The organism is Streptomyces sp. NPDC104106 (genome assembly GCF_055584345.1).
Window position 1 is genome coordinate 1 of the sequence record NZ_JBVJMF010000017.1, and the last position, 56,366, is coordinate 56,366.

Annotated in this window: 49 protein-coding genes, 3 tRNA genes, 2 pseudogenes and 1 riboswitch (1 of these 55 running past the window's edge); of the genes and pseudogenes, 21 read left to right on the forward strand and 33 right to left on the reverse strand. The window is 71.7% G+C overall.

Annotated elements, in window-relative coordinates; all coding sequences use genetic code 11:
* From ACZ60X_RS31975 to ACZ60X_RS31990, 4 genes are all read right to left on the reverse strand, one after another.
* Positions 1–402 (reverse strand): MaoC family dehydratase N-terminal domain-containing protein (locus tag ACZ60X_RS31975; protein WP_469605936.1); only part of this gene is annotated, 402 nt, incomplete at its 3' end.
* 170 nt (positions 403–572) lie between these two features.
* Complete coding sequence (gene rpmG / locus ACZ60X_RS31980) at positions 573–737, reverse strand: 50S ribosomal protein L33 (RefSeq protein ID WP_003948671.1); 165 nt, start codon at positions 735–737, stop codon at positions 573–575.
* A gap of 90 nt (positions 738–827) precedes the next feature.
* Positions 828–900 (reverse strand) — tRNA-Met (locus ACZ60X_RS31985).
* A gap of 46 nt (positions 901–946) precedes the next feature.
* Positions 947–1,019: transfer RNA gene (locus tag ACZ60X_RS31990), tRNA-Thr, on the reverse strand.
* Positions 1,020–1,515: 496 nt separating this feature from the next.
* Between ACZ60X_RS31990 and ACZ60X_RS31995 the strand changes: the two genes are divergently transcribed.
* Positions 1,516–2,781 (forward strand): amidohydrolase family protein, encoded by a 1,266-nt coding sequence (locus tag ACZ60X_RS31995; protein WP_469605938.1) that lies wholly within the window; start codon positions 1,516–1,518, stop codon positions 2,779–2,781.
* Between the two features lie 152 nt (positions 2,782–2,933).
* Complete coding sequence (locus tag ACZ60X_RS32000; protein ID WP_469605941.1) at positions 2,934–3,590, forward strand: NAD(P)H-binding protein; 657 nt, start codon at positions 2,934–2,936, stop codon at positions 3,588–3,590.
* An 84-nt stretch (positions 3,591–3,674) separates the two neighbouring features.
* Here the strand turns inward: ACZ60X_RS32000 and ACZ60X_RS32005 are convergent, their stop codons facing one another.
* The 3 genes from ACZ60X_RS32005 to ACZ60X_RS32015 all read right to left on the reverse strand — a co-directional run bounded on the left by ACZ60X_RS32005 (position 3,675) and on the right by ACZ60X_RS32015 (position 4,423).
* The gene (locus tag ACZ60X_RS32005) at positions 3,675–3,887 is read right to left on the reverse strand and encodes a hypothetical protein (protein ID WP_469605944.1); all 213 of its coding nucleotides are present in this window, start codon (positions 3,885–3,887) and stop codon (positions 3,675–3,677) included.
* Between the two features lie 55 nt (positions 3,888–3,942).
* The gene (locus ACZ60X_RS32010; RefSeq protein ID WP_469605946.1) at positions 3,943–4,167 is read right to left on the reverse strand and encodes a hypothetical protein; all 225 of its coding nucleotides are present in this window, start codon (positions 4,165–4,167) and stop codon (positions 3,943–3,945) included.
* Positions 4,168–4,341: 174 nt separating this feature from the next.
* Positions 4,342–4,423 (reverse strand) — tRNA-Tyr (locus ACZ60X_RS32015).
* A 227-nt stretch (positions 4,424–4,650) separates the two neighbouring features.
* Between ACZ60X_RS32015 and ACZ60X_RS32020 the strand changes: the two genes are divergently transcribed.
* Positions 4,651–5,139, forward strand: a complete 489-nt coding sequence (locus ACZ60X_RS32020) for a YajQ family cyclic di-GMP-binding protein (protein ID WP_030345349.1) — start codon at positions 4,651–4,653, stop codon at positions 5,137–5,139.
* 111 nt (positions 5,140–5,250) lie between these two features.
* Here ACZ60X_RS32020 and ACZ60X_RS32025 read toward each other — a convergent pair whose 3' ends face one another.
* The 13 genes from ACZ60X_RS32025 to ACZ60X_RS32085 all read right to left on the reverse strand — a co-directional run bounded on the left by ACZ60X_RS32025 (position 5,251) and on the right by ACZ60X_RS32085 (position 17,350).
* Positions 5,251–5,517 carry a GlsB/YeaQ/YmgE family stress response membrane protein gene (locus ACZ60X_RS32025; RefSeq protein WP_469605949.1) on the reverse strand — a complete coding sequence of 89 codons (267 nt, stop codon included), beginning with the start codon at positions 5,515–5,517 and terminating at the stop codon, positions 5,251–5,253.
* 248 nt (positions 5,518–5,765) lie between these two features.
* Positions 5,766–6,158 carry a YccF domain-containing protein gene (locus ACZ60X_RS32030; protein WP_469605952.1) on the reverse strand — a complete coding sequence of 131 codons (393 nt, stop codon included), beginning with the start codon at positions 6,156–6,158 and terminating at the stop codon, positions 5,766–5,768.
* A complete protein-coding gene (gene htpX / locus ACZ60X_RS32035; RefSeq protein ID WP_469605954.1) occupies positions 6,155–7,018 on the reverse strand; it encodes a zinc metalloprotease HtpX in 864 nt (287 codons plus the stop codon). The genes ACZ60X_RS32030 and htpX overlap by 4 nt, the downstream gene beginning before the upstream one ends.
* A 188-nt stretch (positions 7,019–7,206) precedes the next feature.
* Positions 7,207–8,724 (reverse strand): NADH-quinone oxidoreductase subunit N, encoded by a 1,518-nt coding sequence (locus ACZ60X_RS32040; RefSeq protein WP_469605957.1) that lies wholly within the window; start codon positions 8,722–8,724, stop codon positions 7,207–7,209.
* Positions 8,721–10,295 carry an NADH-quinone oxidoreductase subunit M gene (locus tag ACZ60X_RS32045; RefSeq protein ID WP_469605959.1) on the reverse strand — a complete coding sequence of 525 codons (1,575 nt, stop codon included), beginning with the start codon at positions 10,293–10,295 and terminating at the stop codon, positions 8,721–8,723. Before ACZ60X_RS32045 ends, ACZ60X_RS32040 begins: the two co-directional genes overlap by 4 nt.
* Positions 10,296–10,301: 6 nt before the next feature.
* Complete coding sequence (locus ACZ60X_RS32050; protein ID WP_469605962.1) at positions 10,302–12,296, reverse strand: NADH-quinone oxidoreductase subunit 5 family protein; 1,995 nt, start codon at positions 12,294–12,296, stop codon at positions 10,302–10,304.
* Positions 12,293–12,682, reverse strand: a complete 390-nt coding sequence (nuoK, locus tag ACZ60X_RS32055; RefSeq protein ID WP_469605964.1) for an NADH-quinone oxidoreductase subunit NuoK — start codon at positions 12,680–12,682, stop codon at positions 12,293–12,295. Before nuoK ends, ACZ60X_RS32050 begins: the two co-directional genes overlap by 4 nt.
* Positions 12,682–13,335 carry an NADH-quinone oxidoreductase subunit J family protein gene (locus ACZ60X_RS32060; RefSeq protein WP_469606380.1) on the reverse strand — a complete coding sequence of 218 codons (654 nt, stop codon included), beginning with the start codon at positions 13,333–13,335 and terminating at the stop codon, positions 12,682–12,684. Before ACZ60X_RS32060 ends, nuoK begins: the two co-directional genes overlap by 1 nt.
* Before the next feature lie 17 nt (positions 13,336–13,352).
* The gene (locus ACZ60X_RS32065; protein ID WP_469605966.1) at positions 13,353–13,904 is read right to left on the reverse strand and encodes a NuoI/complex I 23 kDa subunit family protein; all 552 of its coding nucleotides are present in this window, start codon (positions 13,902–13,904) and stop codon (positions 13,353–13,355) included.
* On the reverse strand, positions 13,904–14,872 hold the full coding sequence (locus ACZ60X_RS32070; protein WP_469605969.1) for a complex I subunit 1/NuoH family protein: 969 nt from the start codon (positions 14,870–14,872) through the stop codon (positions 13,904–13,906). The genes ACZ60X_RS32065 and ACZ60X_RS32070 overlap by 1 nt, the downstream gene beginning before the upstream one ends.
* Complete coding sequence (locus tag ACZ60X_RS32075; RefSeq protein WP_469605973.1) at positions 14,869–16,323, reverse strand: NADH-quinone oxidoreductase subunit C; 1,455 nt, start codon at positions 16,321–16,323, stop codon at positions 14,869–14,871. Before ACZ60X_RS32075 ends, ACZ60X_RS32070 begins: the two co-directional genes overlap by 4 nt.
* On the reverse strand, positions 16,320–16,940 hold the full coding sequence (locus ACZ60X_RS32080; protein WP_469605975.1) for an NADH-quinone oxidoreductase subunit B: 621 nt from the start codon (positions 16,938–16,940) through the stop codon (positions 16,320–16,322). The genes ACZ60X_RS32075 and ACZ60X_RS32080 overlap by 4 nt, the downstream gene beginning before the upstream one ends.
* Positions 16,931–17,350, reverse strand: a complete 420-nt coding sequence (locus ACZ60X_RS32085; protein ID WP_469605978.1) for an NADH-quinone oxidoreductase subunit A — start codon at positions 17,348–17,350, stop codon at positions 16,931–16,933. The genes ACZ60X_RS32080 and ACZ60X_RS32085 overlap by 10 nt, the downstream gene beginning before the upstream one ends.
* Positions 17,351–17,591: 241 nt before the next feature.
* Between ACZ60X_RS32085 and ACZ60X_RS32090 the strand changes: the two genes are divergently transcribed.
* The 5 genes from ACZ60X_RS32090 to ACZ60X_RS32110 all read left to right on the forward strand — a co-directional run bounded on the left by ACZ60X_RS32090 (position 17,592) and on the right by ACZ60X_RS32110 (position 24,719).
* Positions 17,592–18,875 (forward strand): sensor histidine kinase, encoded by a 1,284-nt coding sequence (locus tag ACZ60X_RS32090; RefSeq protein WP_469605981.1) that lies wholly within the window; start codon positions 17,592–17,594, stop codon positions 18,873–18,875.
* Positions 18,876–19,194: 319 nt separating this feature from the next.
* On the forward strand, positions 19,195–20,532 hold the full coding sequence (locus ACZ60X_RS32095) for a sensor histidine kinase (RefSeq protein ID WP_469605983.1): 1,338 nt from the start codon (positions 19,195–19,197) through the stop codon (positions 20,530–20,532).
* Positions 20,533–20,802: 270 nt separating this feature from the next.
* Positions 20,803–21,492 carry a LuxR C-terminal-related transcriptional regulator gene (locus tag ACZ60X_RS32100; RefSeq protein WP_469605985.1) on the forward strand — a complete coding sequence of 230 codons (690 nt, stop codon included), beginning with the start codon at positions 20,803–20,805 and terminating at the stop codon, positions 21,490–21,492.
* Between the two features lie 247 nt (positions 21,493–21,739).
* Positions 21,740–23,665, forward strand: a complete 1,926-nt coding sequence (locus ACZ60X_RS32105; protein WP_469605989.1) for a 2-oxoacid:acceptor oxidoreductase subunit alpha — start codon at positions 21,740–21,742, stop codon at positions 23,663–23,665.
* A complete protein-coding gene (locus ACZ60X_RS32110; protein ID WP_469605991.1) occupies positions 23,658–24,719 on the forward strand; it encodes a 2-oxoacid:ferredoxin oxidoreductase subunit beta in 1,062 nt (353 codons plus the stop codon). The genes ACZ60X_RS32105 and ACZ60X_RS32110 overlap by 8 nt, the downstream gene beginning before the upstream one ends.
* A gap of 28 nt (positions 24,720–24,747) precedes the next feature.
* Here ACZ60X_RS32110 and ACZ60X_RS32115 read toward each other — a convergent pair.
* Positions 24,748–25,137, reverse strand: a pseudogene (locus ACZ60X_RS32115) (winged helix-turn-helix transcriptional regulator).
* 101 nt (positions 25,138–25,238) lie between these two features.
* Between ACZ60X_RS32115 and ACZ60X_RS32120 the strand changes: the two are divergent.
* The 3 genes from ACZ60X_RS32120 (at position 25,239) to ACZ60X_RS32130 (ending at position 27,803) form a co-directional block, all read left to right on the forward strand.
* Entirely contained in the window at positions 25,239–26,093 is an 855-nt protein-coding gene (locus ACZ60X_RS32120; protein WP_469605993.1) for an SDR family oxidoreductase, read from the forward strand.
* Between the two features lie 130 nt (positions 26,094–26,223).
* The gene (rarD, locus tag ACZ60X_RS32125; protein WP_469605996.1) at positions 26,224–27,183 is read left to right on the forward strand and encodes an EamA family transporter RarD; all 960 of its coding nucleotides are present in this window, start codon (positions 26,224–26,226) and stop codon (positions 27,181–27,183) included.
* 152 nt (positions 27,184–27,335) lie between these two features.
* Entirely contained in the window at positions 27,336–27,803 is a 468-nt protein-coding gene (locus ACZ60X_RS32130) for a VOC family protein (RefSeq protein WP_469605999.1), read from the forward strand.
* Between the two features lie 37 nt (positions 27,804–27,840).
* Here ACZ60X_RS32130 and ACZ60X_RS32135 read toward each other — a convergent pair whose 3' ends face one another.
* Positions 27,841–29,112, reverse strand: coding sequence for a tetratricopeptide repeat protein (locus tag ACZ60X_RS32135; protein WP_469606001.1), 1,272 nt, complete (start codon positions 29,110–29,112; stop codon positions 27,841–27,843).
* A gap of 208 nt (positions 29,113–29,320) precedes the next feature.
* Between ACZ60X_RS32135 and ACZ60X_RS32140 the strand changes: the two genes are divergently transcribed.
* Positions 29,321–29,950 (forward strand): flavodoxin family protein, encoded by a 630-nt coding sequence (locus ACZ60X_RS32140; RefSeq protein WP_469606004.1) that lies wholly within the window; start codon positions 29,321–29,323, stop codon positions 29,948–29,950.
* Positions 29,951–29,986: 36 nt separating this feature from the next.
* Here ACZ60X_RS32140 and ACZ60X_RS32145 read toward each other — a convergent pair whose 3' ends face one another.
* From ACZ60X_RS32145 to ACZ60X_RS32160, 4 genes are all read right to left on the reverse strand, one after another.
* The gene (locus tag ACZ60X_RS32145; RefSeq protein ID WP_469606007.1) at positions 29,987–30,913 is read right to left on the reverse strand and encodes an ABC transporter permease; all 927 of its coding nucleotides are present in this window, start codon (positions 30,911–30,913) and stop codon (positions 29,987–29,989) included.
* A complete protein-coding gene (locus ACZ60X_RS32150) occupies positions 30,900–31,922 on the reverse strand; it encodes an ABC transporter ATP-binding protein (RefSeq protein WP_469606011.1) in 1,023 nt (340 codons plus the stop codon). The genes ACZ60X_RS32145 and ACZ60X_RS32150 overlap by 14 nt, the downstream gene beginning before the upstream one ends.
* 70 nt (positions 31,923–31,992) lie before the next feature.
* Complete coding sequence (locus ACZ60X_RS32155) at positions 31,993–33,195, reverse strand: LolA family protein (protein ID WP_469606013.1); 1,203 nt, start codon at positions 33,193–33,195, stop codon at positions 31,993–31,995.
* 334 nt (positions 33,196–33,529) lie between these two features.
* Positions 33,530–34,540, reverse strand: coding sequence for a polyprenyl synthetase family protein (locus tag ACZ60X_RS32160; RefSeq protein WP_469606016.1), 1,011 nt, complete (start codon positions 34,538–34,540; stop codon positions 33,530–33,532).
* An 849-nt stretch (positions 34,541–35,389) separates the two neighbouring features.
* Positions 35,390–35,572: riboswitch (cyclic di-AMP (ydaO/yuaA leader) on the forward strand.
* A gap of 3 nt (positions 35,573–35,575) precedes the next feature.
* On the opposite strand from ACZ60X_RS32160, the gene ACZ60X_RS32165 reads away from it, so the two are divergent.
* Positions 35,576–36,079, forward strand: a complete 504-nt coding sequence (locus tag ACZ60X_RS32165; RefSeq protein ID WP_469606018.1) for a transglycosylase SLT domain-containing protein — start codon at positions 35,576–35,578, stop codon at positions 36,077–36,079.
* 147 nt (positions 36,080–36,226) lie between these two features.
* Here ACZ60X_RS32165 and ACZ60X_RS32170 read toward each other — a convergent pair whose 3' ends face one another.
* The 3 genes and pseudogenes from ACZ60X_RS32170 to ACZ60X_RS32180 form a co-directional block, all read right to left on the reverse strand.
* Positions 36,227–37,033, reverse strand: a complete 807-nt coding sequence (locus ACZ60X_RS32170) for an HAD family hydrolase (protein ID WP_469606020.1) — start codon at positions 37,031–37,033, stop codon at positions 36,227–36,229.
* A 102-nt stretch (positions 37,034–37,135) separates the two neighbouring features.
* Positions 37,136–38,336 (reverse strand): annotated as a pseudogene (locus tag ACZ60X_RS32175) (FAD-dependent oxidoreductase).
* A 110-nt stretch (positions 38,337–38,446) separates the two neighbouring features.
* Positions 38,447–39,691, reverse strand: coding sequence for a carboxylate--amine ligase (locus ACZ60X_RS32180; RefSeq protein ID WP_469606382.1), 1,245 nt, complete (start codon positions 39,689–39,691; stop codon positions 38,447–38,449).
* 315 nt (positions 39,692–40,006) lie between these two features.
* On the opposite strand from ACZ60X_RS32180, the gene fahA reads away from it, so the two are divergent.
* The 8 genes from fahA to ACZ60X_RS32220 all read left to right on the forward strand — a co-directional run bounded on the left by fahA (position 40,007) and on the right by ACZ60X_RS32220 (position 49,496).
* Entirely contained in the window at positions 40,007–41,224 is a 1,218-nt protein-coding gene (gene fahA, locus ACZ60X_RS32185; protein WP_469606022.1) for a fumarylacetoacetase, read from the forward strand.
* Between the two features lie 315 nt (positions 41,225–41,539).
* Entirely contained in the window at positions 41,540–42,478 is a 939-nt protein-coding gene (locus ACZ60X_RS32190; RefSeq protein WP_469606025.1) for a M56 family metallopeptidase, read from the forward strand.
* Between the two features lie 133 nt (positions 42,479–42,611).
* Complete coding sequence (locus tag ACZ60X_RS32195) at positions 42,612–43,400, forward strand: GntR family transcriptional regulator (RefSeq protein WP_469606028.1); 789 nt, start codon at positions 42,612–42,614, stop codon at positions 43,398–43,400.
* A 48-nt stretch (positions 43,401–43,448) separates the two neighbouring features.
* A complete protein-coding gene (locus tag ACZ60X_RS32200; protein WP_016437651.1) occupies positions 43,449–43,676 on the forward strand; it encodes a 4Fe-4S dicluster domain-containing protein in 228 nt (75 codons plus the stop codon).
* A gap of 13 nt (positions 43,677–43,689) precedes the next feature.
* Positions 43,690–45,033, forward strand: coding sequence for an ABC transporter substrate-binding protein (locus ACZ60X_RS32205; protein ID WP_469606030.1), 1,344 nt, complete (start codon positions 43,690–43,692; stop codon positions 45,031–45,033).
* On the forward strand, positions 45,030–45,944 hold the full coding sequence (locus ACZ60X_RS32210) for an ABC transporter permease (protein ID WP_469606033.1): 915 nt from the start codon (positions 45,030–45,032) through the stop codon (positions 45,942–45,944). Before ACZ60X_RS32205 ends, ACZ60X_RS32210 begins: the two co-directional genes overlap by 4 nt.
* Entirely contained in the window at positions 45,928–46,719 is a 792-nt protein-coding gene (locus tag ACZ60X_RS32215; RefSeq protein ID WP_469606035.1) for an ABC transporter ATP-binding protein, read from the forward strand. The genes ACZ60X_RS32210 and ACZ60X_RS32215 overlap by 17 nt, the downstream gene beginning before the upstream one ends.
* 11 nt (positions 46,720–46,730) lie before the next feature.
* Positions 46,731–49,496, forward strand: a complete 2,766-nt coding sequence (locus ACZ60X_RS32220) for a fumarate reductase/succinate dehydrogenase flavoprotein subunit (RefSeq protein ID WP_469606038.1) — start codon at positions 46,731–46,733, stop codon at positions 49,494–49,496.
* A gap of 39 nt (positions 49,497–49,535) precedes the next feature.
* Here the strand turns inward: ACZ60X_RS32220 and recQ are convergent, their stop codons facing one another.
* From recQ to nuoL, 4 genes are all read right to left on the reverse strand, one after another.
* The gene (gene recQ, locus ACZ60X_RS32225; RefSeq protein ID WP_469606040.1) at positions 49,536–51,560 is read right to left on the reverse strand and encodes a DNA helicase RecQ; all 2,025 of its coding nucleotides are present in this window, start codon (positions 51,558–51,560) and stop codon (positions 49,536–49,538) included.
* A gap of 211 nt (positions 51,561–51,771) precedes the next feature.
* Complete coding sequence (nuoN, locus tag ACZ60X_RS32230) at positions 51,772–53,421, reverse strand: NADH-quinone oxidoreductase subunit NuoN (protein ID WP_469606043.1); 1,650 nt, start codon at positions 53,419–53,421, stop codon at positions 51,772–51,774.
* On the reverse strand, positions 53,418–54,989 hold the full coding sequence (locus tag ACZ60X_RS32235; protein WP_469606046.1) for an NADH-quinone oxidoreductase subunit M: 1,572 nt from the start codon (positions 54,987–54,989) through the stop codon (positions 53,418–53,420). Before ACZ60X_RS32235 ends, nuoN begins: the two co-directional genes overlap by 4 nt.
* Positions 54,990–54,994: 5 nt before the next feature.
* On the reverse strand, positions 54,995–56,366 hold the 3' portion of the coding sequence (gene nuoL / locus ACZ60X_RS32240) for an NADH-quinone oxidoreductase subunit L (protein WP_469606048.1). 575 nt of this gene lie beyond the right edge of the window; the window shows 1,372 of its 1,947 coding nt (coding positions 576–1,947); the start codon falls outside the window, past its right edge; it ends in the stop codon at positions 54,995–54,997.

A 56,366-nucleotide genomic window follows, 5' to 3' on the forward strand; every position in this document is an offset into this window, starting at 1 on the left:
ATGCTCGCCCGCCTCGTCGCGCACCTCACCGCGGATGTCCAGGATGTCGTTGCCCGCGAGCGACTTGACCGCCTCGATGGTGGAGGTGACCGTCAGCCGGTCCCCGGCACACACGGGACGGCTGTAGGCGAACTTCTGGTCGCCGTGCACCACCCGGCTGTAGTCCAGGCCCAGCTGCGGGTCCTCGATCACCTGACCCGCGGCCCGGAAAGTGATGGAGAACACGAACGTCGGCGGGGCGATCACATCGGCATACCCGAACGCCTTGGCGGCCTCCGGGTGCGTGTACACCGGGTTGGCCTCTCCGACGGCCTCGGCGAACTCGCGGATCTTCTCCCGGCCCACCTCGTAGGGTGCAGTGGGCGGGTAGGTCCGTCCCACGAAGGACTGGTCGAGCGCCATGGCCCGGCACCTCCTGAAGTCTGCTGTGATGGCCCCAAATTAGCCGCAAACCGGCCAGGGAACGCGCGGGGGGATCAAGTGAGCGCCGCCGCCCACCCGGTGGGACGGTGGACCGTGAAACGCCGTGAGGCCGCCCCCTCGGAAGGGGACGGCCTCACGGACGAGCCTGATTATCGCGTTTCGCGGTGCGCGGTGTGCGCGTTGCAACGCGGGCAGTGCTTCTTCATCTCAAGACGATCCGGGTTGTTACGCCGGTTCTTCTTGGTGATGTAGTTCCGCTCCTTGCACTCCACGCAGGCCAGCGTGATCTTCGGGCGGACGTCGGTGGCAGCCACGTGAGTGCTCCTAAGACGAACGGATGGACTAATTCAACGCAAGAAAGAGTAGCCGATCGAAGGACCGACCCCGCAATCGGCTACTGTCAGTAGCGGTGACCGGACTTGAACCGGTGACACAGCGATTATGAGCCGCTTGCTCTACCGACTGAGCTACACCGCTGCGATGCGATCGGGCCCCGCCTTTCGACGGGAACCTCTCACACCAGAGCCCCAAAACGGAATCGAACCGTTGACCTTCTCCTTACCATGGAGACGCTCTGCCGACTGAGCTATTGGGGCGAGCGATGAAGACATTACACGGTCCGCCGCCGTTCACCCAAATCCGTATCCGGCGCCCCGTCCGACCCCCCGCCCCACCCCGCGCGGCCGCCTCCTGAGACCCGGCAGAAGCGTGGCCGCGAGCCGCCCGGGGACTGCCACGCGCGCGTGGCCGCGTCCCGCGCGTGTGACGGCGTGGTGGGCGACACCGGCGCGCTCGGGGACTCGGGCCTCGCGGGGGACCGGGGCAGCGCCGGCGGCGCCCTGGCCGGATTCGGCACCACGGCCTTCGCAACGCGGGTGATTCGGGCCCTGCGGCACTCGGGCGGTTGCACGCGGGTGGGCGACATGCGTTCGGCCATGGGCGGACGACACCGGTACGACTATTGCGCTCCTGCGCATCCCACAGGGCTCGCCACCCTAGGCTCGACTCGCTCTGCGTGATCTTGGGGGCCCGCGCCCCCGCCTCCCTCACGCGAGCCCTGCCCCGAGCCCCTCGGCCCCACCCTGGAGCGCGATGCCCGACAGCCAGCCGCAGCCCCATCCGCCGTCGAACACCCCGGGCTCCTCCGGGCCGTCCGATCCGGCCGCCCTGCTGCTGTGTGGAGCGCGGCTGACCGACGGCCGGACGGTGGACGTACGGCTGGGCCGCGGACGCATCGAGGCGGTGGGTACGACCGGAAGCCTCGCGCGCGGACCTGCCCGCACGGGTGCCACGCGCGTGGACCTCAGCGGGTATCTGCTCCTGCCCGCCCCGGCCGAGCCGCACGCCCACGGCGACACCGCGCTGTCCGCCCAGCACTCCGGCCCGGTCTCGTACGCGCCCGACGACGTCCAGCGCCGGGCGACGGAGGCGGCCCTGCTGCAGCTGGGGCACGGAGCGACGGCGGTACGCGCGCACGTGCGCGTGGGTGACGTCCAGGGGCTCGGCGCGCTGGGCGCCGTGCTCCGGGCGCGGCGCTCGCTGCGGGGGCTCACCGACCTGACGACGGTGGCCACACCCCGACTGCTGACCGGCGCGGCCGGGGCCGACGGGCTCGCGATGCTGCGGGACGCGGTGAAGATGGGCGCCTCCGTGGTGGGCGGCTGTCCCGACCTGGACCCGGATCCCGCCGGCTACGTCGAGACCGTGCTGGAGGTCGCCTCCGAGCACGGCTGCCCGGTGGACCTGCACACGGACGCCGCCGACCCGGCCCGGTTGTCCCGGCTCGCGGCCATGGCGGGGGGCCTGCGCCCCGGCGTGACGATCGGGCCGTGCGCCGGTCTTGCGCGCCTGTCCGCCGAAGCAGCCTCCCGCGCCGCCGACCAGCTCGCGGCGGCCGGCGTCGCGGTCGCGTGCCTGCCCCAGGGCGGCTGCTGCGCCGCCGACCGCCGGGGCATGCCTCCAGTACGGCTGCTGCGCTCCGCAGGAGTGCGGACGGCGGCCGGGAGCGGCGCCCTGCGCGACGTCGCCAACCCCGTCGGCCGCGGCGACCCGCTGGAGGCGGCCTATCTCCTCGCCTCGGTTCACGGCCTGCGCGCGGAGGACGCCTACGACGCCGTGAGCACCTCGGCGCGCGCGGTCCTCGGTCTGCCCGAGGTACGCGTGGAGGCGGGCTTCCCCGCCGATCTGCTGGCCGTACGCGGCGACCGTCTGCCCGGCGCGCTCTCCCTGGCCTACAGCCGGGTCGTGTTCCACCGGGGGCGCGTGGTGGCCCGCACGAGCGCGGTCCGCGAGTACTGCAACTCGGCGGCCGCGGCGGAGCTGGGGCTGCCCCGGCAGGGGCGCGGAGAACTGTCGTGAACGCCGGGCGCGGGACACCGGCAGAGCGCATGGCCTGGAAGGACATGCTCAGCGCCGCGTGCACGCCGGCTGTGCGCCGACGGCCGGAGCGCTCCGGACATGCCGGTTAACTCATGCGGCGGATGCGCCCCTTCGGGCGTACGGTCGGATTCATGCGCATTGTCATCGCTGGTGGTCATGGTCAGATCGCGCTGCGGCTGGAGCGCCTGCTCTCCGCGCGCGGGGACGAGGTCGCGGGCATCATCCGCAACCCGGAGCAGGGCGACGATCTACGGGCGGCCGGGGCCGAACCGGTCCTGCTCGACCTGGAGTCCGCCTCTCTGGAGGAGGTCGCGGCGCATCTCCAGGGTGCCGACGCGGCGGTCTTCGCGGCCGGCGCGGGCCCGGGCAGCGGAACGGCCCGCAAGGAGACGGTGGACAAGGCCGCGGCGGTGCTGTTCGCGGACGCTGCGGTCCGCGCGCGCGTACGGCGTTTCCTGGTCGTGTCCTCGATGGGCGCGGATCCGGCGCACCCGGGCGACGACGTCTTCGACGTGTACCTGCGCGCCAAGGGCGAGGCGGACGCGTACGTGACCCGCCAGGAGGCCCTGGACTGGACGATCCTGCGCCCCGGCTCACTGGTGAACGACGCCGGCACCGGTCTGGTCCGCCTGGAGGCGCACACCGGGCGCGGAACGATCCCGCGGGACGACGTGGCCGCCGTACTCGCCGAACTGGTGGACACCCCGGCGACGACCGGCCTGACGCTGGAGCTGATCAGCGGCTCGCAGCCGGTGTCGGTCGCGGTGAAGTCGGTGGCCGGGAACTGAGCCGGGTCACCGGCCGTTGAACGGTCGGAGTCACCACCCGCCCCCGCTCCACCGCGCACTGTCACACCGTCAGGACTCCCCAGCTCAGAACAGGGGCAGCTGCCCCGGAAACTCCGGTACGGCGTACCCGTCCAACGCCGGCTGGACCGCCCCGAGTTGCGCCTGCTGCCGCGACCCGGCGCAGGAGACGAGTTCGCCACTCTCCCTCGCCCCGGGCGGATCGTGCCGCGCGAAGCGGCCCGCGACGACAGCGATGTCACGGCGGCAGACGGGACAGGTTCTGCGTCGGGAGGACATGCCGTCAGTTTGCCCGTACGCGCGCGCGTACGACAGCGCCGCCGGCCGTCGGCCGTCAGGTGCGGGTCTCGGCCTCCCAGCGGTCGGGCCCCACCCCGCGCCAGTCGATCAGGGGCGACTCGGCCACCTGCTCCGGCTCGATCTCCAGCCCCGCGCGGCGCAGGAACTCCACCAGGTCCCGGACGCTGTGTGCCAGGCCGAGGATCTCGCCGTCCACGCGGACACGCCGTCCGCCGGTCGGTGACGGCAGGTGCACGATGATGGGACGCTTCCCGGCCATGGCTCCAGCATCGTCCGCCCCGCCCGACCCCGCACCCGGACCGGCCATGTCTGATCCCCTCCCTCCGTCCCGTCGCTCACGCGTTCGATTATAGGGAACGGCCCGAGGATGCCCGGAGAAACGACGAGAGCCCCGTGACCTGCTCTCGCAGATCACGGGGCTCTCGCTCCCGTGTGGCGGCGCCAGGATTCGAACCTGGGAAGGCTGAGCCGGCAGATTTACAGTCTGCTCCCTTTGGCCGCTCGGGCACACCGCCGGGTTTGGCTGCCAACCGAGCCCCGCTTTCGGCGGTGCTCCCTGGCAACGACGTAAACAATACCCGATGCACGGGGGTGCTTCGCCACCCGGTTGATCTCCACCCGTCGGCTCGCGGGGTGGCTAGGCTGGTGCGGATGCGGCCCGGTGTCTTGCCGGGCCCGACGGCCGCCGCCGCGCACGCCGGCACGCACCCGATACGCACCCCGATACAAGGAGCCACAGGACATGGCCGACTCCAGTTTCGACATCGTCTCGAAGGTCGAGCGGCAGGAGGTCGACAACGCCCTCAACCAGGCCGCCAAGGAGATCTCGCAGCGCTACGACTTCAAGGGCGTGGGTGCCTCGATCTCCTGGTCCGGCGAGAAGATCCTCATGGAGGCCAACTCCGAGGACCGGGTGAACGCCATCCTCGACGTCTTCCAGTCCAAGCTGATCAAGCGGGGCATCTCGCTGAAGGCGCTGGAAGCAGGCGAGCCTCAGCTGTCCGGCAAGGAGTACAAGATCTTCGCGTCGATCCAGGAGGGCATCTCCCAGGAGAACGCGAAGAAGGTGGCGAAGATCATCCGCGACGAGGGCCCGAAGGGCGTCAAGGCCCAGGTCCAGGGCGACGAACTGCGCGTCAGCTCCAAGAGCCGCGACGACCTCCAGACCGTGATCGCGCTGCTGAAGGGCAAGGACTTCGACTTCGCGCTGCAGTTCGTGAACTACCGGTAGGACACCGGCGGGAGTGACAGCGAGGTGGGCCGCCCGGTGCCGGGCGGCCCACCCTTTCCGCGCTCACGCACCGCTTTCCGTGCTTGCGCACCGCGCGGCGGGACGGCGGGCTCAGTCGCGTGAGTTGCCGAACAGGATGCGGTAGACGATCAGCAGCACCAGGGAGCCGCCGATGGCCGCGGCCCATGTGGCGCCGTCGTAGAAGTTCTTGGTGATCGGGTGGTCCAGCCAACGCGCCGAGATCCAGCCGCCGATGAACGCCCCCGCGATGCCGATGAGGGTCGTACCGATGAAGCCGCCGGGGTCGCGACCCGGCAGCAGGACCTTGGCGATGACTCCGGCCACCAGGCCCAGGATGATCCAACCGATGATGCTCATGCCGTGAACCTGCCCTTCCCAGCTGTCCTCGCACTGTCCGGCCGCTGAGAATCCGGTGAGGACCCGCTGTCGGCACGCGTGTGTTCGTGCCTCGTCGATGGAGAGGACGTCACAGATCCCCCACCTGGTTGCGACGGGTCATGACCGCACGCGGTCGCCGTACATGCGGTCGCACGCGGCGGCGCGCCCTCCAGCGGGCTCCTGCGGCCCCACCCGCGCGCGTGCGGCGCTCGTGGCAGTCGGCACGCTCAGCGGCTCGCGAACGGCTGGTCCGTGGGGACGATCTCGCGGCCCAGCGGCAGCAGGGAGACCGGGATCAGCTTGAAGTTGGCGATGCCCAACGGGATGCCGATGATCGTCACGCACAGGGCGATGCCCGTGACGACGTGCGCGATCGCCAGCCACCAGCCGGCCAGGATCAGCCACAGGACGTTGCCGATGCAGGAGGGTGCGCCCGCGTCGCGCCGCTCGACCGTGGTGTACCCGAAGGGCCACAGGGCGTAGAGGCCGATACGGAAGGCCGCGATGCCGAACGGGATGCCGATGACGGTGATGCAGAGCAGAACGCCGGCGAACAGATACCCGACGAACAGCCAGAAGCCGCTCAGGACGAGCCAAATGACGTTCAGGATGGTCTTCACTGGTAGCGACCTGCCATCGTTTCGAGCCGGGAGATACGGTCCGCCATCGGCGGGTGCGTAGAGAACATCTTCGTCAGTCCCTGGCCCGCGCGGAAAGGATTCGCGATCATCATGTGGCTGGCCGTCTGGATCTGGGGCTCAGGGGGCAGCGGGAGCTGCTGGGTGCCGCCCTCCAGCTTGCGCAGGGCGCTGGCGAGGGCCAGCGGGTCACCGGTGAGCTGAGCGCCGGAGGCGTCCGCCTCGTACTCACGGGAGCGGCTGATGGCCAGTTGGATGAGGGTGGCGGCGAGCGGGCCGAGGATCATGATCAGGAGCATGCCGAGCAGGCCGGGGCCTTCGTCGTCGTCCGAGCGGCCGATGGGGATGAGCCAGGCGAAGTTGACCAGGAACATGATCACCGAGGCGAGGGCGCCGGCGACCGAGGAGATCAGGATGTCCCGGTTGTAGACGTGACTCAGCTCGTGCCCGATCACTCCGCGCAGCTCGCGCTCGTCCAGCAGGCGCAGGATGCCCTCGGTGCAGCACACGGCCGCGTTGCGCGGATTGCGGCCGGTGGCGAAGGCGTTGGGGGCCTCCGTGGGCGAGATGTAGAGGCGTGGCATGGGCTGGCGGGCCTGCGTGGACAGCTCGCGGACCATCCGGTAGAGCGCGGGGGCCTCGAACTCGCTGACCGGGCGGGCGCGCATCGCGCGCAGCGCCAGCTTGTCGCTGTTCCAGTACGCGTAGGCGTTCGTGCCGAGAGCGACCAGGACGGCGACGATCAGACCGGCGCGGCCGAAGAAGCTGCCGATGACGATGATGAGCGCGGACAGCCCCCCGAGGAGTACCGCGGTCCTGAGCCCGTTGTGCCGGCGGTGCACCGTACGCCCTCCAAATCGTGCGGCTGGGAACACTGTGGTCCAGTGGACCCTCCCGCTTGTGACAACGCCAGGCGGCGGTCACGAGTTCCCCGTGTCCGCGCGGGCGCCGCTCGGCTGTACGGGTGACGTGCTGTTTCGCCCTCCCGCGCGCGTGGAGCGGATCTGCGCCACGCGCGCGGGAGGCGGGGTCAGAACAGTCCGGTGGCGGCGAACCGGAGGACCAGCTGGGGTGCTCCGGACAGGGCGACGCCGAGCACGCCGGTGAGGGCGATGGCGGCCGTCAGGGGAGCCGGAACCGGGTGCCGCGCGGGCTGGCCCTCGGGGGCGCGGAAGAGCAGCGCCGTCCACTGGAGGTAGTAGAAGAGGGCGATCACCACGTTGACGGCCATGACGACGGCGAGCCAGCCGAGGCCCGCGTCGACGGCCGCCGAGAACACGGTGACCTTGGCGAACAGTCCGATGACGCCCGGAGGCAGACCGGCCAGGCAGAGCAGGAAGAAGGCCAGGAGGAGCGCGGTGAGCGGGTTGGCCGCGTACAGGCCCCGGTAGTCGCTGATCCGGTTCAGGGGCCGGCCGCGGCCCACCACGGCGGCCACCGCGAACGCCCCGAGGTTCACGGCACCGTACATGAGGGCGTAGGCGACCGTGGAGCCGATCGCCTTCTGCGGGTCCTTGGCGTATCCGGCCGCCGCGATCGGAACCAGCAGATAGCCCGCCTGGCCGACGGAGGACCAGGCGAGCAGCCGTACGGCGCTGTACGCGCGCGTGGCCTGCTGGCGCAGGGCGCCGACGTTGCCGACCGTCATGGTGAGGCCGGCGAGGAGGGCGAGCGCGGGCCCCCAGACGCCGGCGTACGACGGGAACGCGACCACGGTGACGAGGATCAGCCCGGAGAAGCCGACCGCCTTGCCGACGACCGACAGGTAGGCGGCGACGGGCAGCGGCGCGCCCACGTAGGTGTCGGGCACCCAGAAGTGGAACGGGACGGCGGCCGTCTTGAAGGCGAAGCCGATGAGGGTGAGGACGACACCGGTCGCCGCGAGGGTGCGCAGTTGTCCGTCGGCGTGGGGCAGGCGCTGGGCGACCTGGGTGAGGTAGAGGGTGCCGGTGGAGGCGTAGACGAAGCTGATGCCCATCAGGCTGACGGCGGTGGCCGTCACCGAGGACAGGAAGAACTTCAGCGCGGCCTCGGCGGAGCGCTTGTCGCCGTGCCGGATGCCGACCAGGGCGAAGGCCGGCAGGGAGGCGACCTCCAGGGCGACGATCAGGGTGGCCAGGTCGCGGGAGGCGGGCAGCAGGGCCGCGCCGGCCGCGGAGGACAGCAGCAGGAACCAGAACTCCCCCGCCGGGACGCGCCGTCGGTCGTCGTCGAGGTTCGTGACCGACAGCAGGGCAGCGAGCAGGGCGCCGCCGAGGACCAGGAACTGGATGACGAGCGTGAAGTGGTCGGCGGTGTAGCTGCACGCGCGCGTGGAGCGGTTGACGCAGAAGGTGCTGCGATCGCCGTTCACGAGTGGCAGCAGCATGAGCGCGGCCGCGGCCAGTCCGGCGACCGAGACCCAGCCGAGGACGGCTTTGCTGTCCTCGGGCAGGAACAGGTCGGCGACCAGCACCGCGAGCGCGACAGCGGCGGCGGTGAGGGGCGGCGCGACGGCGAGCCAGTCGACGGACTGGACCAGCGACTCGGCGAGGGGCTGGGCGCTCATCGGGTGCCTCCTGCGAGGAGCTGGTGCACGGCCGGGTCCGTCAGGCCGAGCAGGGCCTTCGGCCACAGCCCGGCCCCGACGGTGAGGGCGACGAGCGGGGTCCAGGCGGCGAACTCGTAACCGTGGACGTCGGCGAGTTTGGGGACCTCCTGCGCCACCCCGCCCATGCAGACGCGGCGCACCACGATCAGCATGTACGCGGCGGTCAGCAGGGTGCCGAACGCGCCGATCGCCATGAAGGTGAGGAACGCGGGCCGGCTGAGGCCGGCGGCGGGCTTGAACGCGCCGAACAGGGCCAGCATCTCGCCCCAGAACCCGGCGAGGCCGGGCAGGCCGAGCGAGGCGACGGCGCCGAACGCGAGCAGGCCGCCGAGGCGCGGGGCCCTGCCGTAGAGCGCGGCGCCGGTCTTCTCGGCCAGCGCGTCGAGGTCGGTGGTGCCGGTCCGCTCCTTCAGCGCACCGACCAGGAAGAACAGCAGGCCGGTGATGAGGCCGTGGGCGATGTTCGCGAACAGGGCGCCATTGACGCCGGTCGGGGTCATGGTGGCGATGCCCAGCAGGACGAAGCCCATGTGGCCGACGGAGGAGTAGGCGATCAGCCGCTTGAGGTCGCCCTTGGCGCCCCGCTTGGCCAGGGCCAGGCAGGCCAGGGATCCGTAGATGATCCCGACGACGGCGAACGCGGCGAGGTAGGGCGCGAAGGTGTGGACGCCGTGGGGCGCGATCGGCAGCAGGATCCGGACGAATCCGTACGTACCCATCTTCAGCAGGACACCGGCCAGCAGGACCGAGCCGACGGTCGGGGCGGCGGTGTGGGCGTCGGGCAGCCAGCTGTGCAGCGGCCACATCGGCGCCTTGACCGCGAGCCCGATCCCGATCGCCAGTACGGCGATGACCTGCACGGACGCGGGCAGTGACCGGCCGTTGTCAGTGGCGAGTGCCACCATGTCGAACGTGCCCGCCTTGATTCCGATCAGGAGCAGGCCGAGCAGCATGACGACGGAGCCGAGCAGCGTGAAGAGGATGAACTTCCACGCGGCCCGGGTCCGTCCCTCGCCGCCCCAGCGGGCGATGAGGAAGTACATCGGGATGAGCACCATCTCGAAGGCCAGGAAGAACAGCAGCAGGTCGAGGACGGCGAAGGTCGCGAGGGTGCCGGACTCGAGCAGGAGCAGCAGCGCGACGAACGCCTTCGGGGACCCGCCCTTGGGCGGGTTGAAGTAGGAGTACAGCGCGCAGAGGAAGGTCAGCAGCGCGGTCAGGGCGACGAGGGGGAGGGAGATGCCGTCGATGCCGAGGTGGATCCGCACGTCGAGCGCCGGGATCCAGCTGATGTCGGTCGTGGCCTGCATCCTCGACGGGTGGTCGTGGTCGAAGCCGAGCGCGAGGACGATCGCGGCGATGAGGATCGCGCCGGTCACGGTGACGCCGTGGCGCAGCACGGCCTGTTCGGGCGACTTCCCCTTCAGTCCGGGGGGTGCCGGCAGGAGGGCGGCGACGGCGCCGAGAAGCGGGCCGGCGACGGTGAATGCCAGGAGGAACTGCATCACGGACTCGTTGATATCGATCACGCCTGCTCACGCTCCCGTGGCGACGAGGACGACGGCGACCGCGAGGACGACGGTGCCGGCGAGCAGCGCGCTCACATAGGTCTGCACATTGCCGGTCTGCGCCCGCCGTACGGCGGCCCCGAGCAGCCGGGGCACGGCGGCCGCGCCGTGTACGTAGGTGTCGACGACCTCGCGGTCGAGGAACCGGACGAGACTCGCTCCGGCCTGGACCGGGCGGACGAACAGCACCCGGTACACGGCGTCGAGATGGAAGCCGGCGGCCGCGTGGGGGTGCAGCGGGCCGAGCAGCAGCCGCGCGGGGTCCGCCGGGTCGGGCGCGGAGGCGATGTCTCCGTAGGCCGGTGTGTGACCGGCGATGGCCTCGGCCTCGACCAGCCCGGCGTCGCCCTCGGGGTGGGCGGCGACGGCTCCCAGGGGGACGCGGGCGGCGAGCGGGCTGGTGTGCTGCCAGGCGCCGTAGGCGAGCAGTCCGCCGACCAGGGCGAGGCCGGTGCCGAGGATCGAGGTGAGGAGGGCCGGGGTCAGGTCCTGGCCGTCGAACCAGCCGGGCAGCCAGCGGTAGGCGAGCCCGCCGAAGGCCAGGGACGGTACGGCGAGCACCCACAGGACGACGTTCATCGTCAGCGGCTGGCGGCCGTGGTCGGGCGCTTCGGTGCCCCGGCCGCGGAAAGCCAGCAGCCACAGGCGGGTCGCGTAGGCGGCGGTGAGCAGGGCGGTGAGCATGCCGGCGACCAGGACGATCCAGCCCGCCGCTCCGGGGGCATGGCCGGTCTTCCCGGTGGCCACGTGCTCGGCGGCGCCGAGCACGGACTCCTTCGAGAAGAAGCCGCTGAACGGCGGGATCGCGGCGAGCGCGAGCAGCGCCACGGTCATCGTCCAGTAGGCGTCCGGTACCCGGTCGCGCAGTCCGCCCATGCGGGACATGGCGGCCAGTGAGTTGGTGCCGGCGGCGTGGATGACCACGCCGGCCGCGAGGAACAGCAGCGCCTTGAAGGCGCCGTGGGACAGGAGGTGGAAGACGGCGGCACCGCGGTCACCGACGGCGAGGGCGCCGGTCATGTAGCCGAGCTGGCCGATCGTCGAGTACGCGAGGACGCGCTTGACGTCGTCCTGGGCGAGCGCGGCGAGCGCCGAACCGGCCATCGTGACGGCGGCCATGACGGCGAGGACGACCATCGCGGCCTGGGAGGCCTCGAAGACGGGAAGGAGACGGGCGATGAAGTAGACACCGGCGGCGACCATCGTCGCGGCGTGGATCAGCGCCGAGACGGGCGTCGGGCCCGCCATCGCGTCCGGGAGCCAGGTGTGCAGCGGGAACTGCGCCGACTTGCCCGCGACGCCCGCGAGGAGCAGCAGGGCGATCACGGTCGGGTGGTGCAGGTGGCCGCTCGTCACGGCAGCGAGGACGCGGGTGATGCGGAAGGACCCGGCGTCGCCGGCGAGCGCGAACAGGCCGATGAGGAAGGGGACGTCGCCGAGCTTGGTGACCAGGAAGGCCTTCAGGGAGGCGGCGCGGGCCTCGGGGGTCTCCCAGTAGTGACCGACCAGGAAGTAGGAGCAGATGCCCATGACTTCCCAGCCGACCAGCAGCACGATCAGGTCGCCGGAGTAGACGACCAGGAGCATCGCGGAGGTGAAGAGGGAGACGAGGGCCGCGTAGGAGGGGTAGCGCGGGTCGTCGCGCAGATAGCCCGTCGAGTAGATCTGCACGCAGGCGGCGACGAACGCGACCAGGATCGCGACGAGTGCGGCGAAGCCGTCGATGTGCAGGGCCAGCTCGACCGGGACGGAGCCGGTGGGGGTCAGCTCCGTGTGGGCGTCGAGGGATCGGCCGCCGTCCTGGTGGGCGGCGACCAGCGAGGCCAGGACGAGCGAGGCCAGCGGCGGCAGCACGGCGAGCGGACGGACGAAGCCGGGGGCGGTGCGGCCGAGCAGCAGGCCCGCGGCGGCGCCCAGGAACGGCAGGAGAGGGACGAGGACGGCGAGGTGGGTCGTGGTCACGCGGTGGCCTCAGCCTTCTCGGCCGCGGAGGTGCCGGGGCCCTCGGTGTCGGGGCCGCCGGTCCCTGGGCCTTCGGCGGTGTCGCGGAGCTTGTCGATGTCGGAGGTGCCGTGGTTGCGGTAGACGGCGAGCACGATCGCCAGGCCGATGCCGATCTCGGCGGCGGCGATGGCGATGGTGAACAGGGTCAGCGCCTGGCCCGAGTGCAGCGTGTCCCGGGCGGCCCGGCTGAGCCAGACGTCGAAGGCGACCAGGTTGAGGTTGACGGCGTTGAGCATCAGCTCGACCGACATCAGGACCAGGATCGCGTTGCGCCGGGCGAGGACGCCGTACAGGCCGGTGCAGAACAGGAGGGCGGAGAGGACGGCGGGGTAGGCGAGGTGCATCAGCGGGCGCCTTCCTTCTTGTCCGGGCGGATTCCCTCGTCCGGGTGAATCCCTGGATCCGTGGCGGAGGGGGAACTCTGGGTGACCGTCCGGGAGTTCACAGGAGGAGGGCCCGACTCCGCCTTCGCCTTGCGGGACAGGACGATCGCGCCGACCAGGGCCGCGAGGAGCAGGACGGACAGGGCCTCGAAGGGCAGCACCCAGTGCCGGAACAGGCTCTCGCCGGTGACCCGGGTGGTGCCGACGGCGGGGCCGGTCAGGTCGATCCACGTGGTGCGGAAGGCGTCGACCACCACCCACACCAGGGCGACGGCGGCGGCCGCCGCGACGGCGAGGGCGATCCAGCGGTTGCCGGAGTCGGCGTCCGGGGAGCGGCCGATCGGCGCCCTGGTGAGCATCAGACCGAACAGGAGGAGGACGACGACGGAACCGACATAGATCAGGACCTGCACCCAGGCGATGAACTCCGCGGTGAGCAGGAGGTATTCGACGGCGAGGCCGCCCAGCGCGACCACCAGCCACAGGGCGGCGTGCACCAGTTGCCGGGTGGTGACGGTGATCAGTGCCGCGCCGAAGGTGACCAGGCCGACGAGCAGGAAAGCGATCTCGACACCGGTCGGGGACAGGAAGCCGTGCGGGGCTGCCGCCGGCATCACGGCTGCGGCGGAGTTCACGACTGTCCCTCCTCCGGTTCGGCCTGCGCGGCCGCCAGCTTCTCGGCGGTCTTGCGGGCGGCGGCGATCTCCTTCGGCTCCTCGGCCGCGGGATCGAGGGCGGGCGGGGCCGGGACGGTCCACATCCACTCGCGGAGCTTGTCCCGCTCGTGGGTGAGGTCGCGGATGTCGGTCTCGGCGTACTCGAACTCCGGGGACCAGAACAGCGCGTCGAAAGGACAGACCTCGATGCAGATACCGCAGTACATGCACAGGGAGAAGTCGATCGCGAACCGGTCGAGGACGTTGCGGCTGCGCTCGCGGCCACCAGGGGCGGCCGGCGGGACGGTCTCCTTGTGGGAGTCGATGTAGATGCACCAGTCCGGGCACTCGCGAGCGCAGAGCATGCAGACCGTGCAGTTCTCCTCGAACAGTCCGATCACGCCACGGGTGCGGGGCGGCAGTTCGGGCTGGGCGTCGGGGTACTGCTCGGTGACGTGCTTCCTCGTCATCGTGCGGAGGGTGACGGCCAGGCCCTTGGCGAGGCCGGAGCCAGGAATGGGGGCCATCAGGAGATCACCACCTTGACGATGCCGGTGAGGGCGATCTGGGCGAGGGAGAGGGGGACGAGGAGGGTCCAGGAGAGCTTCTGGAGCTGGTCCTCGCGCAGGCGGGGGTAGGTGACACGGAGCCAGATGACGACGAAGGCGAGGATCGCGGTCTTCAGCAGGGTCCACAGCCAGCCCAGGCCGTCGGCGCCCCAGGGGCCGTGCCAGCCGCCCAGGAAGAGGACGGTGGTCAGACCGCACAGGACGACGATGCCGGCGTACTCGGCGAGCAGGAACAGGGCGAAGCGCAGACCGGTGTACTCGGTGTAGGCGCCGAAGATGATCTCGGAGTCGGCGACGGGCATGTCGAAAGGAGGGCGTTGCAGTTCGGCGAGGCCGGCGACGAAGAAGACGAGCGCGCCGACGATCTGCCAGGGCACCCACCACCAGTGGAAGGCGTGCAGGATGCCGGGCAGCGAGACGGTGCCGGCGGCCATCGCGACGGAGGCGGCCGCGAGCAGCATCGGTAGTTCGTAGGCGAGCAGCTGGGCGGCCGTGCGCAGGCCGCCGAGCAGGGAGAACTTGTTCGCGCTGGCCCAGCCCGCCATGAGCGAGCCGAGCACGCCGACGCCCATCACGGCGAGCACGAAGAAGACGCCCGCGTCGATGACCTGGCCGACGGCGCCCTCGCTCGGACCGATCGGGATGGCGAGGAGGACGAGCAGGTACGGCAGCAGGGAAACGGCGGGGGCGAGCTGGAAGACGCGGCGGTCGGCGCCGGCCGGTACCACGTCCTCCTTCTGCGCGAACTTCACGCCGTCCGCGATGAGCTGGGCCCAGCCGTGGAAGCCGCCCGCGTACATCGGGCCGAGGCGGCCCTGCATGTGGGCCATCACCTTGTGTTCGGTCTGGCCGACGATCAGCGGGAAGGTGAGGAAGACGACGAACACGACCAGGAGTCGCAGGGCGACGTCCAGCGCGCCGTTCACAGCGGGCCTCCTGGGGTGTCGTCATCGGGGGGGCTGTCGGGGGTCGCGGGGCCGGGAGCTGCCGGGTCCTGGGTCGCAGGGCCGGGGGTTCCGGGGTCGGAGGATCCGTGGCCGGGAGTTGCGGCGCTTGGCGTTCCGGGGGCGGGTGTTCCGGTTTCCTCGCGCTGTGACTCGGGCTCGGACTCGGGCTGTGGTTGCTCGCGCTGCGCCTCTGGCTGTGCCTTCGACTCGGGCGGCGCTGTCGGCTCGGTCTGCGCCGTCGGCTCCGGCTCGCCTGTCGGACTGTCCTCGGCGGTCGGGTTCTGCTCCGGCTCGAACGCCGGGCGGGCGTGGTGCCAGGGAGCGTCCGAGCTGCGTCGGGCCGTGCTCCGCCGGGTCGGGCGGGACGGGCCGCCCTCCGGTTCGGCGGACGTCGGCGCCTGCTCCTGCTCCTGCTCCTGCTCCTGCTCCTGGGTAGGAGTCGGTGCCTGGGGCCGCTGGGAAGCGGAGCCGTCTGAGGCGCTGCGCGAGCGACGTGGGCCAGTCGGGGTCGGGGCAGGGGTGGGCGCAGCAGGTGCCTCCTCCGCGGCCGTGCTCTCCGCCGGCGTCGGACCGGCCTCGCCCTCGGCAGGTGCCGCCGTCTGGCTCACCGATCCCTGGCTCGCGCTGCGCATCCGGCGCGGCCTGGCACCGGCGCCTGCACCCGCGCTCCCGCCGCCGGCACCGGTTCCCGGGCCACCCGTGGCAGCCTCACCCGGCGTTGCGGCAGCCCCGGCAGCCGGTGCCGGCTGGCTCGCCGAGCCCTCCGCCGCCGTGCGCGTGCGTCGGACCGGACGGTCCCCGGCGGCAGCCGCGCCCGCGCGTGCCGTCGAGGTCCTCGTCGGGCGGGTGGGGGCCGGGGGGAGTTGGCCTTTGAGGGGGCCCCATTCGTTGGGGTCGGGGACGCCGGGGGGCAGCATCTGGCGGCGCTTGGGGCCGCCGTGCTCGGATTCGCCGGGCTCCTTCGCGCCGGGCCAGGCCTTGGCCACGCGGGCGGCGAGGACGAAGTCCTTGCGCAGGGGGTGGCCCTCGAAGTTCTCGGGGAGGAGGAGGTGCTCCAGGAAGGGGTGGCCCGCGAAGCGGACGCCGAACATCTCGTGGGTCTCGCGCTCGTGCCAGGCGGCGCCCGCGTAGACGCCGACGGCGGTGGGCAGTTCCGGTGCCTCGTGCGGGACCGTCGTACGGACGAGGAGGCGGCGGACCGGGCCGAGGGCGACGACGTGGGCCGAGACGCAAAAGCCCGTGCCCGGTTCGTCGACGGCGCTCAGCCAGTCGAAGTAGGTGCACCCCAGGGTCGTACGGGCGGTCTCCAGGGCGGGGAGCCAGGCGGACGGCGGTACGTCCACCGTCAGGAGGTCGTACGACTCCTCGGCCGTGGCCTCCGTGCCGAAGAGGTCCTCGACCGGGGCGGGCAGCCAGCCGATCGTGCTCATCGGACGTCCCCTCCGGTACCCGGAGCCGCGGCGGGCGCCGGGGGCTTCACCAAGTCGCTGGTCAGGGCGGCGGCGGACGGGCGGGAGGAGGCCCCGTGCCCGTAGCGCTCGCCCAGGGACTCGCGGGCGATCTTCTCCTGGAGCTTGAGGATGCCCTGGAGCAGCGCCTCGGGGCGCGGCGGGCAGCCGGGGACGTAGACGTCCACGGGGATGATCTGGTCGACGCCCTTGGTGACGGAGTAGGAGTCCCAGTAGGGGCCGCCGCAGTTGGAGCAGGCGCCGAAGGAGATGACGTACTTCGGCTCGGGCATCTGCTCGTACAGACGCTTGACGGCCGGGGCCATCTTGTCCGTCACCGTGCCCGACACCACCATCAGGTCGGCCTGGCGGGGGCCCGGCGCGAAGGGGATCACGCCGAGGCGGATGAAGTCGTGGCGGGCCATCGACGCGGCGATGAACTCGATCGCGCAGCAGGCGAGGCCGAAGTTGAAGACCCAGAGGGAGTAGCGGCGGCCCCAGTTCAGGATCACCTTCATCGGCTCGGGGGCCAGCCGGGCCAGCGTGCCGAGCCGCTTGGGTTCGGGCAGGTGAACGGGGTCCGGGTGGTTCACGTCCATGCCAGGACGCCCTTCTTGTATGCGTACAGCAGGCCCACGGCGAGGAAGCCCAGGAAGACGAACATCTCCACGAGAGTCGTCGCGCCGTAGCCGGGGGCGGCGAAGACCGTCGCCCAGGGGAACAGGAAGATCGAGTCGACCGCGAAGATCACGTACAGGAAGGCGTAGACGTAGTAGCGGACCTGGGTGTGGGCCCAGCCCTCGCCGACGGGGTCGACGCCGCACTCGTAGGTCAGGAGTTTCTCCGGCGTGGGGACCACGGGGCGCAGCAGGCGGCCCGCGCCGAAGGCGACCGCGACGAACAGCACGCCGACGAGGGCGAGCAGTCCCACAACGGAGTAGGACCGGAAGTAGCCGGCCGCGGTGACGTTCGCCGTGGCGGCCGCACCGTTCCCCAACGTCTCCCGCACCGTCCGTCCCTCGCTCCCTGTCTCGTGGCCTGCGTGACGTGACGCGACCTGAGTGAACTGAAGTGATCCCACATGTTCGAGGATCTCTACGCACGGGAGTCTAGGCCCTGATAAAGAGGCGGTAAGCAGGCCGTCACGAGGTGAGACGGGTGGTGAGGGGGCGGGGTGGGGTTCTCCCCCGCGAACGGAGGGTGGCGTACCGCATGGCGCCGGGGGTGGCGCACACGGCAGGCTGGCTGCCATGACCGTCCTTCGCCGCCCCGCGGCCGACCGGACCGCCGGCGCCGACCGCACCGGCAGCACCGGCAGCACCGGCCATACCGGCAACACCGGTGGCCCCAGTGGCATCAGAAGCACCCGTCGCAGCGGTCGCGGCGGCGGCACCGACCGACTGCCGCCGCTCCGGCCGGCCTACGACGCGCACACCTGGAAGGAGATCGGGCATCTCCTTCTCAACCTGCCGCTGACGGTGACCGGTTTCGTGTACGCGGTCACCGTGCTGTCCGTCGGCGGAGCGCTCACGATCACCGTGATCGGCCTGCCGCTGCTCGCGCTGAGCCTGCTGGGCTCCCGGCAGCTGGGCAAGCTGGAGCGGGCCCGCGCCCGCCTCCTGCTCGGGGTGCGGGTGGAGGAGCCGACCCCGTTGCCGCTCGCCAGGGCCGGGAGCCTGACGCAGCGGCTGTGGATGGCGCTGAAGGACCCGGTCGGCTGGCGCACGCTGCTGTACGACCTCATCCGGCTGCCCTGGGGCATCCTCACCTTCTGCCTCACCCTGACCTCGCTCTTCGTGCTGTGGCCGGTGCTGCCGTATCTGGCGCGGGGCCTGGCGAACGTGGACCGGGCGATGGTGCGCGGGCTGCTGTCGCCCTCGGACGAGCTGGAGCGCCGTATCGCCGAGCTGGAGTCGGACCGGGGGATCGTGGTCGACACGGCCGCCGCCGACCTGCGCCGGATCGAGCGGGACCTGCACGACGGGGCGCAGGCCCGGCTGGTGAACCTGGCCATGGGTCTCGGCCTCGCCAAGGAGAAGCTGCTGGAGGACCCGGACTCCGCGGCGGCGATGGTGGAGGAGGCGCACGGCGAGGTGAAGCTGGCCCTGCAGGAGCTGCGCGACCTCGCCCGCGGTATCCACCCGGCCGTACTGACCGACCGGGGACTGGACGCGGCCCTGTCCTCGGTGGCCACGCGCTGCACGGTTCCGGTGAAGGTCACCGTGGACCTGGCCAGCCGCCCGGCGCCGGCGATCGAGGGCATCGCCTACTTCACCGTCTCCGAGCTGCTGCAGAACATCAGCAAGCACAGCCGCGCCCGCAGCGCCTCCGTCGACGTCTGGCGCGCCGACGACCGGCTGCTCATCCAGGTCCGCGACGACGGCCGGGGCGGCGCCCGGCTGGAGGGCGGCACCGGGATGCGGGGCCTCGCGGAGCGGCTGGGCGCGGTGGACGGCCTGTTCGTCCTCGACTCCCCGGCCGGAGGCCCGACCGTGGTGACGGCCGAGCTGCCGTGGCGGGACCGGACCGAATAGCCGGGGCCCATATCCGGGCCCATAGCCGGGGCCGGCTGCGGATACGGCGGCTGCGGCTGCCCCACCCCGACCGGCGACCGGCGACCGGCGACCGACCGGGCAATCGACCGACGGCAGCACCCCGCCCCAACCCACAGCCGACCACCGCCCGAACCCCTCCCGCACACCCCGGCCCCCGGTTCCCCGCCGGAGGCCGGGGTGGGGAAAACCCCCGGTGCAAGAGGCCGACGGACTCCATGGTCCGGGAGAGCGCGGCGCACGAGTCTGGGGACACGGCTGAACCGCCGCTGGGACGGACGAGGAGAACAGGACGGAATCGATGGCCACGGAGTACGGAGACGGGTACGGGTGGGAGGACGGGCGGCCCGCCGGAACCGGCCACCGGCTGCCCGCCGGGCTGCGGGCGCCGTTCGAGGCGCGCAGCTGGCGTGAGTTCGGGTACGTCCTGCTGAGCCTGCCGGTGTCCATCGTGCTGTTCACCTGGACGGTGACGATGGTGTCGCTCGGGGCGGGCCTGCTCGTGGCCTTCCTCGGCCTCCCCGTGCTCGCGGGGGCGCTCGCCGGCTGCCGGGGCCTCGGCGCGCTGGAGCGGGTCCGGGCGCGCGCGCTGCTCGGGCTGGAGGTGGCCGCGCCGGAGCCGCTGCGGGCGCGCGAGCCGGGCGCGCTGGCCTGGATGGGCGCGGTGCTCAAGAGCGGCACGTCCTGGCGGAACATGCTGTACGCGCTGGTGCAGTTCCCCTGGGCGGTGTTCTCGTTCGCGGTGACGGTGACCCTGTGGGCCCTGGGCTGGTCACTGCTGACCTACCCGCTGTGGTTCTGGGTCTTCCCGGCCTACGCCGGCCGGGGCGGCCTCCAGCTGTACAGCGACGAGCACCACAGCGTGTACCTGCACACCCCCTTCGAGATCACCGTGACCGCGCTGGTCGGGCTGCTGTTCACGCTGGCCACGCCGTGGATCGTCCGGGCCCTGACGACGGTGGACGGGCTGCTGGTGCGGGGGCTGCTGGGGCCGTCGGTGCTGTCGGCGCGGGTGGTGGAGCTGGAGTCGGACCGCGGGGTCGTGGTCGACACGGCCGCCGCCGACCTGCGGCGCATCGAGCGGGACCTGCACGACGGGGCGCAAGCCCGGCTGGTGAACCTGGCGATGGACCTGGGGCTGGCGAAGGAGAAGCTGCGGGAGGACCCGCGGGCGGCGGCACGGATGGTGGAGGAGGCCCACGGCGAGGTGAAGACGGCCCTGCAGGAGCTGCGCGACCTCGCCCGGGGCATCCACCCGGCCGTACTGACCGACCGGGGACTGGACGCGGCCCTGTCGGCGGTCGCGTCGCGCTGCGCGGTTCCGGTGCGGGTCGAGGTCGACCTGCCGGGCCGCCCGGCGCCCGCGATCGAGGGCATCGCCTACTTCACCGTCTCCGAGCTGCTGCAGAACATCAGCAAGCACAGCCGCGCCCGCAGCGCCTCCGTCGACGTCTGGCGCGCCGACGACCGGCTGCTGCTGCAGGTGATCGACGACGGCGTGGGCGGCGCGGACGCCTCGGGCGGCTCCGGCCTGGCCGGTCTCGCCGGGCGCCTGGGCGCGGTGGACGGCATCCTCGTGGTGGACTCGCCCGAGGGCGGCCCCACCCGGGTGATCGCGGAACTGCCCTGGCGGACCTGACGTCACGACGCGTACGCAACCCCCGTAACCCGTCCGGCCGGCCCGGCGCACACCGGTGAACAACCACCGGCACACGTGCCCCGCACTCCCCCGCCGGCCCGGCACGAGCCCCCGCCCCGGCCCGCACCCCCCTAGACCCCCCTCCTTCGGCGGTGGGGTTCCCAGGTGGGGCGGCGGGCCGGGGCGTTTGCTGGAATGCTTGGCCTCCGTACGGACCGTGGCACGGACCGTCGTACAGACCACAGGGACGAACGCCGCCGCAGAGCGGGCATGGGGGGCCAGGGGATCGTGGAGGACAGAGTGCGGGTGGTCATCGCCGAGGATTCGGTGCTGCTCAGAGAGGGCCTGACCCGGCTGCTGACCGACCGCGGACACGATGTCGTGGCCGGTGTCGGGGACGCGGAGGCGCTGGTGAAGACCATCGCCGACCTCGACGCGCAAGGCACGCTGCCCGACGTGGTGGTGGCGGACGTGCGGATGCCGCCGACCCACACCGACGAGGGCGTGCGCGCGGCCGTACACCTGCGCAAGGCCTATCCGCGGCTCGGTGTGCTGGTGCTGTCGCAGTACGTCGAGGAGCGGTACGCCACCGAACTGCTGGCCGGTTCCAGCCGGGGCGTGGGATATCTGCTCAAGGACCGGGTCGCCGAGGTGCGCGAGTTCGTGGACGCGGTGGTGCGGGTCGCCGACGGCGGTACGGCGCTGGACCCGGAGGTGGTCGCGCAGTTGCTCGGCCGCAGCCGTAAGCAGGACGTGCTGGCGGGGCTGACACCGCGCGAGCACGAGGTGCTCGGGCTCATGGCCGAGGGCCGTACGAACTCGGCGATCGCCCGGCAGCTCGTGGTCAGCGACGGCGCCGTGGAGAAGCACGTCAGCAACATCTTCCTGAAACTCGGCCTCGCGCCGAGCGACGGGGACCACCGGCGGGTCCTCGCCGTACTCACGTACCTGAACTCCTGACGACCGCGACCCGCCCTGCGGAGAACCGCGAAGAACGCGCGGGGAGCGCCTTGATCGGTGTTCGAGGACGGCGGGACATCATGGAAGCCAGCCAAGTCAGCCAAGCCAGCGCGACATGCCGTCTCGAAATGCCGTCCAATCCGTGGATGGCCTCGGGAAGGTGACCCTAACCGACGTAGGGTTGATCCTGGGATGGTCCGTGGGACGACCACGCCCCGGACAGCCGCCTCGAAGGAGGTCCAGTTCAGTGACCAGCCAGGTCAGCAGCCCAGCGGAGCAGACCGACGGATCCGTGGGAGAGCAGCGCGCCCCGGGTGACGCGAAGGACGTGCGGCGCCTGGACCGGGTGATCATCCGGTTCGCGGGGGACTCGGGCGACGGCATGCAGCTCACCGGCGACCGTTTCACCTCGGAGACCGCTTCCTTCGGCAACGACCTCTCCACCCTCCCCAACTTCCCCGCCGAGATCCGCGCCCCCGCCGGCACCCTGCCCGGCGTCTCCAGCTTCCAGCTCCACTTCGCGGACCACGACATCCTCACCCCGGGTGACGCGCCCAACGTGCTCGTCGCGATGAACCCGGCCGCGCTGAAGGCGAACATCGGCGATCTGCCGCGCGGCGCGGAGATCATCGTCAACACCGACGAGTTCACCAAGCGCGCCCTGCAGAAGGTCGGCTACGACGCCTCTCCGCTCGAGGACGGCTCGCTCGACGGCTACAACCTGCATCCGGTGCCGCTGACCACGCTGACGGTGGAGGCGCTGAAGGAGTTCGACCTCTCGCGCAAGGAGGCCGAACGCAGCAAGAACATGTTCGCGCTGGGCCTGCTGTCGTGGATGTACCACCGGCCGACCGAGGGCACGGAGAAGTTCCTGAGGTCGAAGTTCGCGAAGAAGCCCGAGATCATGGCGGCGAACATCGCCGCGTTCCGCGCGGGCTGGAACTTCGGCGAGACGACGGAGGACTTCGCGGTCTCCTACGAGGTCGCCCCGGCCGCCAAGGCCTTCCCCGTGGGCACCTACCGCAACATCTCCGGCAACCTCGCCCTCGCCTACGGCCTGATCGCCGCCTCCCGGCAGGCGGACCTGCCGCTGTTCCTCGGCTCGTACCCGATCACGCCGGCCTCGGACATCCTGCACGAGCTGAGTCGGCACAAGAACTTCGGCGTGCGCACCTTCCAGGCCGAGGACGAGATCGCGGGCATCGGTGCCGCCCTCGGCGCGGCCTTCGGCGGCTCGCTGGCGGTCACGACGACGTCCGGGCCCGGTGTGGCGCTCAAGAGCGAGACGATCGGGCTCGCGGTCTCGCTGGAGCTGCCGCTGCTGGTGGTCGACATCCAGCGCGGCGGCCCGTCCACGGGTCTGCCGACCAAGACCGAGCAGGCGGACCTGCTGCAGGCGATGTACGGCCGCAACGGCGAGGCCCCGGTCCCGGTCGTCGCCCCGAAGACCCCGGCCGACTGCTTCGACGCCGCGCTGGAGGCGGCCCGGATCGCGCTGACCTACCGCACACCGGTGGTACTGCTCTCCGACGGCTACCTGGCCAACGGCTCCGAGCCCTGGCGCATCCCGGAGCTGGAGGAACTGCCGGACCTGACCGTCCAGTTCGCCTCCGGCCCCAACCACACCCTCACCGACGGCACCGAGGTCTTCTGGCCCTACAAGCGGGACCCGCACACCCTCGCCCGGCCGTGGGCGATCCCGGGCACACCGGGCCTGGAGCACCGCATCGGCGGCATCGAGAAGCAGGACGGCACGGGCAACATCTCCTACGACCCGGCCAACCACGACTTCATGGTCCGCACCCGCCAGGCCAAGATCGATGGCATCGCCGTCGCGGACATCGAGGTCGACGACCCGGACGCGGCGCGCACGCTGGTCCTCGGCTGGGGCTCGACCTACGGGCCGATCACGGCGGCGGTACGACGGCTGCGCCGCTCGGGCGAGGCGATCGCCCAGGCCCACCTGCGCCACCTCAACCCCTTCCCGCGCAACCTCGGCGAGGTCCTGAAGGGCTACGACAAGGTGGTGATCCCCGAGATGAACCTCGGGCAGCTCGCCACGCTGATCCGGGCGAAGTACCTGGTCGACGCCCACTCCTACAACCAGGTCAACGGCATGCCGTTCAAGGCGGAACAGCTCGCCACGGCGCTGAAGGAGGCCATCCATGACTGACGCCGGCAACGGGCTGCTCCAGCTGGTCCCCAAGGCCGAGGCCAAGCAGTCCATGAAGGACTTCAAGTCCGACCAGGAGGTGCGCTGGTGCCCCGGCTGCGGTGACTACGCGATCCTCGCCGCCGTCCAGGGCTTCATGCCCGAGCTGGGGCTGGCGAAGGAGAACATCGTCTTCGTCTCCGGCATCGGCTGCTCCTCCCGCTTCCCGTACTACATGAACACCTACGGGATGCACTCCATCCACGGCCGCGCCCCCGCCATCGCCACCGGCCTCGCCACCTCCCGCCGCGACCTCAGCGTCTGGGTCGTCACCGGTGACGGCGACGCGCTGTCCATCGGCGGCAACCACCTCATCCACGCCCTGCGCCGCAACGTCAACCTCAAGATCCTGCTGTTCAACAACCGGATCTACGGCCTGACCAAGGGCCAGTACTCGCCGACCTCCGAACTCGGCAAGATCACCAAGTCGACCCCGATGGGCTCCCTCGACGCACCCTTCAACCCGGTCTCCCTGGCCATCGGCGCGGAGGCGTCCTTCGTGGCCCGCACCATCGACTCCGACCGCAAGCACCTGACCGAGGTGCTGCGCCAGGCGGCCGAACACCCGGGCACGGCCCTGATCGAGATCTACCAGAACTGCAACATCTTCAACGACGGCGCCTTCGACGCCCTGAAGGACAAGCAGCAGGCCCAGGAGGCGCTGATCCGCCTCGAACACGGGCAGCCGATCCGGTTCGGCGCCGAGGGCGCGCGCGGTGTCGTACGCAACCGGGCCACCGGTGACCTGGAGGTCGTCACCGTGACCCCCGAGAACGAGGCGGACATCCTGGTCCACGACGCGCACGCCGCGTCCCCGACCACCGCCTTCGCCCTCTCCCGCCTCGCCGACCCCGACACCCTGCACCACACCCCGATCGGCGTCTTCCGCGACGTCGAACGCCCCGTCTACGACACCGCGATGGCCGACCAACTGGACACCGCGATCGAGCAGAAGGGCAAGGGCGACCTCGCCGCGCTGCTCGCGGGCGGCGACACGTGGACGGTCGTCGGCTAGATCGGCTGGACCGCGCTTCCTTCGCGCGCTACGAGGCCCGGGACTGGATTTCCCGGGCCTCGTCGTATGCCCGCCGGGCGCTGAGCACGGCGGCCATGCGCTCCTCGGTCCACTGAGCCAGCGCCCGCACCTACTCCGCCGCCTCACGGCCGAGGCCGGTCAGGGAGTAGTCGACGCGCGGCGGGATGACGGGCTTGGCGTCCCGGTGCACAAGCCCGTCGCGCTCCAGCGTCTGCAGGGTCTGGGTCAGCATCTTCTCGCTGACCCGGCCGATCGCCCGGCGCAGCTCGCTGAAGCGGTACGGGCGGTCGAGGAGCTGGATCAGCACGAGCACGCCCCAGCGGCTGGTGACGTGCTCCAGGACCAGGCGCTGGGGGCACATGGCCTCGCCGTCGCCCTTCCACTCACTTACCGCCATGCCTGTACCTTACTTCAAGTACTTTCTAAAAGTTAGCGCCGGTCGTAGGGTGAGTGGACGAGCGCGAAGAACGCACGCGTACGAACCTGGAGAGGCACACCATGAGCATCCTCGTCACCGGAGCCACCGGACACCTCGGCCGCCACGTCGTGGAGCAGTTGCTGGAGAAGGTCCCGGCGCAGCAGATCACCGCCGTCGTGCGCGACGAGCGGAAGGCCGCCGACCTCGCCGCCCGCGGCGTGCGGATCGCCGTCGCCGACTACAACGCCCCCGAGACCTTCGACGGCCTCTTCGCCGCCGGCGACAGGGTCCTGCTGATCTCGGGCAACGAGTTCGACAAGGGCCGGGTGCGCCAGCACCAGGTCGTCATCGACGCCGCCGAGGCGGCGGGCGTGGCGCTCCTCGCCTACACCAGCGCCCCCGGCACCCTCACGGCCGCCCTCGCCGACGACCACCGGGCCACGGAGGAGGCGCTGCTCGCCTCCGGCCTGCCGTACACGCTGCTGCGCAACGGCTGGTACTTCGAGAACTACACCGAGAACCTCGCCCCGGTCCTGGAGCACGGCGCCGTCGTCCAGGCCGCCGGCGACGGCCGGGTCTCCGCCGCCTCCCGCGCGGACTACGCCGCCGCGGCGGTCGCGGTCCTGACCGGCGAGGGGCACGAGAACACGACGTACGAGCTGGGCGGCGACGAGTCCTTCGGCTTCGCCGAGTACGCCGCCGAGCTGAGCCGGCAGACCGGCAGGGAGATCGCCTACACCCCGGTCCCGGTCGAGGCCTTCACCGGCATCCTGACCGGCGCCGGGCTGCCCGCTGCGCTGGCCGAGATCCTGGCCGGCGTCGACGCGTCGATCGAGAAGGGCGAGCTGGTCGTCACCACCGGCGACCTCACCCGCCTGACCGGCCGCCCGGCGCAGTCGCTGGCCGAGGCGGTCGCTGCCGCGCTCAAGGCCTGACCCCGCCCTTCCGCCACCTCCCGGCTGTCATGACCGTATGGCGATACGTGCATGACAGCCGGGGGCGCTCGGCGCTACCTTCTCTCTCGCGCGCGTGTGTGTGCGGAAAGCGCCAGGAGAGGAGGGGGCCGTGAGCGGGACGTCCAAGGAATCCAAGGGTGAGGACCGGATAGGCCTGCTGAACGGCTTCGCCGCCTACGGGATGTGGGGGCTCGTGCCCCTGTTCTGGCCGCTGCTGAAGCCCGCCGGGGCGGTGGAGATCCTCGCCCACCGCATGGTCTGGTCCCTCGTCGTCGTCGCCGCCGCGCTGCTCTTCGTACGGCGCTGGGCCTGGGCGGGACAGCTGCTGCGCCAGCCGCGCCGGCTCGCGCTCGTCGCCGTGGCCGCCGCCGTCATCACCGTGAACTGGGGCGTCTACATCTGGGCCGTGAACTCCGGCCATGTGGTCGAGGCCTCGCTCGGGTACTTCATCAACCCCCTGGTGACCATCGCGATGGGCGTGCTGCTGCTGAAGGAGCGGCTGCGGCCCGTGCAGTGGGTGGCGGTCGCGACCGGGTTCGCCGCGGTCGTCGTCCTGACCGTCGGCTACGGCCGCCCGCCGTGGATCTCGCTCGTGCTCGCCTTCTCCTTCGCCACCTACGGCCTCGTGAAGAAGAAGGTCGACCTCGGCGGCGTCGAGTCGCTGGCCGCGGAGACCGCGATCCAGTTCCTGCCCGCGCTCGCCTACCTGCTCTGGCTCGTCGCCCACGGCGGGTCCAGCTTCGTGAACGACGGCGCCGGGCACGCCGTCCTGCTCGCCTCCACCGGCCTCGTCACCGCCCTGCCGCTGGTCTGCTTCGGCGCGGCGGCCATCCGCGTGCCGCTGTCCACGCTGGGCCTGCTCCAGTACCTCGCCCCCGTCTTCCAGTTCCTGCTCGGCATCGTGTACTTCCAGGAGTCCATGCCGCCCGAGCGGTGGGCCGGGTTCGCGCTGGTCTGGCTGGCGCTGATCCTGCTCACGGCCGACGCGCTGCGCTCCGCGCGCCGGACGCGGGAATCGCTGGTGGTGGCACGCGGCGGCAGGGCCGAGTCCGCCGCGGTGGACGCCTGAGCGGACGCTGGGCCCGCCTGAGCGGCTGATCGGCGTGCCCGAGGGCTGATGTGCCCGACCGGCTGGTGCGGTGGGCCGATGCGGCAGGGGCGTGACAGTGGAGGCCGATGCGTGGGCGGCCGTTGTCAGTGGCGCGCGCTATAAGTGCGGACATGCCAACACACACGCCCGTACCTCTGCACTGGAAGCTCGTCATCGACGCGGCCGACCCGCACGCGCAGGCCGACTTCTGGGCCGCCGCCCTGCACTACGCGCCCGAGGACAACAGCGCCCTGATCGAACGGCTGCTGTCCGCCGGCGCGCTGCCCGGCGAGGCCACGGTCGAGTACCACGGCCGCCCGGCCTTCCGTGACCTGATCGCCGTACGGCATCCCGACGACCCGTACGACCCGGAGACCGGCACCGGGCTGGGCCGGCGCCTGCTCTTCCAGCGCGTCCCGGAGCCGAAGACGGCCAAGAACCGGCTCCATCTCGACCTGCACGCCGGCCCGGAGCGGCGCGCGCAGGAGGCGGCGCGGCTGGAGGCGCTGGGCGCGCGGATGGTGCGCGAGGTGAACGGACCGGCCGGGGAGTGGCTGATCCTGGCGGATCCGGAGGGCAACGAGTTCTGCGTGCAGTAGCTCCCGCGCGGCCGGGAGTCGGTACCGCGGACGCGCGTTACGGCTGTGCGGCGCGGGCCGCGCGGTCGGTCAGGCGGACCATGCGGGCGCGGGCGGACTCCAGGGGGCGCGGGTCGTCGGCGGCGGGCCCCGGCTCGGTGCTGAGGTCCGCCCACAACTCGATCAGGTCGTGGCCGAGCCGCAGGCCCTCCTCGGGGTCGCGTACCGCGCGCCAGGCGGTCGCCGCGCTCTGCACGTTGCCGTAGGCGGCCTCCGCGTCCCGTGCCCGCCGGCGCAGCCGGGCGAGGTCCAGGGACTGCTCGAAGGCGCGCACCGGGTCGCCGCCCAAGTAGGCGATGTAGGCCGACAGTTCGCGCACGTGCAGCACCTCGGCGTGGGCGGGGCCCAGCACGGTGGACGCCTCGGTGACCGCGCGGTCGGCGAGTTCGGCCGCCGCATCGATACGGCCCGCCCGCACGGCCTCGCTGATCCGCTCCATCGGCTCGGCCAGCAACTCGGCCCCCTCCGCAGTCTCCGTCAGCGGCCCGTCGCCGAGCACCTCCTCGGCGACGGCGTCGAACCCCCGCGCAGGGGTGTGCGAGGAGACGGCCTCATCGGTCCCGGCGTACAGGGGTACGAGAGGAGACCGCCCGGCGGAAGCAGGCGCGCCCTCCGCAGCGGGGGCCGACGTGTCGGCGGGGAGAGGCGCGACCTCCGGGACCGGGGCGGGCGCAGACCGGGGAAGCGGTACGGCTTCCGGGACCGGGGCCGGCGTGCGGCCGCCGGCGGGCACGGGCGCGGGAACGGCCGCCCGCGCGGTGCCGCCTGCGTGCTCCGGGACCGGGGCGCCGGTGGCCGTCAGGGGTGCCTTCGTGGCCGGCGGCGGGCCGAACCGGCCCCCCGGTGCGTGCGCCACGTCAGCCGGCACGGACTCGGCCTGCCGCGGCGCCCCCGCCTTCTCCGCCCCCCGGCATCCCTCGGCACCGTGCGCTCCCCGAGCCCCCGGCACCGCCCGCGCCGGCTCCGTCCTGCGCGGCGGAGCCGTTCGCACCGGCTCGCCCGTGACCCGGCTGGAGCCGTCCGGGGAGATCTCCAGGGGAACCACGAGGCCCACGCGGTCGTCCTGCACCGTGGCGTGTACGGGGGCGCCCAGGCTGATGGCGAGGCGCTGGAGGTGGTTCAGGACCGCCTGCTGGATCTCCTCGCCCGGCGCGGCCGTCACCGACGTCCCGCCCACCGACGCGCCGGCCGCGCCGAACACCCGGACGGGTACCACCGCCGAGTGCTCCGCGGGCTGCGCCCGCTTCTTCTCGAAGCTCAGTCGAGACATCGGTCTTCCCTCACTCCCCCGGCGTCGCGATTCCGGTCGTACGCGTCCTGCCCACCAGTGTGTCGGCTCCCTTCCGCTTCCGGGTCACCGCAGCGTCACAGCCTCGCACCAGCCGCCCTCCGCACGGCCTCTGGCCAAATTTCCTTGCGTATGCATAAAATGCACACGCTTCTAATCGTGGTACCGACAGCATTCCTCTGGGGGACCCATGAGCCGCCGTTTCCTCTTCGTGCTCGGCAGCGCCCGCGCCGAGGGCAACACCGAGCTGCTGGCCCGCAGGGCGGCCGAGCAGCTGCCCGGTGACGTCGAGCAGCGCTGGATCCGCCTCGCCGAGAATCCGCTGCCCGACTTCGTGGACCTGCGGCACGACACCGACCACATAGTGCCGCCGCAGGACAGCGCCACCGGCCTGCTGCTGGACGCCACCCTCGCGGCCACGGACGTCGTGATCGCCTCGCCGCTGTACTGGTACTCCGTGTCCGGCCTCACCAAGCGCTACCTCGACCACTGGTCCGGCTGGCTGCGCACCCCCGGCCTGGACTTCAAGGCGACCATGGCCGGCCGCACCCTCTGGGGCATCGCCGCGTTGGCCGACCGTGAGCCGTCGGTCGCCGATCCCTACGTCGGCACCCTCAACAACTCGGCCGCCTACCTGGGCATGCGCTTCGGCGGGGTGCTGCTGGGCAACGGCAGCGGACCGGGTGACGTGCTGAAGGACACCGACGCGCTCGCCCGCGCGAAGACGTTCTTCGCGCAGGAGGCGCCCCTCGCCCGCTTCCCCCACCAGAGGGCCGCCGACACGCCCGCGGAGGCGGTCGCCGAGACGGTCGTCGGCTAGCCGTCGGGCCCGGCGCCCGGTGCCGCCGCGCCCGCCCTACGCGCTGATGTCCCTCGTCGTGAATCTCGCCCAGGCCGCCGAGCCGAACACCACCGCGTACAGCGCCTGGAGACCGAGGTTCTTCTGCAGGTCGTCCCAGTAGACGGGGTCGCGGATCAGGTCGGCGAAGGACAGCCAGTAGTGCGAGAAGAAGTACGGCTGCAGCGCGTGCAGTTGGGGTATCTGGTCGAGGATCTGGACGGTGATGACCAGCCCGACGGTGGTCGCCATCGCCGCGATGCCGCTGTCGGTCAGCGTCGACACGAACAGGCCGAGCGCGGCCACGCCGATCAGGGACAGGGTGACGACCAGGGCGATCAGCAGGGCCCGGCCGAGGCCCTCGGCGTAGCTGATCCGCGTGCCGGAGATGGTCGTCAGGTCGCCCACCGGGAACAACAGCGCCCCGACGACGAACGCGAACACGGTGACGACCAGCGTGGCCAGCAGGCAGAAGGCCGTCACGGTCGCGTACTTCGTGAGCAGCAGCCGGGTGCGGCCGGCCGGGGCGACCAGCAGATAGCGCAGCGTGCCCGCGCCGGCCTCGCCCGCTATGGCGTCGCCCGCGACCACACCGACGGCCATCGGCAGGAAGACCGGCAGGGTGGCGGCCAGCGCGGCGAACACCAGAAAGAGGCCGTTGTCGGTGATGTCCCCGAGGAACGCCGGGCTCCTGGCGCCCTGACCCACCGGCCCGCCGCCCCGGGTCTCGATCTTCACCGCGATCCCGAGCAGCACCGGCACCCCGGCCAGGACCCCGAGCAGGGCGAGGGTGCGCCAGCGGCGAACGGTCGTGACCAGCTCGCTGCGCAGCAGACCGAAGGTCCACAGCGGACTCGGCCGGCGCGCGGCCGGCGCCGGGGACGCGGCGGCCGCCGGGCCGCCCGGCGGCGCGGGGTCCGTCGGAAGCGTCTCAGCCCGCGACATCGAAGCCCTCCCCCGTCAGTGCCACGAACGCGTCCTCCAGCGAGGCCCGTTCGAGCGTGAACCCGCACACCCGCACCCCCGCCGCGACCAGCGCGGCGTTCACCTCGGCCAGGTCCCGCGAGGGTGGTTCACCCGTGACCCGGCCGCCGTCGGCGGTGACGTCCGCGACGCCCTGCTCCTTCAGCACGCGGGCCGCGTCCACCGCGTCTGGAGTGGTCACCACCAGCCGGCCGCGCGCGCCGGCCGCGAGGTCGGCCACCGCGCCCTGGGTGACGAGCCGGCCCTGCGCCATGACCGCCGCGTGGGTGCACACCTGCTCGATCTCGTCGAGGAGGTGGGAGGAGAGGAAGACCGTCGTGCCGTCGGCGGCCAGCTCCCTGATCAGGGTGCGGATCTCCCGCATGCCCTGCGGGTCCAGACCGTTGGTGGGCTCGTCCAGGACGAGCAGCCGGCGCGGCTGGAGCAGCGCGGCCGCGAGACCCAGGCGCTGCTTCATGCCGAGCGAGTACGCCCTCGCCTTCTTGCCCGCGGCCGCCGCGAGGCCCACCCGGTCGAGGGCCGCGGCAATGCGGGCGCGCCGCGTGCGGGGGTCGGCGGTCGGGTCCGCGGCGTCGTAGCGCAGCAGGTTGTCCCGGCCGGAGAGGAAGCCGTAGAGAGCCGGGCCCTCGATGAGCGCGCCGACCTCGGGCAGAACGGCGCGGGCCGCCTGGGGCATCGGACGGCCCAGCACGCTGGCCGTGCCCGCGGTCGGCTCGATCAGGCCCATCAGCATGCGGATGGTGGTGGTCTTGCCCGAGCCGTTCGGACCGAGGAAGCCGAAGACGCTGCCCGCCGGGACGGTCAGGTCCAGGCCGTCGACAGCGAGCTGTCCGCCGCGATAGCGCTTGGTGAGGCCGCGCGTGGCGATGACGCTCGCCCCGGCCTGCCCCGGAGGGCTCTCCTCGCTCTGCCCCGGGGCACGCTCGCGCGCGTCCTCAGCCTCCCGCTCCGCGGCGGACGGTCCGTCCATCGGCTCCCCCTCGATCCGTGCTCCCCTGAAGGGTCAACGCACGGTCACGGTCCGTAGTGCCCGGACGGGGTCACTTTCCTTCGTTCGCCGCCTTGACCAGGGCGTCCTTGGTCACCGCGCCGGCGTAGACCTTGCCGTCGTCGGTGATCAGGGCGTTGACCAGGCGGGTGGAGAAGACCGTGCCCTTGCCGAACGTGCCGGAGACGTGGTCGCCGAGCGAGCCGAGGAAGCCACTGAGGTCGCCGGCCTTGGCGCCACCGGCCAGCACGCCACCCTTGGCACCGGTGTCGAAGGTGGCGATGGACGTCCAGCCCTTGCCGAGGACGGTGCCCTTGCCGTGGTCCTTGGCGAAGCCCTCGTCCGCCTTCGGCGCGTGCTCGCGTGCCGCGGCGTCCTTCTTCTGCTCCGTCACCTTCGCACCCTTGGGCGGAGCGAAGCCGAAGGTGGAGGCGGCGGGCTTGGCGAAGGAGACCTCGGTGAAGCCCGCGTCGACGACGGCGGCGCCGCCGCTCCTGGGGGTCAGCGTGAACTTCAGCGGCATGCCCGTCTTCGAGTCGACGGCGATGCTGATCGCGCCGACCGTGGTGGCGGACTGGCGGGGCTTGATCAGCAGCTTGTAGGCGGCGCGGCCGGCGACCTGCTCGGTGCCGTCGACGGTGACGGACGTGGTGCCGTCCACCGCCTTCAGCGCCTGGTCGGCGAAGTCCTTGGGCGTGGCCGGGGGCTCGGTCCGACGGTCCTTGCCGGAGTCGGCGGAGGTGCTGTGGAAGACCGAGTTGGTCTTGCTGTCGTAGCCCCAGACGTTCGTGCCGTCGTGGATGAGGCTGTACTCGGAGCCGCTCTCCAGCAGCGACACCTTCTGCTTGTCCGGGCCGTCGGTGGCCACGCGCAGCGTGTGCATGCCGGAGGCCAGCTCGGTGAGCTTGGCCTGCGGGTCGGCGGAGGAGCCGCCGCCCGCGCCCTTACCCATCCCGGAGGCGAGGCCGCTCTCCAGACCGCCCAGGTTCGGCAGGCCGAGGTCCGTGCTGATCTTCACCGTGCCGGACAGCTGCTGCACGTCCGATGCGGCGATCTTGTCGATGAGCTGCTTCGCTGTGATCTTGGGCAGGTCGGGGTCACCGGAGGCGGCGAGCGCCGGGACCAGCCCGATCGTGGCCGCCGCCACGCCCACCACCGCGACCGGGACCGCGTACCGCGCGGCCTTGCGGCGTCCGGCGCGCGGGTTCTCGTCCCGCGCGGCGTCCACTGCGTCGTCGGATTCGTACGGTGCCATGTGTGCCTTACCTCCGTCGTCGGCGGCGGCTGTCCTCACGCTGGTCCACCCTGAGCCGCCATTTTCACCCGAATCGGTGAAGAGTGGTGAAGTCCGTGTTCTCCATCTCACCAAATCGGCCATGAGGAAGCGTCAGACCACGGAGCCAACTCCGTGTACGACTGGGGTATGACACTCAGGGGCGCCCGTCCCGGGGACCCCTAGGGGCCGGGCCGGGCCGCACGGCCAGGACAGGACACCGTACGGCCGATTGCCGGGTGGTTGGACACGTCAGTCGCGCGCCGCCGCCCCGCCGCTGGAGGACCAGCCGTGCGCCGCCGCAGGCCGGGAGGCGTCAGCCCGCGCGGTGCACCACCGCGTCGCACAGCTCCTGCAGCGCCGCCTTGGCATCGCACTCCCGCAGCGGCGACAGCGCCGCCCGCGCCTCCTCCGCGTACCGCACGGTGTCGCGGCGGGCCTGCTCCAGCGCGGGGTGCGCGCGCAGCTTGGTCAGCGCCTCGGCGTGCCGGGCGTCGTCGCTGAGGTCGGAGTCGAGCAGCTCGCACAGCGCGAGGTCCTCGGGCAGCCGGAGCCGGGCCGCGCGCTCACGCAGCCGGAGCACGGGCAGGGTCGCGATGCCCTCGCGCAGGTCGGTGCCCGGGGTCTTGCCGGACTCGCGCGAGTCGGAGGCGATGTCCAGGACGTCGTCGGCGAGCTGGAAGGCGACACCGAGCCGCTCGCCGTACTGGGTGAGCACGTCGACGACCGTCTCGTCGGCGCCCGACATCATCGCGCCGAACCGGCACGACACCGCGACCAGGGAGCCGGTCTTGCCGCCGAGCACGTCGAGGTAGTGCTCGACCGGGTCACGGCCGTCCGAGGGACCGGCAGTCTCCAGGATCTGGCCCGTGACCAGCCGCTCGAACGCGAGGGCCTGCACCCGGACCGCCTCGGGGCCGAGGTCGGCGAGGATCTGGGAGGCGCGGGCGAACAGGAAGTCGCCGGTGAGCACCGCGACGGAGTTGCCCCAGCGGGTGTTGGCGCTGTCCACGCCGCGCCGCACGGCGGCCTCGTCCATGACGTCGTCGTGGTACAGCGTGGCGAGGTGGGTCAGCTCCACCACGACGGCCGACGGCACGATGCCCGGCGCGTAGGGGTCGCCGAACCGTGCCGCGAGCATCACGAGCAGCGGGCGGAACCGCTTCCCGCCGGCCCGTACGAGGTGCTGCGCGGCCTCCGTGATGAACGGGACCTCGCTCTTGGTGGCTTCGAGCAAGCCTTCCTCGACAGCCGCCAATCCGGCCTGGACATCGGCTTCGAGAGCCTGGTCCCGCACGCTCAGCCCGAACGGCCCGACGACGGTCACGAGGGGTCTCCTGTCTGCTGGTGTCTGCTGGCGATTACACGGTTTGTCGATAGGTCGCTGCCATCACTCAAGTCAGCGTATCCGGTCCTGTTTCGATCACCGATAGCGCCCACCGGTCCAGCCTGGGCGGTATTGGATCATGACCGGTATGTTTTTGATCAGATGGTAAGAACGGACATTTATCGACTTAACAGGAAGCCTCGCTCTTTGTCGCCAACCGGAAGGCGAGCGGAGTAACACCTCCACCCCGTCCCCGGTCGATCACCTCCGCCACGACAACGACGGGCACGCCATCCCCGGTTCCATCCCCCCGTCGGCGCACCGCACCGCTCCGGCGCCCGACCCGCAGCAGCTCCCCAGCACCCGACGCACCCTCCTCCGATTCACCCGCCGCACGCACTCCTTCCGTTCACCCGCCGGGTGCGCCCCTTCCGGCCGGCGCTCCTCCCAGTCGCCCGCCGATCACCTCACACCCACCTCTCACCCCCGCCCGACACCCCCCGGCACCCCCATCGCCCCCCCATCCAGCCCCCTGCCCCCACCTCCCCTGCCGCGCGCACCACCACACCGAGCCGGAATCCCAGATGACCGATTTGCCAGGATTTGATATTTCGTGAGTTGGGTCACGACCCCCCACTTCGCGCCCTCTTCACACACCGACCGCCCCACCACCCGTTCCCCCTTGCCCGGACGGCGAGTTGAGGATTGGCATCCGCAAAGGATCAAGCACCCCATAGGGGATTGATCAAGGTCAAATGGGGCGCCATGTGAATCCGGTACTTGTTCCCGGCATGTGCTCTCGCATACGTTCCCGCTCGCCGGGCGGACGCCGAATCCTGCCGCCGCCCGCATAACCATCCGCGAACTCATTCGTACGGCAGGAGCGGGGGACCCAGGTAAGTCGCCGGGCCGGTCGGCACATGTCGCACCGGAACGGCTAGGGGTTAAGCCACGCCTTCTCACGAAGGCACGGCCGGGCACCTCCCCGCCCGAACCCGACAGCTCACCTCGCAGGCGACGGAGAGGAACTTCGCCATGCCTGCTGCCGCTCAGCACCGCCGTACCCGGACCAGCCGTCTCATGCGCACCGTCGCCGCCGCCGGCACCGGTGCCGCCGTCCTCGCGCTGCCTCTCATCGGCGCCACCAGCGCCTCCGCCGCCACCGGCACCACCAAGACGGCCGTCACCACCAAGGCCCTCGTCGCCACCGCCGGGTACTCGAACAACCTCGACGGCTGGATCCGCGAGTCCCTCGCGATCATGGCCCAGAAGGGCATCCCGGGCACCTACAACGGCATCTACCGCAACATCATGCGGGAGTCCTCCGGCAACCCGCTGGCCATCAACAACTGGGACTCCAACGCCGCCGCCGGCATCCCCTCCAAGGGCCTGCTCCAGGTCATCGACCCGACCTTCCGGGCCTACCACGTGGCCGGCACCTCCTTCAACCCGTACGACCCGGTCGCGAACATCACCGCGGCCTGCAACTACGCCGCCGCGCGCTACGGCTCCATCGACAACGTCTCCAGCGCGTACTGAGACACCGGCGCCACGGGCCGGGACACCACAGCCCGTGACGCGGAGGCCCGCGCGGTCGTCTGACACAGGGTGGTCTGCCACAGGGGCCGCCCTGGCCGGACGCTGCTGACCGGCGCGTGCCGGTATGCCGGTCAGCCGATGCGTCGGTCAGCCGGCCGGGAGCAGTCTTTCGAGGACGACGGCGACGCCGTCGTCCTCGTTCGACAAGGTGATCTCGTCGGCCACCGCCTTGAGTTCGGGATGCGCGTCGGCCATGGCGACCCCATGCCCCGCCCACTCGAACATCGGGATGTCGTTGGGCATGTCCCCGAACGCCACGGCCTGCCCGGCGCCGACCCCCAGTCGCTCGGCGGCCAGCGCGAGCCCGGTCGCCTTGGTCACCCCGCACGGCTGGAGCTCCACGGTCCCGGGCCCCGACATCGTGACCGTCGCCAGCGGACCCACCACCGCGCGCGCGACCGCCGCCAACTCGTCGTCGGACAGGACGGCGTGGCGCAGCAGCACCTTGCTGATCGGCTCGCACCACAGGTCGTCGCGCCGGCCGACCCGGACCGAGGGCAGGGTCGGGTGCGGCATCCGGTAGCCGGGCTCGATCAGCGTGAGCCCGTCGACACCGTCCTGGTCCACGGCCGCGTAGACCTGCCCCACCTCGGCCTCGATCTTGCCGAGCGCTTCCTCGGCCAGTTCACGGTCCAGCCGCACCGACCACAGCAGGCGGCCGCTTCCGGCGTCGTAGACCTGCGCGCCCTGGCCGCACACCGCGAGCCCGCCGCACCCGAGGTGCGCGAGCAGCGGCCGTACCCGCGGGGCCGGGCGGCCCGTCACCACCAGATGGCGGGCGCCGACCCGCGCCGCCCGCGCGAGCACGGCGAGCGTCCGGCCGGAGACCGTGTCGTCGCCGCGCAGCAGCGTTCCGTCCAGGTCAGTGGCGATCAGTGCATATGCGGCTGCCATGTTCAGAGAATACGGACGCGGCGCCGGTCCGACTCACCTTGTCATGCTGCGCACTTACGTGCTCATCAGCCCCAAGTGCCGTCTTTCAGCCACACGACGGTGTCAGCCGTGGGCCGCTGCCAGGTGGCGCGCCAGGCGCGGGGAGGCGAACTCGGTGCCGCACACGAAGCGCATCACCGGGCCGTACGACGCCGCCGCCGGCAGGCCGGTGAAGCACAGGCCGGGGACGGAGGACACGTAGCCGGGGCCGAGCTTCGGCGCGCCACGGCTCACCTCGAGGCCGGTGCGCAGTCCGGGGCCGAGGAAGTCCAGCGCGGCGATGTCGACGCGGTAGCCCGTGGCCGCGATGACGTGGCCGGCGGTGAGCCGCTCCGTACGGGCCGCCGTGCGTGCGGACGGTGAGCACGGGGCTGCCGTCCTGCGCGTGCGCGCCCACGATCCGCTCGACCTCCCGCACCTGTACGGCGCCCTCGAACCGCTCGCGCAGCCACCAGGCGCCGAGCGGCCCGAGGACCCGGCGGACCAGGTAGTGGCGGGCGGCTTCGGGCAGGTGGCGGTAGGGGTGCGGGTAGTAGCTGAGCGCCCACAGCGACCAGGCGCGGCCGAAGGGGGACTCGGGGCGCAGCCTCGGCTGCTCCCAGGGCGGCGCGCCGAAGGCCACCCGGCCCCGGCCGCGCGCGACGACACGCACGCGTGCGCCCGCTTCCGCGGCGAGCGTCGCCGTCTCCAGCGCGGACTGGCCGGCGCCGGCCACGATCAGCTCCTGACCGGCGAACCGGCTGAGATCGTGGTGCTGGGAGCTGTGCGAGAGCGGGCCGAGGCCGCGGGTCCGTCGGGTGCCCCGCCCGCCAGCTCAGCCGGAAGACGGGCGAGGCCGGACAGCCCGGTGGCGACGACCACCGCGCGTGCGGTGCACAACTCACTCGAGCCCAGTTTCAGTTCGAAGCCACCGCGCGCGTGACGATCGACGGAGACGACCCGCACCCGCTCCGGACCCGGCAGCAGTCGCCGCTGGAACCACTCCCCGTACGCGATGAAGGTATCCACCGGGATGATGTCCTCGTCGGTCACCAGAGGACGGATTCCGGCCGCGTCGCAGTAGTCGGCGAGGGTGTGGCCGGGCTGTGGGCAGTCGAGGCTGGAAGCGGCGGGAGTCGACTTCAGGAGCATGCCCTCGGGCATGTGGGCGCGCCAGCTGACCATGGGGTCGCCGAAGACGCGGACGGGGATGCCGCGCGCGGAGATGGGCGGCGGTGGACAGGCCGAACGGTCCGGCCCCGATGACTGCAACCGGTGGAGTCACGAAGTCCCTCCCCAGGACACGGTGTGCCACGCGCGGTGGCCTTGCCTGCTTCGTGGATGTCTGACGCCTGCTGTGCGCGGCCGCTGCGCGCGAGGGTGTTGCGCGTGCGCCTACGGCGTGGCGGTGCCGTTGCCGCGCCGGGTGGTGCGCCACAGCTGGTACAGGTGCTTCGCGCCCGGACGCACGAAGCGGGCGAGCATCGTGAGGAACGGCAGCGGGTCGTCACCCGCGAACCAGGCCAGCTCCGTCCCGCTCGCCTTCGCCGGCGCGTGGGGCGTCGTGTAGCCGCTGCGGCGGTAGGCGAGGAGGGCGGGCAGGTCGATGTTCTCCACGATGTAGCGGTGTCCGGCGCGCTGTTCCCCCTCCGGTACGGCGCGGCCGGTCAGGTCCAGATGCAGGGCGCGGACGACGTCCACCCCCGACTCGTTCTCGAAGAGCCGGAACTGGGCGCCCATGCGGGGGTTGAAGTCGAGGAGTTTGTACTGTCCGTCGCGCCGGTCGAAGCGCAGGTCGAGGTCGATGATGCCGCTGAAGCCGATCTGTTTGATGAAACGCGCGGCGAGGTCGGCGAGTTCCGGGTTGTCGACGACGTACGCGTTCGCCGTCATCCCGGCGTGCGGCGGCCACGAGCGGACCTTGACGCCGGTGAACAGCGCGAGCGGTGTGGAGTCCGGACCGAAGCAGGCGTGCACGATCCAGTCCTCGGCCTCCTCGCGCGGGAGGTACTCCTGGAGGATCACACCCGGTTCCTCGCCCCAGTCGCGGGCCAGGGCGAGCAGCCCCGCGCGCGTGGCGATGCGCGTGGTGCCGTTCACGGCGGGCCGACGGCGCCGTACGAACGCCTCGCGGTTCTTGGCCACCACCGGGAAGCGGGCCGTGCCGGCGAAGGCGACGATGTCGTCGTAGGACTCCGGGAAAACGGCCGCCGGGCTGGCGATGCCGTGCTCGACGCACAGTTCGTGCAGCCCCTGTTTGCTCGCGAGCCGGCGCGGCAGCACGGGATCGACCCTCGGGAAGAGAAATGATCCGGCCAAATCGTCCTGGTGCTCGGCGATCAGGACGGCGGCCTCCTCGTCGGTCGGTATCAGGACGGTCGGGCGCCCGATCCTGCGGCCGATGCGCAACAGGCCCTGGACCAGGTGGCCGGGCTCCTCCGCGCCGGTCGTCGGCCACACGAACGCCTTCTTCAGATAGCGCGAGGAGGCCGCCGGCGTGTACGGGTCCTCGGTGATGGCGTACATGGGCACGCCGAGGCGGCCCAGGCTGCGGATCGCGCCGACACCGCCGTGGTGCAGCGGATAGTCGCCGAACTTGACGATGAGCCCCGGCACGTCACGGTCCGCCTCGAACGGCACACTGACGGCGTCTCCGGCCACGGGTCCCCCCACTGTCCCCCCAACGGAACGGATCCGGCCCGTCCGTGTCCCCAAAGGACGCTAAGCCGGAATTGCCCACTCCGACAAGGCTTATACAGACCCTATTAGGACATTGCGAACCCTTTAGACGTGGTGCGGGCAACCATGGGGGCGTCCCGGTCAGTCACCTGCCGCCGGTCGCCGGGCGCACCGCAGGGGGCTCTGCCCAAGACACGCATCACGGCCGTAACGTGTGGCGCAACCACATGGAACGCATCGCCATGCATGGCCCGGATGAGAGTGAGGCAGCACCCCATGCCCCCCTTCGACGTCCCCGAGGGCGACCCCTTCGGCCCGCACAACCTTCCCTATGGCGTGTTCTCGCCATCCGGCAGCACGGAGCGGAGGGTCGGCGTCCGGCTCGGTGACCACGTCCTCGACGCGGGTGCCGCGGCGGCCGCCCTCAGTTCGCCGCACCAGGCGCTGCTCGCCCGCCCCACCCTCAACCCCCTGCTGGCCGGCGGCCGTGCGGTCTGGTCGGAGGTACGGCGCGCAGTCACGGCCTGGATCACCGATCCCGAGCACCGCGCGACGGTCGAGCCGCTCTTCCACCCCCTGTCCGAGGTGACCCTGCACCTGCCGTTCGAGGTCGCGGACTACGTCGACTTCTACGCGTCGGAGAACCACGCCAGGAACGTCGGCCGGATCTTCCGCCCGGACGCCGAGGACTCCCTCACCCCCAACTGGAAGCACCTGCCCATCGGTTACCACGGCCGCTCCGGCACCGTCGTCGTCTCAGGCACCGACGTCGTACGACCCTCCGGGCAGCGCAAGGGTCCGGGCGACCCGGCCCCCGTCTTCGGCCCGTCGATCCGGCTGGACATCGAGGCCGAGGTCGGCTTCGTCGTGGGCACCCCGTCCGCGCTGGGCAGCCCGGTCGCGCTGGCCGACTTCCGCGAGCACGTCTTCGGCCTCTGCCTGCTGAACGACTGGTCCGCGCGGGACATCCAGGCCTGGGAGTACGTCCCCCTCGGCCCGTTCCTCGGCAAGTCCTTCGCGACCTCGCTGTCGGCGTGGATCACCCCGCTGGACGCACTGGAGCACGCGCGCGTGGCCCCACCCCAGCGCACGCACCCCCTGCTGCCCTACCTGGACGACTCCACGCCCGGCATCGAGCCGGGCGGCTACGACCTGCGCATCTCCGTGGCGATCAACGGGCATGTGGTGTCGGAACCACCCTTCTCGACCATGTACTGGACCGCCGCCCAGCAGCTCGCCCACATGACGGTGAACGGTGCCTCGCTACGCACCGGCGACCTGTACGGCTCGGGCACGGTGAGCGGTCCCGACGAGGGCCAGCGCGGCTCCCTGCTGGAGCTGACCTGGAACGGCCGCGAACCGCTCGAACTCCCCGACGGAAAGCGGGCGTTCCTGGAAGACGGCGACGTGGTGACGCTGTCCGCGTGGGCACCCGGCCCGGACGGGAGCCGAGTCGGACTGGGGGAGGTCAGCGGCCGGGTCCTCCCCGCGTGACCCTGCGCCGCCTCACGCGCGCGTAGCGCATCTGCCCCCTGCTTCCAGCGACAGTTCAGCACGCGACCCGCCGGGACAGCGCGCCCGGGTACCGGCACGGAGACCGGGAGACACAGGACTTCCGGTCTCCGTGCCGGGGGAGCCGGACACGCCGGCCGGCGGCCGACCGCGCGGCGAGAGGGATCACCGCCGGGAGCTGCCTCTCGCCCCTCCTCCCCGGCATACTGGGCGGACACGCACCACGCGACGCGCCCTCGGCGCATCGCCCGCACCACCCGCGCCCCACCTCCTCCGACCAGGAACCGGAGCCCCGGCATGACCGTCTGCCTGCTCCTGCTGAGCATCGTCGCCCTGACGGCCGCACTGCCGGCACCGCGCGCGCTGACCCGCGCCGCCTGGCCCGAGCGGGAACCCGTGGTCGCCCTGTGGGTGTGGCAGTGCCTGGTCGCCACCGTCCTGCTGTGCTGTCTGGCCGCGCTGATCCTGGGCACGGCGGCCGTCTTCCGCACCGTGCGGGATCATGTGTTCGCCCCGGCGCCGCCCTCCGTCGCCGCAGCGTACGACCTGTCCGCCACACCGGTATGGGCCACCGCCCTCACGCTGCTGCTGGCCTGCGGGGCCGCCTGGACGACGGCGATGCTGGCTCGCGAACTGGTCGAGGCCCGCCGCAGCCGCGGTCAGGCCCGGGCGCAGCTGCGCGAGCGCGCCCCCGACCTGCCGGCCGGGCTCCCGGCCGCGCGCGGCCCGATGCTGGTGCTGGAGGACGAGTACCCCGACGCCTGGTGGATGCCGGGCCACCCGCCGCAGCTGGTCGTCACCACAGGCGCGCTGCAGCGACTTACCGACCACCAGCTGGACGCCGTCCTCACGCATGAGCGCGGGCACGCGCGTGCCCATCACAACTGGCTGCTGCACCTGTCCACCGCGCTCGCCACAGGCTTCCCGCGCGTGCCGCTCTTCGCCCACTTCTGCGACCAGACGCACCGCCTGGTCGAACTGGCCGCCGACGACACGGCATCCCGCCGCTGCGGGCACCTCACCACGGCCCTCGCTCTGATCGAGCTGAACCAGCACCGGGGCATCCTCTCCTGCGACTCCAGCCGCCGTCTGCTGGGCGAGCGCGTGGACCGCCTGCTGGAGCCCCCGCCGCGCCTGCTGCGCCGACACCGGGCCCTGACGACGACCGTGGCCGCCCTGGTACCGCTGCTGCCGCTGCTGATCACGTTCGCCCCGGGGCTGACGGCACTGTCCTGAAGCGGCCGCCGGGTGGCAGGTCTTCCTGCTCTCCAGGCCAAATCCGCAGCTCAGTGGTGCATCCAACACTCCTTCACGTGGCGCAACACTGCGGCAACACACCTTTCCCTACCTCATCGGTATGGTTCCAGCCATGCCACCCTCCGACCGCCCCCGCGACCACGCCGGTCAGGGTGCCGCGACCACCGTCGCCGCCCACCGCGCGCGTCGTCGGCTGCGCGCGGACCGGGCCCGGCAGCTCGCCGACCTGCTGCGCCAACAGCTCCTCGCCGGCGCCTTCCAGGACGGCTTCCTCCCGCACGAGTCGACCCTCGCCGCCGACTACCGCGCCTCCCGCAACACCGTCCGCCAAGCCCTGGACCTCCTCCGGGCCGAGGGCCTGGTCGAGCGGTCGCCGGGAATCGGCACCGTGGTCGTGGCCCGGAAATACCCGCACGGGCTCGACCGTCTGATGGGCCTCGCGGAAACCCTCCGCGAACACGGCCGCGTCACCAACGAGGTCCGCACCATGGCCCCCGCCCCCGCACCCGCGCCGGTCTCCGACCGCCTCGGCATCCCGGCCGGCGCCGACGTGCTCTACATCGAGCGCCTGCGCCGTCTCAACGGCCTCCCCCTCTCCCTCGACCTGACCTACATCCCGCTCGACATCGGCACCGCCCTGCTCGGCGCCGACCTGGAGAACACCGATGTCTTCCGCCTCCTGGAAGCCATCACCGGCCAGCGCCTCGGCCACGCCGAGATCACTCTGGAGGCGGTGAACGCGGACGCCCACTCCGCCGCCGTGCTCCAGGCCCCGCGCGCCACCGCCGTGCTGATGCTGGAACGCCTGACTCACCTCGCCGACGGCCGCCCCGTCGACCTGGAGTTCGTCCGCTTCCGCGGCGACCGCATCACCATGAGCGGCCTGCTCCACCGGTCGTAGCAACCGACCGCCGCACCCACCCTGCCTGCACGTTTCCTGGAGACAGCCATGCCCTTGGCGCCCCAGCGGGCCGACGTGCCCGTCACCATCGACGAGTCGAAGTGCATCGACGGCTGCACCCTCTGCGTGGACATGTGCCCGCTGGACTCGCTCGCCATCGACGACAGCAGCGGCAAGGCGTACATGCACGTCGACGAGTGCTGGTACTGCGGCCCGTGCGCGGCCCGCTGTCCCACCGGTGCCGTCACGGTCAACATGCCCTACCTGCTCCGGTGAGAGGTACCACCCCATGAAACGCACGGCAGTCGCCCTGTCCGCCGCCGCACTGCTCCTCCCCCTGTCGGCTTGCGGCGGCAGTGCCGAGGCGGGCAGCGGCTCCACGGTCACCGTGACCGTCGGCTACCAGTCCAGGACCATCAACACCGTCACAGCCGGGACACTGCTGCGCTCCCTCGGCTACTTCGAGGAACAGCTCAACTCCCTGCACGACGGCCACACCTACAAGGTCGACTGGCAGGACTACGCCACCGGGGCCCCGATCACCGCCCAGATGGCCGCAGGGAAGATCGACATCGGCTCGATGGGCGACTTTCCGCTGCTGCTCAACGCGGCCCGCGGCAGACAGCTCGGCCGCCCCACGCACCTGGTGTCGGTCACCGGATACAACCTGCGCGGCGGACTCAACACCGTGGTCACCGCGCCTGGTTCCAAGCTCACCTCACTGAACGACCTGAAGGGAAAGAAGGTCTCCACCAGCATCGGCTCGGCCGCCGACGGCACGCTCGTACGGGCCATGCAGCGCGCCGGCATCGACCCGGACAAGGGCATATCCAAACTCAACCAGCAGCCCGCGGTGGGCGCCTCGGCGCTGACCTCCGGCAGCGTGGACGCCTTGTCGCAGTTCGTCGCCTGGCCCGGGCTGCTCGCCTACCAGGGAAAGGCGAAAGCCTTGTACGACGGCGCCCAGCTGAACCTGCCCACGTTCCACGGCGTGACCGCGCGCGCGGACTTCGCCCGGCAGCGGCCGGCCGTCCTGGAGGCCTTCCTCAAGGCCCAGGCGCAGGCGACGGACTACCTCAACGCCCACCCCGTCACCGCGGCCGAGAAGGTCGCCCGGGCCACCGGCCTGCCCGCCGAGGTCGTCTACCTCTACAACGGCGCCCACGGCATCGCCACCTTCGACCCGGCGATCAAGCCCCCGCTCGTCTCCGCGCTCAAGCAGGACGTGTCCGTACTGCAGGCCGCCAAGCTGACCGGCGCCATCGACGTGGACTCCTTCGTCGACGACCGATACCTGAAGCAGGCCCTCGGCGCCTCCTACGCCCAGCGGCTCGCTGCCCTGCCCAGGCTGGCCGCCAGCGAGGTGTGGGCCAAGGGGAGCGACAAGACCCTGCCCTTCAAGTCCGCCAAGGCGCTGTTGGCTTACGTGGCCGGACACCGGGACGGCATCCGCGCCGCCTACGTGCCCGACGCCACCACCGGCACGCTCTGGTTCGCCGACAAGGCGGTCTGGGTGGCCGACGGCGAACAGTTCCTCCCCTTCGTCACCCCGGCCACCGCGCAGGCGTACCTCGCCGGCCACGGTGGCGCCCGCACCGTGTCGTACCGCTCGGCTCTGGAGCGTGCCTCATGACCCGGCGGCCCCTCACCCGTTATGCGCTGCGCACCGCTTCCCTGGCCGTCTTCCTCGGCCTGTGGCAGCTGCTGACCAGTCTGAAGATAGACCTGTGGCTGCGCTTCTCGCAGTTCCCGACGGTCACCGACGTGGCCCGCGCGTTCGCCGGCCGGCTCTCCGGTGACGACTACTGGACCGATCTCACCGACAGCCTCACCCGGATCCTCACCGGTTTCGCCCTGGCGGCCGTCCTCGGGGTGGCAACAGGCGTACTCGTGGCCAGGTCGCGGCTCGCAGAAGACCTGATCGGCCCGGTCCTGGAGGTGATCCGCCCCATCCCGGCAATCGCCCTCGTGCCGGTCGCGATCCTTCTCTTCCCTTCCAACGAGCAGGGCATCATCTTCATCACCTGCGCCGCCGCCTATTTCCCGGTGCTGGTCTCCACCCGACACGCGGTCCGCGCGCTCACCCCCGTCTGGGAGGAGGCGGTGCGCACCATGGGCGGCGGCAGGCTGCGGATCCTCGGATCGGTGGTGCTGCCGGGCGCGCTGCCCGGAATCTTCGGCGGGCTGTCGGTCGGCATCGGTGTGTCGTGGATCTGTGTGATCTCCGCCGAGATGATCTCCGGCCAGTACGGGGTCGGTTACCGCACCTGGCAGGACTACACGGTGGTGAACTACCCGGGCGTCTTCGTCGGCATGGTCACCATCGGCATCCTCGGCTGGGTGACCTCCACGGCCGTGGAACTCCTCGGCCGGCGTCTGACCCGCTGGCTGCCCCGCGCCTCGTACGCCCCCGGCGGCCGCACCCGGGTACCCCGGCCTGCCGTCGCCCCCGCTCGCGCCGACCGCGATTCCGAGCAGCACACCCAACCCGAACAGCAGGGTCACAAGGACACCGAGGAGGCCCGCGATGAGTACCTCGTCTGAGACCGTCACCGCCCCCGTCGCCACGCCGGTACCAACGACGTCGTGCGGTACCCGGCTCACCTTCCGATCCGCCGTGCTCGGGCGGCCGGACGCGCCGGTGCTGTTCGGCGTCGACCTGGATGTCGCTCCCGGCGAGATCCTGACTGTCGTCGGCCCGTCAGGCTGCGGCAAGTCCACGCTGTTGCGCACGCTCGCCGGACTGCTGCCCCCGCTGGGCGGCATGGCCGAGGAGGACGGCAGGGCGCTGACCGCGCCGTCGGCCGACCGCGCGCTGGTCTTCCAGGAGGACGCGCTGCTGCCCTGGCGCACCTTGCGCGGGAACGTCGAACTGCCGCTCGCCATCAGCGGCGTACCGCGCGGCGAGCGTCGTGCCCGGGCCGAGTCCTGGCTCGAACGCGTCGGACTGACCGCGCAGGCCGGGCAGTTGCCGCACCGGGTGTCCGGCGGGCAACGCCAGCGCGCCCAGTTGGCCCGCGCCTTGGCAGACAGCCCGCGCGCCGTCCTCATGGACGAGCCCTTCGGCGCCCTCGACGCCCAGACCCGCTCCGGCATGCAGGACCTGCTGGTGGACGTGCTGCGCGGCACGGGTGCGACCGTCGTCTTCGTCACGCACGACGTGGACGAGGCCCTCTTCCTCGGCGACCGCGTGGCCGTGCTCGGCTCCGGCCGGGTGACCGCCGTACGCGATGTTCCCGGCCCACGAGACCGCGGGGCCGTCGACGCACCTGCCCGCGCGGCCCTGCGCCACGACATCCTGACCTCGCTCGGTTCCTGAAAGGCATCCCGGTGACCAGCCCCGCCACCACCCCCCTGGAGATTCCCGCCGTCACCGACGCCGAGGAGCTGACCTGCGACGTCCTCGTCATCGGCGGCGGCACCGCCGGCACCATGGCCGCCCTGACCGCCGCGGAGCACGGCGCGGACGTCCTGCTGCTGGAGAAGGCCCACGTCCGCCACTCCGGCGCGCTCGCCATGGGCATGGACGGCGTCAACAACGCGGTCGTCCCCGGCCGCGCCGAACCCGACGACTACGTCGCCGAGATCACCCGCGCCAACGACGGCATCGTCGACCAGTCGGCCGTCCGCCAGACGGCGACTCGTGGCTTCGCGATGGTGCAGCGGCTGGAGTCGTACGGCGTCAAGTTCGAGAAGGACGAGCACGGTGAGTACGCGGTGCGCCAGGTGCATCGCTCCGGCTCGTACGTACTGCCGATGCCAGAGGGAAAGGACGTCAAAAAGGTCCTCTACCGGCAGCTCCGGCGGCGGGAGATGCGGGAGCGGATCCGCATCGAGAACCGGGTGATGCCGGTCAGGGTTCTCACCGCCGACGGACGGGCCGTGGGCGCCGTCGGCTTCCACACCCGTACCGGCGCCTTCGTCACCGTCCGCGCCGGCGCGGTGATCCTCGCCACCGGCGCCTGCGGCCGGCTCGGGCTGCCCGCCTCCGGCTACCTCTACGGCACCTACGAGAACCCCACCAACGCCGGTGACGGGTACGCCATGGCCTACCACGCCGGCGCCGAGCTGACCGGTATCGAGTGCTTCCAGATCAACCCGCTCATCAAGGACTACAACGGCCCGGCCTGCGCCTACGTCGCCAATCCCTTCGGCGGCTACCAGGTCAACCGGCACGGCGAGCGGTTCGTCGACTCGGACTACTGGTCCGGGCAGATGATGGCCGAGTTCGCCGCCGAGGTCGCCAGCGACCGCGGTCCGGTCTACCTCAAGCTCAGCCATCTGCCCGAGGAGTCGGTCTCCGCCCTGGAGTCGATCCTGCACTCCACCGAGCGGCCCACCCGGGGCACCTTCCACGCCGGGCGCGGGCACGACTACCGCACCCACGACGTCGAGATGCACATCTCCGAGATCGGCCTGTGCGGCGGCCACTCCGCCTCCGGCGTCCGCGTCGACGACCACGCCCGTACGACCGTCCCCCGGCTGTACGCCGCCGGTGACCTCGCCTGCGTCCCGCACAACTACATGATCGGCGCCTTCGTCTTCGGCGACCTGGCGGGCGCGGACGCCTCCCGGTACAGGGCGTACGAGGGTGAGCTTCCCGCGGACCAGGTACGTGAGGCGCACGAGCTGATCTACCGCCCCCTGCGCCACCCGGACGGCCCGCCGCAGCCCCAGGTCGAGTACAAGCTGCGCCGCTTCGTGAACGACTACGTGGCACCGCCGAAGTCCGGCGCGCGGCTCTCCCTCGCTCTGGACGCCTTCGAGCGGATGCGCGCCGACATCGCCGCCATGGGCGCCCGCACCCCGCACGAACTGATGCGCTGCGCCGAGGTCACCTTCATCCGTGACTGCGCGGAGATGGCCGCCCGCGCCTCTCTCGCCCGCACCGAGTCCCGCTGGGGCCTCTACCACGACCGCCTCGACCACCCCGGCCGTGACGACGCTTCCTGGTTCCACCATCTCGATCTGCACAAGTCCCCCTCCGGCGCAATGGAGTTCACAGCCCGTCCCGTGGCTCCCTATCTGGTCCCGGTCGATGAGTTCACGCCCGTCGGCGGTCCCTCCCGGCGGATCGGCGAGGTCCTTGCCGAGCACGTGGCGACGGCCGGGCCGCCAGGGACGGCGCCGGTCGCCGCGGAACCGGTCGCCGCGCGGGCCGCCGTCTCCCCAGAGCGGCCCGACGCCCATGGCACCGCCTCCCCCCGGCTGCTCCAGCTTCTGGCTCTCGCCGAGGCGGCGCCCGGACTCACCGCTCTGGAGCCCTACTTGGCGGACCCCGAGCCCGCTGTGCGCCGGACGGCCGTGTCGGTGCTCACCGAGACCGTGCCGCCCGGCACCGGGCAGGCCCTGGCCGGGGCACTCGCCGACCCCGACGCCGAGGTCCGCGCGGCCGCCGCGGCCTCCCTGCGCGAACTCGTCGAGACCCTGCCACCCGTCCCCGCTCTGGGCGCCGCCCTCACCGATGCGCTCGACGGGGCCGATCCCTTGGTACGAGCCGCCGCGCTCGATGTGCTGCGCGCGCTGCGGCTCGGCGAGGCCGGCCTCTTCGCTGCGGCTCTGGACGACCCCGACATCACCGTCCGCGCCTCGGCCGTACGGGCACTGGTCTCGGTCGACGCCGTCCGGCCGCTGGCGAGCGCCGCGGACGACCCCTCCCGAGAGGTCCGGATGGCGGTGGTCAAGGCACTGGCCACGGTCGCCCCGGCGGTGGCGGCGGAAGCCGACCGGCATCTGCTCGCGGCCACCCTGGACCGGCTCACCGAGGACCCCGACGCCCTGGTACGCGGCGCCGCGCTCGGCGCGCTGGGCGACACCGGCTGCCCGGCGCCGCTCGCCGCCCGGGCCGTCGCCGCCCTGTCCGATCCGGCATGGCAGGTCCGCTCCGGCGCCGCCACCGCGCTGTCGGCCGCGGCCGCCGAGGCCGCCGTACCCGCCCTGGCCAAGGTGCTGGACGACCCGAACGCCGATGTACGCAAGGCGGCTGTCCTGGCCCTGAGCCGGCACCGGACCACGGCGGAGGCTCGCGCCGCCCTCGCCACGGCCACGGCCGACTCGGACGCGGACGTCAGGGCCTACGCGGCGAGGGGGCTGTGAGGACCCCTCGCATCGCCGCGGACCGAGCCGCCGGACCGGCTATATCCAGTCGTCGGGCTCCGGCTCGGGCGCGAAGTCGGGCTCCGGCCAGTCGTCGTCCCGCGCGGCACCGGCGGCGGAAGCCGGCACCGCCACGCCGGCCTGACCTGCGGGGGTCGCGGGGCCGTCCAGGGAGGCCAGCACCCCGAGCACACCCTCCCCGTACGTCGCCAGCTTCTTCTCTCCGACGCCGCTCACCGTGGCCAGCTCGCGCACCGAGGCGGGTCTCAGGATGGCGATCCCGCGCAGGGTGGCGTCGTTGAAGATGAAGTACGGCGGGACGCCCTGCTCACGGGCCTGTTCGGTGCGCCAGGCGCGCAGCGCCTCGAAGGCGGGCAGCAGCTCGTCGGGCAGCTCGGCCGCGGCGGCCTTGGCCTTGCGATCGCCACCGGACGCGCCGGCCGACCGCGACCGGGTGACGGCCGGCTTCTTCGGCTCCTTGCGCAGCGGCACCTCGCGCTCCCGCCGCAGCACGGCGCCGCTCGCCTCGGTGAGCACCAGCGTGCCGTACTCCCCCTCGACCGCGAGCAGCCCCTGGGCCAGCATCTGGCGGATGGCGCCCCGCCACTCCGCCTCGGTGAGGTCCGATCCGATGCCGAAGACGGACAGCTGGTCGTGGTCGAACTGGATGACCTTGGCGGTGCGCTTGCCGAGCAGGATGTCGACGATCTGGACGGCGCCGAACTTCTGCCCGCGCTCGCGCTGGAGCCGCACCACCGTCGAGAGCACCTTCTGCGCGGCGATCGTGCCGTCCCAGGTCTCCGGCGGGGTCAGGCAGGTGTCGCAGTTGCCGCAGCTCGCCGGATCGGGCTCCTGGCCGAAGTAGGCGAGCAGCTGGCCGCGGCGGCACTGGGCCGTCTCGCACAGCGCGAGCATCGCGTCGAGGTGGGCGGAGGCACGGCGCCGGAACGCCTCGTCGCCCTCGCCGGACTGAATCAGCTTGCGCTGCTGTATGACGTCGTTCAGGCCGTACGCCATCCACGCCGTGGAGGGCAGTCCGTCACGGCCCGCGCGGCCAGTCTCCTGGTAGTAGCCCTCGATCGACTTGGGCAGGTCCAGGTGGGCGACGAATCGTACGTCCGGCTTGTCGATGCCCATGCCGAAGGCGATGGTCGCCACGACGACCAGGCCGTCCTCGCGCAGGAACCGGGACTGGTGGGCGGCGCGCGTGCCCGCGTCCAGGCCCGCGTGGTACGGCACCGCCTCGACGCCGTTGGCGCTCAGGAACTCCGCCGTCCGCTCCACGGAGTTGCGCGACAGGCAGTACACGATGCCGGCGTCGCCCTCGTGCTCCTGGCGCAGGAGGGCGAGCAGCTGCTTCTTGGGGTCGGCCTTGGGCACGATCCGGTACTGGATGTTGGGCCGGTCGAAGCTGGCGACGAAGTGGCGGGCCGTCGGCAGGCCCAGCCGCTGGGTGATCTCCTGGTGGGTGGCGCGGGTGGCCGTGGCGGTCAGCGCGATCCGCGGGACGTCCGGCCAGCGCTCGCCGAGGAGGGACAGGGCGAGATAGTCGGGGCGGAAGTCGTGGCCCCACTGGGACACGCAGTGCGCCTCGTCGATGGCGAAGACGGAGATCTTGCCGCGCGAGAGCAGGTCGAGCGTGGCGTCCAGGCGCAGCCGCTCCGGCGCCAGGTAGAGCAGATCCAGCTCGCCGGCGAGGAACTCGGCCTCGACCATGCGCCGCTCGTCGAAGTCCTGCGTGGAGTTGACGAAGCCGGCCCGCACCCCGAGCGCGCGCAGGGCGTCCACCTGGTCCTGCATCAGGGCGATCAGCGGGGAGATCACCACGCCCGTACCGGGTCTGACCAGGGCGGGGATCTGGTAGCAGAGCGACTTGCCGCCACCGGTCGGCATGAGCACGACGGCGTCGCCGCCGGCCACCACATGCTCGATGATCGCTTCCTGCTCGCCCCGGAAAGCCTCGTATCCGAAGACCCGGTGCAGCGTGGCCAACGCCTCGCTGTCGGCCGCGTCCGGCCCCTCGGTCACCTGTGGCATCTCGCTGATCCCGCCCGTCGCTTCCATGGTCCTGTCCCCCGCCGGTCCCCCGTGTGTCGTATCCCGACCGCTGCCTCCACGATAGGGGGCCGCACCGACAGCCACGGAAGTTATCCACAGGCCGGCTCCGTTCTTCCGGTGACCGGGCGCTCACCGGAAGCGACCGTTGCCAGCCCGCTCATGCCGCTGCCCGGCACCCCACAGGGGCTGCCGGGCAGCCGCGAGTGCGTGGGGTGGGTCAGCGCACGAAGACTCCCGCCTGGCTGGCCAAGTCCAGGAAGTACTGCGGAGCCACGCCCAGCACCAGTGTCACGGCCACACCCAGGCCGATCGCCACCGTGGTCAGCGGGGACGGAACGGCGACCGTCGGACCCTCCGGGCGCGGTTCGCTGAAGAACATCAGGACGATCACCCGGATGTAGAAGAACGCGGCGATCGCCGAGGAGATCACACCGATGACGACCAGAGGGGCCGCACCGCCGTCCGCCGCCGCCTTGAACACCGCGAACTTTCCGGCGAAGCCGGAGGTCAGCGGGATACCGGCGAAGGCCAGGAGGAAGACCGCGAACACGGCCGCCACCAGCGGGGAGCGGCGGCCGAGCCCCGCCCACTTGGACAGGTGGGTCGCCTCGCCGCCCGCGTCGCGCACCAGCGTGACCACCGCGAAGGCGCCGATCGTCACGAAGGAGTAGCCGGCGAGGTAGAAGAGGACGGACGAGACGCCGTCCTTCGACGTGGCGATGACACCCGCGAGGATGAATCCGGCGTGCGCGATGGACGAGTACGCCAGGAGCCGTTTGATGTCGGTCTGGGTGATCGCGACGATCGCACCGCCCAGCATGGTGATGATCGCCACCGCCCACATCACCGGCCGCCAGTCCCAGCGCATCCCCGGCAGGACCACGTACAGCAGGCGCAGCAGCGCGCCGAACGCGGCCACCTTGGTCGCCGCCGCCATGAAGCCGGTCACGGGCGTCGGCGCGCCCTGGTAGACGTCGGGCGTCCACATGTGGAACGGCACCGCGCCCACCTTGAACAGCAGCCCCATCACGATCATGGCGCCGCCGATGAGCAGCAGCGCGTCGTTGCCCATGGTGTTGGCGAGCGCCGGGTCGACATCGGTGACCGTGCCGTCGACGGCCTGGGCGATGCGCGCGTACGACACCGAGCCCGCGTAGCCGTACAGCAGGGCGATGCCGAACAGGGTGAAGGCGGAGGCGAAGGCGCCGAGCAGGAAGTACTTGACCGCGGCCTCCTGCGACATCAGCCGCTTGCGGCGGGCCAGGGCGCACAGCAGGTACAGCGGCAGGGAGAAGACCTCCAGAGCCACGAACAGCGTCAGCAGGTCGTTGGCCGCGGGGAAGACCAGCATGCCCGCGATCGCGAAAAGGAGGAGCGGGAAGACCTCCGTGGTGGTGAAGCCCGCCTTCACCGCCGCCTTCTCACTGTCGCTGCCGGGCACCGACGCTGCCTGCGCGGCGAAGGAGTCGACGCGGTTGCCGTGCGCGGCCGGGTCCAGGCGCCGCTCGGCGAACGTGAACAGGGCGACGAGACCGGCCAGCAGGATCGTGCCCTGGAGGAACAGGGCCGGGCCGTCGACGGCGATCGCGCCCATCGCCGCGATGTGCGCCTTGGTGGTGCCATAGCCGTCGGCCGCCAGTGCGACCACCGCGGCGAACGCGGCGCACAGGGCGACGACGGACACGAACACCTGCGCGTAGTAGCGGGACCTGCGCGGGACGAACGCCTCGACCAGCACGCCGACCAGCGCGGCACCGACGACGATCAGAGTCGGCGACAACTGTCCGTATTCGATCTTCGGCGCCGGCATCTTCGCGATCGGGTCGGCCGCGGTTGTCCACAGGCTGTGGACGGCTGCTGTGCTCACTTGGCCGCCTCCACCGAGGGCTTGGGATCGGTCTTGTGTACGTCGGACATGGTCTGTTTGACCGCCGGGTTGACGATGTCCGTGACGGGCTTCGGATAGACGCCCAGGAAGATCAGCAGCACGATCAGCGGGGCGACCACCACCAGCTCGCGCGCGCGGAGGTCGGGCATCGCCGACACCTCGGGCTTCACCGGACCCGTCATCGTCCGCTGGTACAGCACGAGGGCGTAGAGCGCGGCGAGCACGATGCCGGAGGTCGCGATGATGCCGATCACCGGGTAGCGCGTGAACGTGCCGACGAGGACCAGGAATTCACTCACGAACGGCGCGAGGCCCGGCAGGGAGAGGGTGGCGAGGCCGCCGATCAGGAACGTGCCCGCGAGCACCGGGGCGACCTTCTGCACGCCTCCGTAGTCGGAGATGAGCCGCGAGCCGCGCCGGGAGATCAGGAAGCCGGCGACCAGCATCCACGCGGCCGTGGAAATGCCGTGGTTGACCATGTAGAGCGTGGCGCCGGACTGGCCCTGGCTGGTCATCGCGAAGATGCCCATGATGATGAAGCCGAAGTGCGAGATCGACGCGTACGCCACCAGGCGCTTGATGTCCCGCTGGCCGACGGCGAGCAGTGCGCCGTAGACGATGCTGATCAGAGACAGGACGAGGATGACGGGCGTCGCCCACTTCGAGGCCTCCGGGAAGAGCTGCAGGCAGTAGCGGAGCATCGCGAAGGTGCCCACCTTGTCGACGACGGCCGTGATCAGGACGGCGACCGGGGCGGTGGACTCCTGCATGGCGTTGGGCAGCCAGGTGTGCAACGGCCACAGCGGCGCCTTCACGGCGAAGGCGAAGAAGAAGCCGAGGAACAGCCAGCGTTCGGTGCTGGTGGCCATGTGCAGCGAGCCGCTCGCGCGCGCCTGCGCGATCTCCGCGAGGCTGAAGTTCCCTGCGACCACATACACGCCGATCACCGCGGCCAGCATGATCAGTCCGCCGGCCAGGTTGTAGAGCAGGAACTTCACGGCCGCGTACGACCGTTGCGTCGAGGCCGCTTGCTCGCCCTGCGCGTGGGCCCGGTCCCCGAAGCCGCCGATGAGGAAGTACATCGGGATGAGCATGGCTTCGAAGAAGATGTAGAAGAGGAAGACGTCGGTGGCCTCGAACGAGATGACCACCATCGCCTCGACGAGCAGGATCAGCGCAAAGAAGCCCTGGGTGGGCCGCCACCGCTTGCTGCCGGTCTCCAGCGGGTCGGCGTCGTTCCAGCCCGCGAGGATGATGAACGGGATCAGCACGGCGGTCAGCGCGATCAGCGCGACCGCGATGCCGTCCACACCCAGCTCGTAGCGCACCCCGAAGTCCTTGATCCAGGCGTGGGACTCGGTGAGCTGGTAGCGGGCGCCGTTCGGGTCGAAGCGGACCAGGACGGTGATCGCCAGGGCGAGGGTGGCGAGCGAGACGAGCAGGGCCAGCCACTTGGCGGCGGTGCGTCGCGCGGCCGGTACGGCGGCCGTGGCCACGGCCCCCACGGCCGGGAGCGCCGCCGTCGCTGTCAGCAGAGGAAAGGACATCGGTATCAGACCGCCCTCATCAGCAGGGTCGCGGCGACCAGGAGGGCCGCACCGCCGAACATCGAGACCGCGTAGGAGCGGGCGAAGCCGTTCTGGAGCCGGCGCAGCCGCCCGGACAGGCCGCCGAAGCCGGCCGCCGTGCCGTTGACCACGCCGTCGACCAGGGTGTGGTCGACGTACACCAGCGAGCGCGTCAGGTGCTCGCCGCCGCGGACGAGGACCACGTGGTTGAAGTCGTCCTGGAGCAGGTCCCGACGGGCCGCGCGGGTGAGCAGCGAGCCGCGCGGGGCGACGGCGGGAACGGGCTTACGGCCGTACTGCGCCCAGGCGATGCCGACGCCGATGACCAGGCAGGCCATGGTCGCCCCGGTGACCGCGGCGGCGCCGACCGGGGAGTGGCCCTCGCTGTGCCCGGTGACCGGCTCCAGCCAGTGCAGGAAGCGGTCGCCGATGCTGAAGAAGGCGCCCCCGAAGACCGAGCCGACGGCGAGCACGATCATCGGGATCGTCATGACCTTCGGGGACTCGTGCGGATGCGGCTCCGCGTGCTCTCCGCGGGTCTCGGCGGCCGGCTCCACACTCGGTTCGGCCGGGGAAGGCGTACCGGCGTGCCGCCACCGTTCTTCTCCGAAGAAGGTCATCAGCATCACGCGCGTCATGTAGAAGGCGGTGATGGCCGCGCCCAGCAGGGCCGCGCCACCGAGGATCCAGCCCTCGGTGCCGCCCTTGGCGAAGGCCGCCTCGATGATCTTGTCCTTGGAGAAGAAACCGGACAGGCCCGGGAAGCCGATGATGGCGAGGTAACCGAGGCCGAAGGTGATGAAGGTGACCGGCATGTACTTCCTGAGGCCGCCGTACCTGCGCATGTCGACCTCGTCGTTCATGCCGTGCATGACGGAGCCGGCGCCGAGGAACAGCCCGGCCTTGAAGAAGCCGTGCGTCACCAGGTGCATGATCGCGAAGACGTAGCCGATGGGGCCGAGGCCGGCGGCCAGCACCATGTAGCCGATCTGGGACATGGTCGAACCGGCCAGCGCCTTCTTGATGTCGTCCTTGGCGCAACCGACGATCGCACCGAACAGGAGTGTGACCGCGCCGACCACGGTGACCGCCAGCTGCGCGTCCGGGGCGGCGTTGAAGATGGCTCCGGAGCGGACGATCAGGTACACACCAGCGGTCACCATCGTCGCCGCGTGGATGAGGGCCGAGACGGGGGTCGGGCCCTCCATGGCGTCACCGAGCCAGGACTGCAGCGGTACCTGGGCGGACTTGCCGCAGGCGGCGAGCAGCAGCATCAGGCCGATCGCGGTGAGCTTGCCCTCGGAGGCCCCGGTCGCGTGGCTGAGGACCGGCCCGAAGGCGAACGTGCCGAACGTC

Excerpts from the sequence above, each read along its gene's own strand:
- ACZ60X_RS31995 (WP_469605938.1), top strand. The coding sequence starts at position 1,516 with ATGCCCGACAGCCAGCCGCAGCCCCATCCGCCGTCGAACACCCCGGGC.
- ACZ60X_RS32000 (WP_469605941.1), top strand. The coding sequence starts at position 2,934 with ATGCGCATTGTCATCGCTGGTGGTCATGGTCAGATCGCGCTGCGGCTG.
- ACZ60X_RS32005 (WP_469605944.1), bottom strand. The coding sequence starts at position 3,887 with ATGTCCTCCCGACGCAGAACCTGTCCCGTCTGCCGCCGTGACATCGCT.
- ACZ60X_RS32010 (WP_469605946.1), bottom strand. The coding sequence starts at position 4,167 with ATGGCCGGGAAGCGTCCCATCATCGTGCACCTGCCGTCACCGACCGGC.
- ACZ60X_RS32020 (WP_030345349.1), top strand. The coding sequence starts at position 4,651 with ATGGCCGACTCCAGTTTCGACATCGTCTCGAAGGTCGAGCGGCAGGAG.
- ACZ60X_RS32025 (WP_469605949.1), bottom strand. The coding sequence starts at position 5,517 with ATGAGCATCATCGGTTGGATCATCCTGGGCCTGGTGGCCGGAGTCATC.
- ACZ60X_RS32040 (WP_469605957.1), bottom strand. The coding sequence starts at position 8,724 with ATGAGCGCCCAGCCCCTCGCCGAGTCGCTGGTCCAGTCCGTCGACTGG.
- nuoK (WP_469605964.1), bottom strand. The coding sequence starts at position 12,682 with ATGCACCTCGCCTACCCCGCCGTCCTCTCCGCCCTCCTGTTCTGCACC.
- ACZ60X_RS32060 (WP_469606380.1), bottom strand. The coding sequence starts at position 13,335 with ATGCCGGCGGCAGCCCCGCACGGCTTCCTGTCCCCGACCGGTGTCGAG.
- ACZ60X_RS32065 (WP_469605966.1), bottom strand. The coding sequence starts at position 13,904 with ATGGCCCCCATTCCTGGCTCCGGCCTCGCCAAGGGCCTGGCCGTCACC.
- ACZ60X_RS32075 (WP_469605973.1), bottom strand. The coding sequence starts at position 16,323 with ATGAGCACGATCGGCTGGCTGCCCGCCCCGGTCGAGGACCTCTTCGGC.
- ACZ60X_RS32080 (WP_469605975.1), bottom strand. The coding sequence starts at position 16,940 with ATGGACGTGAACCACCCGGACCCCGTTCACCTGCCCGAACCCAAGCGG.
- ACZ60X_RS32090 (WP_469605981.1), top strand. The coding sequence starts at position 17,592 with ATGACCGTCCTTCGCCGCCCCGCGGCCGACCGGACCGCCGGCGCCGAC.
- ACZ60X_RS32095 (WP_469605983.1), top strand. The coding sequence starts at position 19,195 with ATGGCCACGGAGTACGGAGACGGGTACGGGTGGGAGGACGGGCGGCCC.
- ACZ60X_RS32100 (WP_469605985.1), top strand. The coding sequence starts at position 20,803 with ATGGGGGGCCAGGGGATCGTGGAGGACAGAGTGCGGGTGGTCATCGCC.
- ACZ60X_RS32110 (WP_469605991.1), top strand. The coding sequence starts at position 23,658 with ATGACTGACGCCGGCAACGGGCTGCTCCAGCTGGTCCCCAAGGCCGAG.
- ACZ60X_RS32120 (WP_469605993.1), top strand. The coding sequence starts at position 25,239 with ATGAGCATCCTCGTCACCGGAGCCACCGGACACCTCGGCCGCCACGTC.
- ACZ60X_RS32130 (WP_469605999.1), top strand. The coding sequence starts at position 27,336 with ATGCCAACACACACGCCCGTACCTCTGCACTGGAAGCTCGTCATCGAC.
- ACZ60X_RS32135 (WP_469606001.1), bottom strand. The coding sequence starts at position 29,112 with ATGTCTCGACTGAGCTTCGAGAAGAAGCGGGCGCAGCCCGCGGAGCAC.
- ACZ60X_RS32140 (WP_469606004.1), top strand. The coding sequence starts at position 29,321 with ATGAGCCGCCGTTTCCTCTTCGTGCTCGGCAGCGCCCGCGCCGAGGGC.
- ACZ60X_RS32145 (WP_469606007.1), bottom strand. The coding sequence starts at position 30,913 with ATGTCGCGGGCTGAGACGCTTCCGACGGACCCCGCGCCGCCGGGCGGC.
- ACZ60X_RS32150 (WP_469606011.1), bottom strand. The coding sequence starts at position 31,922 with ATGGACGGACCGTCCGCCGCGGAGCGGGAGGCTGAGGACGCGCGCGAG.
- ACZ60X_RS32155 (WP_469606013.1), bottom strand. The coding sequence starts at position 33,195 with ATGGCACCGTACGAATCCGACGACGCAGTGGACGCCGCGCGGGACGAG.
- ACZ60X_RS32165 (WP_469606018.1), top strand. The coding sequence starts at position 35,576 with ATGCCTGCTGCCGCTCAGCACCGCCGTACCCGGACCAGCCGTCTCATG.
- ACZ60X_RS32170 (WP_469606020.1), bottom strand. The coding sequence starts at position 37,033 with ATGGCAGCCGCATATGCACTGATCGCCACTGACCTGGACGGAACGCTG.
- fahA (WP_469606022.1), top strand. The coding sequence starts at position 40,007 with ATGCCCCCCTTCGACGTCCCCGAGGGCGACCCCTTCGGCCCGCACAAC.
- ACZ60X_RS32190 (WP_469606025.1), top strand. The coding sequence starts at position 41,540 with ATGACCGTCTGCCTGCTCCTGCTGAGCATCGTCGCCCTGACGGCCGCA.
- ACZ60X_RS32195 (WP_469606028.1), top strand. The coding sequence starts at position 42,612 with ATGCCACCCTCCGACCGCCCCCGCGACCACGCCGGTCAGGGTGCCGCG.
- ACZ60X_RS32200 (WP_016437651.1), top strand. The coding sequence starts at position 43,449 with ATGCCCTTGGCGCCCCAGCGGGCCGACGTGCCCGTCACCATCGACGAG.
- ACZ60X_RS32205 (WP_469606030.1), top strand. The coding sequence starts at position 43,690 with ATGAAACGCACGGCAGTCGCCCTGTCCGCCGCCGCACTGCTCCTCCCC.
- ACZ60X_RS32210 (WP_469606033.1), top strand. The coding sequence starts at position 45,030 with ATGACCCGGCGGCCCCTCACCCGTTATGCGCTGCGCACCGCTTCCCTG.
- ACZ60X_RS32215 (WP_469606035.1), top strand. The coding sequence starts at position 45,928 with ATGAGTACCTCGTCTGAGACCGTCACCGCCCCCGTCGCCACGCCGGTA.
- recQ (WP_469606040.1), bottom strand. The coding sequence starts at position 51,560 with ATGGAAGCGACGGGCGGGATCAGCGAGATGCCACAGGTGACCGAGGGG.
- ACZ60X_RS32235 (WP_469606046.1), bottom strand. The coding sequence starts at position 54,989 with ATGTCCTTTCCTCTGCTGACAGCGACGGCGGCGCTCCCGGCCGTGGGG.